The organism is Massilia sp., assembly GCF_032106685.1.
Classification (GTDB): Bacteria; Pseudomonadota; Gammaproteobacteria; order Burkholderiales; family Burkholderiaceae_D; genus Telluria.
This window is the reverse complement of sequence record NZ_DAMCPG010000007.1, coordinates 1-57,197: the sequence shown is the minus strand read 5'-3', so window position 1 is coordinate 57,197 and position 57,197 is coordinate 1. Positions and strand designations below refer to the sequence as shown.

49 protein-coding genes and 1 tRNA gene (1 of these 50 running past the window's edge) are annotated in these 57,197 nt (G+C 66.4%); 27 read left to right on the top strand and 23 right to left on the bottom strand.

Going from position 1 to position 57,197, the window contains the following annotated elements; translation table 11 throughout:
• A protein-coding gene (locus RT688_RS06510; RefSeq protein ID WP_313704031.1) for a 2OG-Fe dioxygenase family protein crosses the window boundary here: on the top strand, positions 1-652 show its 3' portion. 86 nt of this gene lie to the left of the window's left edge; only the last 652 of its 738 coding nucleotides appear in the window; its start codon lies beyond the left edge, outside the window; it ends in the stop codon at positions 650-652.
• 525 nt (positions 653-1,177) lie between these two features.
• On the opposite strand, the gene RT688_RS06505 is transcribed toward RT688_RS06510, so the two are convergent.
• Positions 1,178-1,522, bottom strand: a complete 345-nt coding sequence (locus RT688_RS06505; protein ID WP_313704030.1) for a hypothetical protein — start codon at positions 1,520-1,522, stop codon at positions 1,178-1,180.
• Between the two features lie 139 nt (positions 1,523-1,661).
• Here RT688_RS06505 and RT688_RS06500 point away from each other — a divergent pair, with 139 nt between their 5' ends.
• The 3 genes from RT688_RS06500 (at position 1,662) to RT688_RS06490 (ending at position 6,446) form a co-directional block, all read left to right on the top strand.
• A complete protein-coding gene (locus RT688_RS06500) occupies positions 1,662-2,798 on the top strand; it encodes an efflux RND transporter periplasmic adaptor subunit (protein WP_313704029.1) in 1,137 nt (378 codons plus the stop codon).
• 10 nt (positions 2,799-2,808) lie between these two features.
• On the top strand, positions 2,809-5,925 hold the full coding sequence (locus RT688_RS06495) for an efflux RND transporter permease subunit (protein ID WP_313704028.1): 3,117 nt from the start codon (positions 2,809-2,811) through the stop codon (positions 5,923-5,925).
• A gap of 74 nt (positions 5,926-5,999) precedes the next feature.
• Positions 6,000-6,446, top strand: a complete 447-nt coding sequence (locus tag RT688_RS06490) for a hypothetical protein (protein WP_313704027.1) — start codon at positions 6,000-6,002, stop codon at positions 6,444-6,446.
• A gap of 144 nt (positions 6,447-6,590) precedes the next feature.
• Here RT688_RS06490 and RT688_RS06485 read toward each other — a convergent pair whose 3' ends face one another.
• From RT688_RS06485 to RT688_RS06470, 4 genes are all read right to left on the bottom strand, one after another.
• Positions 6,591-7,883 (bottom strand): sorbosone dehydrogenase family protein, encoded by a 1,293-nt coding sequence (locus tag RT688_RS06485; RefSeq protein WP_313704026.1) that lies wholly within the window; start codon positions 7,881-7,883, stop codon positions 6,591-6,593.
• A complete protein-coding gene (locus RT688_RS06480) occupies positions 7,880-8,311 on the bottom strand; it encodes a DUF2231 domain-containing protein (RefSeq protein ID WP_313704025.1) in 432 nt (143 codons plus the stop codon). Before RT688_RS06480 ends, RT688_RS06485 begins: the two co-directional genes overlap by 4 nt.
• A 200-nt stretch (positions 8,312-8,511) precedes the next feature.
• Positions 8,512-9,342: a hypothetical protein gene (locus RT688_RS06475; RefSeq protein ID WP_313704024.1), complete on the bottom strand. Its 831-nt coding sequence runs from the start codon at positions 9,340-9,342 to the stop codon at positions 8,512-8,514.
• A 322-nt stretch (positions 9,343-9,664) separates the two neighbouring features.
• Positions 9,665-10,489 carry a hypothetical protein gene (locus tag RT688_RS06470; RefSeq protein WP_313704023.1) on the bottom strand — a complete coding sequence of 275 codons (825 nt, stop codon included), beginning with the start codon at positions 10,487-10,489 and terminating at the stop codon, positions 9,665-9,667.
• Between the two features lie 511 nt (positions 10,490-11,000).
• On the opposite strand from RT688_RS06470, the gene RT688_RS06465 reads away from it, so the two are divergent.
• The 5 genes from RT688_RS06465 (at position 11,001) to RT688_RS06445 (ending at position 16,260) form a co-directional block, all read left to right on the top strand.
• Entirely contained in the window at positions 11,001-12,587 is a 1,587-nt protein-coding gene (locus RT688_RS06465; RefSeq protein WP_313704022.1) for an EAL domain-containing protein, read from the top strand.
• 192 nt (positions 12,588-12,779) lie between these two features.
• On the top strand, positions 12,780-14,078 hold the full coding sequence (locus RT688_RS06460; protein ID WP_313704021.1) for a DUF2254 domain-containing protein: 1,299 nt from the start codon (positions 12,780-12,782) through the stop codon (positions 14,076-14,078).
• A complete protein-coding gene (locus tag RT688_RS06455; protein WP_313704020.1) occupies positions 14,071-15,309 on the top strand; it encodes a sodium:proton antiporter in 1,239 nt (412 codons plus the stop codon). Before RT688_RS06460 ends, RT688_RS06455 begins: the two co-directional genes overlap by 8 nt.
• A gap of 26 nt (positions 15,310-15,335) precedes the next feature.
• Positions 15,336-15,722, top strand: coding sequence for a DUF1622 domain-containing protein (locus tag RT688_RS06450; protein WP_313704019.1), 387 nt, complete (start codon positions 15,336-15,338; stop codon positions 15,720-15,722).
• Positions 15,723-15,732: 10 nt separating this feature from the next.
• Positions 15,733-16,260, top strand: coding sequence for an HPP family protein (locus RT688_RS06445; RefSeq protein WP_313704018.1), 528 nt, complete (start codon positions 15,733-15,735; stop codon positions 16,258-16,260).
• A 19-nt stretch (positions 16,261-16,279) separates the two neighbouring features.
• On the opposite strand, the gene RT688_RS06440 is transcribed toward RT688_RS06445, so the two are convergent.
• Positions 16,280-16,795: a YetF domain-containing protein gene (locus tag RT688_RS06440; protein ID WP_313704017.1), complete on the bottom strand. Its 516-nt coding sequence runs from the start codon at positions 16,793-16,795 to the stop codon at positions 16,280-16,282.
• A 54-nt stretch (positions 16,796-16,849) separates the two neighbouring features.
• Complete coding sequence (locus RT688_RS06435) at positions 16,850-17,314, bottom strand: DUF305 domain-containing protein (RefSeq protein WP_313704016.1); 465 nt, start codon at positions 17,312-17,314, stop codon at positions 16,850-16,852.
• A gap of 188 nt (positions 17,315-17,502) precedes the next feature.
• Between RT688_RS06435 and RT688_RS06430 the strand changes: the two genes are divergently transcribed.
• On the top strand, positions 17,503-18,468 hold the full coding sequence (locus RT688_RS06430; protein ID WP_313704015.1) for a mechanosensitive ion channel family protein: 966 nt from the start codon (positions 17,503-17,505) through the stop codon (positions 18,466-18,468).
• Positions 18,469-18,593: 125 nt separating this feature from the next.
• Here RT688_RS06430 and RT688_RS06425 read toward each other — a convergent pair.
• The 3 genes from RT688_RS06425 to pepN all read right to left on the bottom strand — a co-directional run bounded on the left by RT688_RS06425 (position 18,594) and on the right by pepN (position 22,467).
• Positions 18,594-18,669 (bottom strand) — tRNA-Thr (locus RT688_RS06425).
• A gap of 98 nt (positions 18,670-18,767) precedes the next feature.
• The gene (locus RT688_RS06420; RefSeq protein ID WP_313704014.1) at positions 18,768-19,784 is read right to left on the bottom strand and encodes a class 1 fructose-bisphosphatase; all 1,017 of its coding nucleotides are present in this window, start codon (positions 19,782-19,784) and stop codon (positions 18,768-18,770) included.
• Positions 19,785-19,821: 37 nt separating this feature from the next.
• On the bottom strand, positions 19,822-22,467 hold the full coding sequence (pepN, locus tag RT688_RS06415) for an aminopeptidase N (protein ID WP_313704013.1): 2,646 nt from the start codon (positions 22,465-22,467) through the stop codon (positions 19,822-19,824).
• A 198-nt stretch (positions 22,468-22,665) separates the two neighbouring features.
• On the opposite strand from pepN, the gene RT688_RS06410 reads away from it, so the two are divergent.
• Positions 22,666-23,301 (top strand): DUF4136 domain-containing protein, encoded by a 636-nt coding sequence (locus RT688_RS06410; RefSeq protein ID WP_313704012.1) that lies wholly within the window; start codon positions 22,666-22,668, stop codon positions 23,299-23,301.
• 311 nt (positions 23,302-23,612) lie between these two features.
• On the opposite strand, the gene RT688_RS06405 is transcribed toward RT688_RS06410, so the two are convergent.
• Genes RT688_RS06405 through RT688_RS06390 form a run of 4 tightly spaced genes read right to left on the bottom strand, consistent with a single transcriptional unit; the run spans position 23,613 to position 26,063 of the window.
• Positions 23,613-23,762: a hypothetical protein gene (locus tag RT688_RS06405; protein ID WP_313704011.1), complete on the bottom strand. Its 150-nt coding sequence runs from the start codon at positions 23,760-23,762 to the stop codon at positions 23,613-23,615.
• Positions 23,759-24,733: a quinone oxidoreductase gene (locus RT688_RS06400; protein ID WP_313704101.1), complete on the bottom strand. Its 975-nt coding sequence runs from the start codon at positions 24,731-24,733 to the stop codon at positions 23,759-23,761. Before RT688_RS06400 ends, RT688_RS06405 begins: the two co-directional genes overlap by 4 nt.
• A complete protein-coding gene (locus RT688_RS06395) occupies positions 24,733-25,128 on the bottom strand; it encodes a methylglyoxal synthase (protein WP_313704010.1) in 396 nt (131 codons plus the stop codon). The genes RT688_RS06400 and RT688_RS06395 overlap by 1 nt, the downstream gene beginning before the upstream one ends.
• Positions 25,129-25,142: 14 nt before the next feature.
• On the bottom strand, positions 25,143-26,063 hold the full coding sequence (locus RT688_RS06390) for an EamA family transporter (RefSeq protein WP_313704009.1): 921 nt from the start codon (positions 26,061-26,063) through the stop codon (positions 25,143-25,145).
• 91 nt (positions 26,064-26,154) lie between these two features.
• On the opposite strand from RT688_RS06390, the gene RT688_RS06385 reads away from it, so the two are divergent.
• From RT688_RS06385 to RT688_RS06340, 10 genes are all read left to right on the top strand, one after another.
• Positions 26,155-27,054, top strand: a complete 900-nt coding sequence (locus RT688_RS06385; protein WP_313704008.1) for a DUF2182 domain-containing protein — start codon at positions 26,155-26,157, stop codon at positions 27,052-27,054.
• 128 nt (positions 27,055-27,182) lie between these two features.
• Positions 27,183-27,908 (top strand): YebC/PmpR family DNA-binding transcriptional regulator, encoded by a 726-nt coding sequence (locus tag RT688_RS06380; RefSeq protein WP_312548430.1) that lies wholly within the window; start codon positions 27,183-27,185, stop codon positions 27,906-27,908.
• A 13-nt stretch (positions 27,909-27,921) separates the two neighbouring features.
• Positions 27,922-29,187, top strand: coding sequence for a phosphoribosylamine--glycine ligase (purD, locus tag RT688_RS06375; RefSeq protein WP_313704007.1), 1,266 nt, complete (start codon positions 27,922-27,924; stop codon positions 29,185-29,187).
• A gap of 248 nt (positions 29,188-29,435) precedes the next feature.
• Entirely contained in the window at positions 29,436-30,347 is a 912-nt protein-coding gene (hemF, locus tag RT688_RS06370; protein WP_313704006.1) for an oxygen-dependent coproporphyrinogen oxidase, read from the top strand.
• Positions 30,344-31,015 carry a nicotinate-nucleotide adenylyltransferase gene (locus RT688_RS06365; protein WP_313704005.1) on the top strand — a complete coding sequence of 224 codons (672 nt, stop codon included), beginning with the start codon at positions 30,344-30,346 and terminating at the stop codon, positions 31,013-31,015. The genes hemF and RT688_RS06365 overlap by 4 nt, the downstream gene beginning before the upstream one ends.
• Positions 31,015-31,692 carry a ribosome silencing factor gene (gene rsfS, locus RT688_RS06360; RefSeq protein ID WP_313704004.1) on the top strand — a complete coding sequence of 226 codons (678 nt, stop codon included), beginning with the start codon at positions 31,015-31,017 and terminating at the stop codon, positions 31,690-31,692. The genes RT688_RS06365 and rsfS overlap by 1 nt, the downstream gene beginning before the upstream one ends.
• 6 nt (positions 31,693-31,698) lie before the next feature.
• The gene (gene rlmH, locus RT688_RS06355) at positions 31,699-32,169 is read left to right on the top strand and encodes a 23S rRNA (pseudouridine(1915)-N(3))-methyltransferase RlmH (protein ID WP_313704003.1); all 471 of its coding nucleotides are present in this window, start codon (positions 31,699-31,701) and stop codon (positions 32,167-32,169) included.
• A gap of 11 nt (positions 32,170-32,180) precedes the next feature.
• A complete protein-coding gene (locus RT688_RS06350) occupies positions 32,181-32,798 on the top strand; it encodes a Maf family protein (RefSeq protein WP_313704002.1) in 618 nt (205 codons plus the stop codon).
• Between the two features lie 316 nt (positions 32,799-33,114).
• A complete protein-coding gene (rng, locus tag RT688_RS06345) occupies positions 33,115-34,578 on the top strand; it encodes a ribonuclease G (protein ID WP_313704001.1) in 1,464 nt (487 codons plus the stop codon).
• A gap of 57 nt (positions 34,579-34,635) precedes the next feature.
• Entirely contained in the window at positions 34,636-35,274 is a 639-nt protein-coding gene (locus RT688_RS06340; protein ID WP_313704000.1) for a DsbA family oxidoreductase, read from the top strand.
• Here the strand turns inward: RT688_RS06340 and RT688_RS06335 are convergent.
• From RT688_RS06335 to RT688_RS06310, 6 genes are all read right to left on the bottom strand, one after another.
• Positions 35,271-35,939 (bottom strand): energy-coupling factor ABC transporter ATP-binding protein, encoded by a 669-nt coding sequence (locus tag RT688_RS06335; protein WP_313703999.1) that lies wholly within the window; start codon positions 35,937-35,939, stop codon positions 35,271-35,273. The genes RT688_RS06340 and RT688_RS06335 overlap by 4 nt on opposite strands.
• Positions 35,936-36,643: an ABC transporter permease gene (locus RT688_RS06330; RefSeq protein WP_313703998.1), complete on the bottom strand. Its 708-nt coding sequence runs from the start codon at positions 36,641-36,643 to the stop codon at positions 35,936-35,938. The genes RT688_RS06335 and RT688_RS06330 overlap by 4 nt, the downstream gene beginning before the upstream one ends.
• Before the next feature lie 13 nt (positions 36,644-36,656).
• On the bottom strand, positions 36,657-37,535 hold the full coding sequence (locus RT688_RS06325; protein ID WP_313703997.1) for a formate dehydrogenase accessory sulfurtransferase FdhD: 879 nt from the start codon (positions 37,533-37,535) through the stop codon (positions 36,657-36,659).
• Positions 37,532-40,333 carry a formate dehydrogenase subunit alpha gene (gene fdhF, locus RT688_RS06320; RefSeq protein WP_313703996.1) on the bottom strand — a complete coding sequence of 934 codons (2,802 nt, stop codon included), beginning with the start codon at positions 40,331-40,333 and terminating at the stop codon, positions 37,532-37,534. Before fdhF ends, RT688_RS06325 begins: the two co-directional genes overlap by 4 nt.
• Positions 40,330-42,033, bottom strand: a complete 1,704-nt coding sequence (locus tag RT688_RS06315; RefSeq protein WP_313703995.1) for an NADH-ubiquinone oxidoreductase-F iron-sulfur binding region domain-containing protein — start codon at positions 42,031-42,033, stop codon at positions 40,330-40,332. The genes fdhF and RT688_RS06315 overlap by 4 nt, the downstream gene beginning before the upstream one ends.
• A 125-nt stretch (positions 42,034-42,158) precedes the next feature.
• Complete coding sequence (locus RT688_RS06310) at positions 42,159-42,395, bottom strand: hypothetical protein (RefSeq protein ID WP_313703994.1); 237 nt, start codon at positions 42,393-42,395, stop codon at positions 42,159-42,161.
• Between the two features lie 246 nt (positions 42,396-42,641).
• Between RT688_RS06310 and RT688_RS06305 the strand changes: the two genes are divergently transcribed.
• Positions 42,642-44,903, top strand: coding sequence for a family 1 glycosylhydrolase (locus tag RT688_RS06305; protein ID WP_313703993.1), 2,262 nt, complete (start codon positions 42,642-42,644; stop codon positions 44,901-44,903).
• Positions 44,904-45,100: 197 nt separating this feature from the next.
• A complete protein-coding gene (locus RT688_RS06300; RefSeq protein WP_313703992.1) occupies positions 45,101-45,832 on the top strand; it encodes a glycosyltransferase family 25 protein in 732 nt (243 codons plus the stop codon).
• 149 nt (positions 45,833-45,981) lie between these two features.
• On the opposite strand, the gene msbA is transcribed toward RT688_RS06300, so the two are convergent.
• Complete coding sequence (gene msbA / locus RT688_RS06295) at positions 45,982-47,712, bottom strand: lipid A export permease/ATP-binding protein MsbA (RefSeq protein ID WP_313703991.1); 1,731 nt, start codon at positions 47,710-47,712, stop codon at positions 45,982-45,984.
• Positions 47,702-48,892: an O-antigen ligase family protein gene (locus tag RT688_RS06290; RefSeq protein ID WP_313703990.1), complete on the bottom strand. Its 1,191-nt coding sequence runs from the start codon at positions 48,890-48,892 to the stop codon at positions 47,702-47,704. Before RT688_RS06290 ends, msbA begins: the two co-directional genes overlap by 11 nt.
• Positions 48,893-49,164: 272 nt before the next feature.
• On the opposite strand from RT688_RS06290, the gene RT688_RS06285 reads away from it, so the two are divergent.
• The gene (locus RT688_RS06285) at positions 49,165-50,247 is read left to right on the top strand and encodes a glycosyltransferase family A protein (RefSeq protein ID WP_313703989.1); all 1,083 of its coding nucleotides are present in this window, start codon (positions 49,165-49,167) and stop codon (positions 50,245-50,247) included.
• 119 nt (positions 50,248-50,366) lie between these two features.
• On the opposite strand, the gene dnaE is transcribed toward RT688_RS06285, so the two are convergent.
• Positions 50,367-53,864, bottom strand: a complete 3,498-nt coding sequence (gene dnaE / locus RT688_RS06280) for a DNA polymerase III subunit alpha (RefSeq protein WP_313703988.1) — start codon at positions 53,862-53,864, stop codon at positions 50,367-50,369.
• A gap of 212 nt (positions 53,865-54,076) precedes the next feature.
• Between dnaE and RT688_RS06275 the strand changes: the two genes are divergently transcribed.
• The 3 genes from RT688_RS06275 to RT688_RS06265 all read left to right on the top strand — a co-directional run bounded on the left by RT688_RS06275 (position 54,077) and on the right by RT688_RS06265 (position 57,171).
• A complete protein-coding gene (locus RT688_RS06275; RefSeq protein ID WP_313703987.1) occupies positions 54,077-54,931 on the top strand; it encodes a sulfurtransferase in 855 nt (284 codons plus the stop codon).
• Between the two features lie 219 nt (positions 54,932-55,150).
• The gene (locus RT688_RS06270; RefSeq protein ID WP_313703986.1) at positions 55,151-55,951 is read left to right on the top strand and encodes an ABC transporter permease; all 801 of its coding nucleotides are present in this window, start codon (positions 55,151-55,153) and stop codon (positions 55,949-55,951) included.
• Positions 55,948-57,171, top strand: a complete 1,224-nt coding sequence (locus RT688_RS06265) for an ABC transporter ATP-binding protein (protein WP_313703985.1) — start codon at positions 55,948-55,950, stop codon at positions 57,169-57,171. Before RT688_RS06270 ends, RT688_RS06265 begins: the two co-directional genes overlap by 4 nt.
• Positions 57,172-57,197 lie beyond the last annotated feature (26 nt).

The window sequence follows — 57,197 nt, the reverse complement described above, 5'->3', positions numbered from 1 at the left end:
CGACGTTGCCGCCCTGTCCGGCTGCACGCTGGATGAACTGCAGGCGCTGGCGCCGAGCTGGGACCATCTCGAACTCGACAACTACCTGAAGGACGGCGGCCGCTACCGGCGCCGCCGCCATTCCTGCTTCGTCGACAGCGGCGAAGCGCTGACGCAGACTCCGCACCGCGCCCACTGGCAGCCGGTCGAGTACAACGCCCTGCACGGCGGCATGCATCGCCTGTTCGAACCGGTCGAGGACGCGACCATCGCGCAAGCAGCATGGCAGCGGCTGCTGCGCGCGCTCGGCGCGGTCTGCTCCAGGGTCAAGGGCGCGCAGCCCTGGTACGTGGAAGCCCACCAGTTCCGCATCGACACCGCCGACGGCATCGGCCGCCCGACGCCGGAAGGCGCGCACCGCGACGGCGTCGACTTCGTCGCCGTGATCCTGATCGGCCGCGCCGGCATCAAGGGCGGCGAGACCCGCGTGTTCGAAGCGAACGGCCCGCGCGGCCAGCGCTTCACCATGACCGAACCATGGACCATGCTGCTGCTCGACGACGCCGCCGTCATCCACGAATCGACGCCGATCCAGCCGCTGGAAGAGCACGGGCACCGCGATACGCTGGTGCTGACCTGGCGCGCCGGCGCTTTCCAGGGCGAAGACGCTTAATCAAGCTGACATAGGGTGGGCACGCCGTGCCCACGCGTGACGGGCGCATCCTTGGCCGGCTGGCCGCGGCATGTCGCCCGCGTGCGCCGAGCGCAGCCTCAAATCCGATGCTCGATGTTTTGCGGGCGGCACCTTACCGTTATCGACTAACGGACCTGACCGTAACGCGTGGGCACGGGGCGCCCACCCTACGGACCTGACCGTAACGCGTGGGCACGGAGTGCCCACCCTACGGGTCCGCGCCGCCTACGCAGGCAAAAAAAACGCCCGCGTACCTGGCGGTAGCGGGCGGCAATCCAGTATTTCGGAGAAAAACTGGAGGAGACGGTTCTAATATAACCTGATTTTTTGTGCACTGCAATACGGTAAAACTACCATGATCGCGTCGGCCCTCTCCTACGTACTCTTTCGCGCCTCCCAATCCTCCCGCCACCCAGCTGGACCATTATGCCGCAGCGCATCATCCGGGTGCGCAGGCGGCCAGTAATGCACAGTTCCGGTGCAAGCCAGCCGCCCGATCCTTGTTCATTCCTTCTTCGCGCCCTGAACCGGGGCGGCCTGCCGGGCCGCCGGCTGGCATCCGTCCTGCGTCTCTTTTTTTGCACCCTGCGCCTGTTCCTCACGCGCCCTGGCGGCCGCCATCGCCCGCGACGAGGCGCTGACCACGTGCGAGGGCACGTGGGTGGCCGGCGCGATCGTGCCGCGTTCCGGCATCGGATGGGTACCGGCGCGCGCGGGCAGCGCGGCCGAGGCGCGCTCGTCCGCCTTCTCCTCGACCCGGCAGGGCGCATCGGGCTTCGCCGGCTCCTGGGCAGCGACATACAGGGGCTGCACGGCAGCCAGTGCGACAGTCAACCAAGCTCGCTTCATCGTCATCTCCAGTTCAAAAAACCATTGTAGCGAGGTGCGGGCAATCGGGTCGTACTTGAATTCGCATCAACTTTTTATGCCTTTTGGTAAACTACTTGATGCTATAGACCGATTGCATCGTCCGCCTACGGAAACCACTATGTCCTCACCGAATTCCCGCCTGTTCCTGCGCGCCGCCCCGGCCGCCCTGCTCGTTCTGGTCCTGAGCGCCTGCGGGCGCGACGCCGACGAGAAGAAGAACGCGCCAGCCACGCCCGCGTTGACCGTCACCACGGCGCAGCCCAGCACGGCCACGCTGCCGCTGCGCCTGGGCGCCAACGGCAACGTCGCCGCCTGGCAGGAAGCGATCATCGGCAGCGAGTCGGGCGGGCTGCGCCTGACTGAAGTAAAGGTCAACGTCGGCGACGTGGTCGAGAAGGGCGACGTGCTGGCCGTGTTCTCGGCCGACACGGTCGATGCCGACGTGGCGCAGGCGCGCGCGGCGCTGGAGGAAGCCCAGGCGAATGCGGCGGAAGCGGCCGCCAACGCGAAACGCGGCGAAGCGCTGCGCGCATCCGGCGCGATGAGCGAGCAGCAGGTGGCGCAGTACGTCACGGCTGCGAACACCGCGGCGGCGCGCGTCGCCGCGGCGCGCGCCACGCTCACCCAGCAGCAGTTGCGCCTGAAGTACACCAAGGTGGTCGCGCCCGACAGCGGCGTGATCTCGGCGCGCAGCGCCACCGTCGGCGCCGTGGTCGGCGTCGGCACCGAACTGTTCCGCCTGATCCGCCAGGGCCGCCTCGAATGGCGCGCCGAAGTGACCGCCGCCGACATCGGCCGCATCAAGCCGGGCACGCGCGCCGTGGTCAAGGCGGCCAACGGCGCGGAAGTCAGCGGCAAGGTGCGCATGGTCGCGCCCACCGTCGACCCGCAGACCCGCACCGCCCTGGTCTACGTCGACCTGCCGCCGGCGATGCGCGCCGACGCGCCGCTGAAGGCCGGCATGTTCGCCGGCGGCCAGTTCGAGCTCGGCGAGTCCAGCGCCCTCACCGTGCCCCAGCAGGCCATCGCCGTGCGCGACGGGTTCAACTACGTGTTCCGCCTGAACCCGGACAACCGCGTCAGCCAGCTGAAGATCGATACCGGCCGCCGCCTGGGCGAACGCATCGAGGTAGTGAAAGGCCTGGCGCCGGACGCGCGGATCGTCGTCAGCGGCGCCGGCTTCCTGAACGACGGGGATCTGGTGAAGAACGTCCCTGCCCAAGCGACGGCGCCTGCCAAGGTCGCGGCGCGCTGAGGAACCCCAGATGAATTTCTCCGCCCTCTCGATCCGCAACCCGATCCCGGCGATCCTGCTGTTCGCCCTGCTCACCTTCGCGGGCATCCTGGCCTTCAAGGCCAACAAGGTCCAGTTCTTCCCCGATATCGAACTGCCGATCGTCACCGTCACCGCCACGCTCGACGGCGCCGCGCCTGCCCAGCTCGAGACCGAGGTCGCGCGCAAGATCGAGGATTCCGTCGCCACGCTGCAGGGCGTGAAGAACATCTATACCCGCGTGCTGGACGGCGTGGCCACCGTCACCGTCGAATTCATCCTCGACAAGGACTTGTCGGACGCCGTCAACGACGTGCGCGACGCGGTTTCCCAGGTACGCTCCGACATGCCGGCCGAGCTGCGCGAGCCGAGCGTGACCAAGACCGCCACCGCCGGCCGCGCGGTGCTGACCTTCACCGCCACGGCGAAGCCCGGTGCGAATGGCCTGGACGAGCAGGAGCTGAGCTGGTTCGTCGACAACGCCGTCTCCAAGCGCCTGCTGAGCGTGCCCGGCATGGGCGCGGTCAAGCGCGTCGGCGGCGTCGACCGCGAGATCCGCGTCGAGCTCGACGACGCCCGCATGGCCGCGCTGCGCGTGTCGGCGCTGGACGTCTCGCGCCAGCTGCGCAATGTGCAAAGGGAAGCCCCCGGCGGACGCGGCGACGTCAGCGGCGCCGAGCAGTCGGTGCGCACGCTGGCGACGGTGGGCAGCGCCCAGGAGCTGGCGCGCATGGACATTCCGCTGCCTGACGGACGCCGCGTGCGCCTGGACGAAGTGGCGAAGGTGATCGACACCGTGGCCGAGCCGCGCGCGCTGGCCGAGCAGGACGGGCGCCGCGTGGTGGCCTTCGAGATCTTCCGCACCCGCGGCGCCAGCGAGACCGAAGTGGCCGCAGGCGCGCGCGCGGCGGTGGCCGAGCTGCAGAAGGCGCACCCGAACGTGGTGCTGCGCGAAGTGGTCGACAACGCCGAGCCGGTGCAGGAGAATTTCGACGCCTCGATGGAGATGCTGTACGAAGGCGCGGTGCTGGCGGTGGTGGTGGTCTGGTTTTTCCTGCGCGACTGGCGCGCCACCTTCGTCGCCGCCGCCGCCCTGCCCTTGTCGGTGATTCCGGCCTTCCTCGGCCAGTACCTGTTCGGCTACACCTTGAACATGGTCACGCTGCTTTCGCTGGCGCTAGTGGTCGGCGTGCTGGTGGACGACGCCATCGTCGAGATCGAGAACATCGCGCGCCACCTGCAGATGGGGAAGACGCCGATGCAGGCGGCGCTGGAAGCGGCCGACGAGATCGGCATGGCGGTGATCGCCACCACCTTCTCGCTGGTGGCGGTGTTCCTGCCGACCGCCTTCATGGGCGGCATCCCGGGGCGCTTCTTCAAGCAGTTCGGCTGGACCGCGGTGCTGGCGATCCTGGCCTCGCTGGTCGTGGCGCGCCTGCTGACGCCGATGATGGCGGCCTACATCCTGAAACCCGCCAAGCCGCACGAGCAGAAGGACGGCCCGCTGATGCGCCGCTACATGCGCACGATGCAGTGGTGCCTGCGTAACCGCCTGCTGACGGCGATTGCGGCGGGCGTGTTCTTCGCCGCCTCGATCGCCCTGGTGCCGCTGCTGCCGACCGGCTTCGTGCCGGCGGCCGACCGCGGCCAGACCCTGATCAACGTCGAGCTGCCGCCCGGCGCGACCCTGGCCCAGACCCACGCCGTGGCGGAGCAGGCGCGCCAGGCGACCATGCGCATCCCCGGCGTGACCGGCATCTTCAGCTCGATCGGCGGCGGCTCCAGCGGCGACGCCTTCGCTCCCGGCGCGGCGGCCGAAGCGCGCCGCGCGGTGCTGACCGTGACCACGGTGCACCGCAGCGACCGCGACGAGAAGCTGTCCGACCTGGAACGCCAGATGCGCACCCAATTGGCAGGCATCCCCGGCGCGCGCTTCACCGTCGGCCAGCCCGACACCGGCAGCAAGCTGCAGCTGGTCCTGCGCAGCGAGGACCCGGCCGCCCTGAGCGCCGCCGCCCAGCGCGCCGAGCGCGACCTGCGCACGCTGCAGGGCATCGGCAACGTCAGCTCGAGCGCCTCGCTGGTGCGCCCGGAAATCATCGTGCGGCCCGACTTCGCGCGCGCGGCCGACCTGGGCGTGACCGCCGCGTCCATCGGCGAGACGGTGCGCGTGGCCACCGCCGGCGACTACGACCAGGCGCTCCCCAAAATGAACCTGTCCGAGCGCCAGGTGCCGATCCGCGTCAAGCTGCCGGACGCGGTGCGCGCCGACCTCGACGCCATCGGCCGCCTGACGGTGCCCGGCAAGAACGGTCCGGTGCTGCTGGCGAGCGTGGCCGACATCACGATGGAAAGCGGCCCGGCCCAGATCGACCGCCTGAACCGCAGCCGCAACGTGACGCTCGACGTCGAGCTGTCGGGCCGCTCGCTGGGCGAAGTGAACGCCGAGGCGCGCGCCCTGCCCGCCTTCCAGAACCTGCCGCCCTCGGTGACGATCGCGGAACTGGGCGACGCCCAGGAGATGCAGGCCCTGTTCGCCAGCTTCGGCATCGCCATGACCATCGGCGTGCTCTGCATCTACGGCGTGCTGGTGCTGCTGTTCGCCGACTTCATGCAGCCGCTGACGATTTTGGCCGCGCTGCCGCTGTCGATCGGCGGCGCCTTCGTCGCCCTGCTGATCACGGGCAGCGCGCTGTCGATGCCGACCATGATCGGCCTGATCATGCTGATGGGGATCGTGACCAAGAACTCGATCCTGCTGGTCGACTACGCGATCCTGGCGCGCAACGCCGGCATGAACCGTTTCGACGCCCTGGTCGACGCCTGCCACAAGCGTAGCCGCCCGATCATCATGACCACCATCGCAATGGGCGCCGGCATGCTGCCGCTGGCCCTGGGCCTGTCGGGCGACCCGAGCTTCCGCGCACCGATGGCGATCGCCGTGATCGGCGGCCTGATCACCTCGACCCTGCTCAGCCTGTTGGTGGTGCCGGCCGTGTTCACGTATGTCGACGACCTCAAGAACCTGATGTGGCGCGCCGTGCGCAAGGTGCAGCGGCATCCGCACGATGTGGCCGCGAAGCGGGAAGAGCCCAGTGCGATGAAGTGAGCGCAAAGGCCCCGTCAACGAGAGCGCCGGTTGCGGCTGGACCGGCGTTTTTGCCTAGCGTATCGGCGGCGTGATTGCTTGCCACCGGATCGACCGGGTCCGTACAGTGGCTGCTTTTGCACCCGCCGGAAGCGGACGCTGATGGGCGCAATATATTGAAAATGACGTCGAGAAAAATTGTATATTTTTTACTGGTGCTGACGATCGGCGTCGTCATCGGGATCGCGGTGAGCGAATGGATGAGGTCAAGCTACGCATTGACGCCTTCAGCCCGCCCATTGAGCGTTCCTGCTTCAGCCACATGGAGCGGGGGTGAAGACGGAGGCAACTGGTTCGATTGCGCTCGGCAAGCCGACGCCAGTTACCGGTGCGCAGTCTATGCGGATGTCACTGGCGAAAAAATCTCGGATGGGCTGTATGGTTTCGTCCCTGAAGACACGGCTGGGCAGTTGAATCCCTTGCTACGCCGTTCCGACACCGAGATCGTCTTGCGCGGTGCCCGGCTCGTCCGCGTTCCGTAATCGATGGTGCTTCCATGCAGCCGTGCAAGGACCGTGACGCGCGCTAGGGCAACCTTGCCCCGGCCTGGTGGATACCGGCTTGGACAAGGCTGCCGGCAATGACGTCGTGATGTCTTTGCCAGCAACCTTCCACACCAGGCGTCATCAGCGCTTCGGCGTCACCCGCCATACCGTGTTCGCCAGGTCGTCCGCGACGATCAGCGCCCCGCGCGGATCGACCGTCACGCCGACCGGCCGGCCGCGCGTCTTGCCGTCGTCGCCACGGAAACCGGTCACGAAGTCGACCGGTTCGCCGGCGGGACGGCCATTGGCGAAGGGCACGAAGATCACCTTGTAGCCCACCGGCGGCGTGCGGTTCCAGCTGCCGTGCTCGCCGACGAAGGCGCCGTTGGCGAACTTGGCGCCCATCGCCGGCCCGGAGAAGCTCAGGCCCAGCGCGGCGACGTGCGAGCCCAGGCTGTAGTCCGGCTTGATGGCGGCGGCGACCTTTTTCGGGTCCTGCGGCTTGACGCGCGGGTCGACGTTCTGGCCCCAGTAGCTGTACGGCCAGCCGTAGAAGCCGCCTTCGCGCACCGAGGTCAGGTAGTCCGGCACCAGGTCCGGGCCCAGCTCGTCGCGTTCGTTGACCACCGACCACAATTGTCCGGTTTCCGGATGCATCGCCAGCGCCGTCGGGTTGCGCAGGCCGGTCGCGTACGGCTTGTGGGCGCCGCTGGTGGCGTCGATCTGCCACACCATGGCCCGGTCGAGCTCGGCTTCCATGCCACGCTCGGTGATGTTGCTGTTCGAGCCGATGCCGACGTACAGGAAGCGTCCGTCCGGACTGACGGTCAGCGCCTTGGTCCAGTGGTGGTTGATTTCCGCAGGCAGCTTCGCGATGCTCGCCGGCGCGCCGCCGGCCTTGGTCTGGCCTTGCTGGTAGTCGAAGCTGACCAGCTCGTCCTGGTTCGCCACGTAGATCTTGTTGTTCGCAAACGCCAGGCCGTAGGGGGCGTTCAGGTTTTCCGCGAACACCGTTTTCAGTTCGTACTGGCCGTCGCCGTCGGCATCGCGCAGCAGGGTCAGGCGGTTGCCGCCCTTGACCTTGGTATTGCCCTTGGCCTTGATGTAGCCGGCGATCACGTCTTTCGGCTTGAGCTTGGCCGCGCTGCCGCCGCGGCCTTCCGCCACCAGGATGTCGCCGTTCGGGAGCACCAGGGTCTGGCGCGGAATCGCCAGGCCGGTCGCGATCGCCGTGACCGTGAAGCCTTCGGGTACGGTCGGCTTCTGGTCGCCCCAGGGCGTGGGCTCGGCGATCTTCATGTTGGGCAACAGGCCGCGTTGCGGGTCGGGCAGCTTCGGATCCGGTCCATGCGCCTGCGTGCTTGCGCCGTCGTTACTGCATGCGCCCAACAGCAGACCCATGCCCAACAATGCCAGTGTGCTGGATCGTTTCATTTCACACCTCCCGCACGGCCGCTCAGTCCGACCCAGGTCGCCAGGCAGCTCAGAAGAAACACGATACCCGACAGGACCAGACCGGCCGGCATGACAGCCCAGGCATCCTTTGCATGCTGGAAGGCATTCACCAGCCCGAGCACGAAGGTCGCCAGCAGCAGCAGGAAATACATCAGGGGTTGGCCCCCTTTCTGCCTTGCCCGGATCAGGTTGAGCAGCGCGCACAGCAGCGCCAGTCCGCAGAACAGCTCGGCGCCCGCGATCAGCCAGGAGGCAAAGTTGCTCCACTGGATCTGGTAGCTCTGGTAATAGGCGATATCGCTCAGGAAAGCGCCGAGGAACAGGGGAACGGTCCCGGCCAGCAGGATCGTATGCAGTGTGCCCGGCGGGTGTCGATATGCCGGGCTGGGCGTTGCGATGGAAGACATTGGCTTGTCCTTGATGAGGGTGAGGATTGTTTAAATACTATCGATTATGCGAAATGCTTGGCGCAAGCTTGATCCTAAGGAAATTACTTTGGGTGCAATGGGCGGCATTTCCCCAACAGGCATCAGCCAAGGCGGACCAGCGAGCCTTGGGGAAAAAGTGTGGATGCGCCTAGGTACCAAGCCGGCGCGCGAGCGGCAACTCAGCTCAGCATCGCGACCAGGGCGATGATCGGGACCGGCACACCTAGCAGCCACAGCAGAATCGAACGCATGCGCATGCCCTTCCTGTTCCGCGGGCGGGAAGCGATCGCCAGGCCATCGCGCAACCTGCCGCCGATCGTCGCGCACCAGATGGCGGCGACGGCGCCGAGGAGCAGCGCGGCAGCCAGCCACAGCGCGGTGGTGGCGGCGGCCGTGCGCGCACTCTCGGCCGCCTCCCGCGCGGCCGCCCTGGCTTTCGCGGCGGCCGCGGCGCTGCTGGCAAAGGCGTCGTCGACGCGCTTCCCGGCGTCCTCCCGGTTCAGTCCGGTGCGGTCGGCAATGCGCCGGGTCAGCCAGGCGTCGTCGGCGACGGCCAGGCGGCCCTTGGCCACGGCGCTGGCAAGGATGCGTTTGGCCTCCTGGCGCAAGGCGGGGTCCGCGGGTCCTGCCCTGTCGCTGCGCAGCATCACGTCGATCAGGTAGTCGGGCGCATGGTTGGCGTCGCCGTTCGGCGCCGTCGCCGCAGGCGCGGCGGCGCCGGCCGTTGTGCCGATGACGCCGCCGAAGAAGGCGGCGGCCGCCAGCATCGATACGGCCCAGCTCAGGAGCCCGTGCGCGGTGTCCCGGAAATAGCCTTCGTCGGCGCGAATGCCGTGCCACGTCGGGCGCAGGCGTCCGGCCAGGAAGCCGCCGAGCGCGGCGGCGGCAAGCTGGGTGAACGAGATCCAGGGAATGGCGGACACGCCGGCGGCAATGCCGCCGGGTTCCGTCCACGGCGCGCGCGCGACTAAGCCCAGCCCCGAGCCGAGCAGGTAGAGGACGAGGGACAATGCGGCGGCGCTGGTCGCGCCCGCAAAGACCGCGCCCCAGGATACGCCGGAACGCAATGATTCAGGAGCAAGGCCAGAGGCAAGCTCAAGGGGAACCTCAGGGGTAACCTCAGAGGCAACCTCAGCGGCAACCTCAGGGCCAGTCTCAGGGGCGGCACCGGGAAGCGCCACGCTCGGCGTGCCGGAAGCGCCAACAGGGGCGTGCGTCGCCCCGCTCGCCGATTGAGCTTGCATGACTAATTCCGGATGAATTCGAGTAAAGAAATACCGCATCCCGGCCGAACAAGAGCTCGGCCGGGATGTCGGTCAGGCAGGCGCCGGATCAGTAATCGCGGCGGTTGCTGCCCAGCAGCTTGGCCAGGATGTAGCCTGCGCCCAGTGCGATGGCGACGGCGGTGCCCGGCTTGTTGCGGATGTACTCGCGGCCGGAGTCAGCCAGTTGCTGGTAGGTGTCGTTCATCTGCACTTTGCGGTTGCCAAAGGTTTCCGAGGCGCTGCTGAGCATGCCGCTCAGCTTGTCGACGCCGGCGTGGGCGCTGCTGACGACACGCTCGACCATCGGCTGGGCTGCCTCGGCGGCCTTGTCGATCGACTTGTGCATTTCTTCCGGCTTCATCGAAGCCATCATGCCGGCGTCTTTCGACGACGAATCGCTGCTGGAACCCATGCTGCTCGAGCCGCTCGAACCGCCCATGGCGCCCGAGGAGCTGCCCGAACCCGAGGTCGACGAGCTGCCCATGGCGCCCGAGGAACCCGAACCCGAGGTGGACGAGCTGCCCATCGCACCCGACGAGCCCGAGGTGGACGAGCCCATGCCGCTCGACGAACCCGGGGTGGACGAACCCATGCCGCTCGACGACGAACCCATGCTGCCCGAGGAACCGGCCGCGCTGCCGGCATTGCTGGTGCCGCCGACGGCGCCGGTGCTGGTGCTCGTTGCCGGGCTGGCGCTCGACGACGAGGTGCCGCTCAGGCTGCCCGACGAGGAGCCGGTGCTGCCCGACGAACCCGAAGCGCCCTTCTGGCTGCTGGAACCGATTTGCTGGTCCTTGCCCAGGCTCGATTGCTGGTCCTTGCCCATGCTGCTGCCGTTGCCTTGACGGCCGGCGTCAACGCCTTTTCCCTCGCTCGACTTTTGATTATCCATGACTTTGTCCTCTTAAAGATTAAGACCAACGCGGAGTAGACCGATACTCGACCATCACCACATTCTTCCTCGATTCCGCTCGAAACAAAACGGAGGCGCGAGAATGAGCTGCGCTACATCAATGGATCATTCGGCTTTTGCCTTCGGTCAAGGATTCGTATCAATGACCTCCGGAGAACTCAAAAGTTCCGTTCATAGCACGTCACTTTCGCATCCCGTCTGCAAGCGTACGCCGATCCGGCGTACTGCACGATTGCGGCCGTCGGGAAAACCGCGTCGCGATACAAAAAATATAACGGATGGGGAGGCGGGACAGTGCGCTGACTAACAGAGCCGTAGGATCGGGGCGAATTTATCGAAAATAGCCGACGATGCGGACAAACGGCGCCCCGCCCTCCCACCGCCCTGCGGGCGCGCGCATGTTCCGGTTGCCCTGGCTACCGGCCCCGGTTATCTTAGAACTCCGCGCCGGCGCTTCGGTGTCCGGACCGCCGCGCGGCGGGAGCTTGGCATGAACAACGTGAAGTCGCTGCTGCTGGCACTGGCAATCTCGGTTGTCGCCATCGGCGCGCCCATCGCCGTCGCCATCAGGGAGGCGCATGAGCAGAGCTATCGCATCGAGTCCATGCGTGCGCTCTCCTATGCCCGCGACGTCATCAACCGTACCGACGAAACGACGCTGCAGGTCATGTTCGCCGCCGACACACTGCGCAAGTCCGGCGCCCCGCCTTGCTCGCCGGCATCCATCGACCTCATGCGCCGCTTCGACCTGACGTCGAGCTATGTCCAGGCGGTGGGACATGTGGAGGGCGACAAGCTCGTCTGCTCGTCGATGGGCAATACCCGGCCGATACCGCTGGGGCCGACATTGGCACATACCGTCAACGGCGCCGCCATCCGCGAGGCGCCGGATCTGCCCGGCGGGCAACTCGGCAAGCTGATCGTGCTCCAGTTCGGCGACCTCGCGGCCATCATCCACCGCGACTTGCCGATTGACACCACGACCAATGAACCCGACGTTGCCCTGGCCGTGATACAACAGGGAAGCAGGGCCCTGATCGCCGCACGCGGCTTCGTCGATCCGCGCTGGGTCGACCGGCTCGCGGGCCAGCACGAGACCGGCTTCGTCGACCAGGGCTACGTGGTCGCGGTCGCACGATCGAATCGCTTCCAGTCGGCCGCCATCGCGGCGATACCGGTCACCTACCTCAACAACCGCAGTGCCGACCTGGCATGGCGCCTGATTCCCGCCGGCCTGCTGGCCGGGATCCTGGCGACCGCCGCGATCCTCTATCTGGCGCGGCAGCAACTCTCGCTGGTCGGCGCACTGCGCAATGCCCTCAAGTCCAACGAGCTGTTCATGGTGTACCAGCCGGTCATCGACATGCAGACCGGGACCTGGGTGGGCGCGGAAGCCCTGGTGCGCTGGCGCCGCGCGACGGGGGAAATGATCAGGCCGGATTTTTTCATCCCGATCGCGGAAAAGAATGGCCTGATCAACAAGCTGTCGCAGAAAGTGCTGGAACTGATCCTGCACGATACCACCCGTTTCCTGCATTCCCATCCGCATTTCCACATCGCCATCAACCTGAGCGCGTCGGATTTCAATTCGCCCCATTTGGCCGAGAAAATCCTGGCGTCGCTGGAGGCGAGCGGGCTGCGCCCGGTCAACCTCATTGTCGAGATTACCGAGCGCGGCCTGCTGGACGTGCATCGCGCGCGCGAGATCACGCAGCGGCTGCAGGGCCGCGGCATCGAGATCGCCATCGACGATTTCGGCACCGGCTATTCCAGCCTGTCCTATCTCGAATCCCTGCGCCTGGACTTTTTGAAAATCGACCGTTCCTTCATCGAATCGATCGGCAGCGGCGCCCCGATCAGCCTGGTGGTGCCGCACATCATCGAGATCGCGCATACCCTGTCGATGAAGATCATTGCCGAAGGCGTGGAAAACGAGGCCCAGCGCGATTACTTGGCCAACCGCGGCGTGCAGTTCGCCCAAGGCATGCTGTTCGCCATGCCGATGACCTGCGAGGATATGGTGGCCGCGATCCGGGCCGGGGATGTTGCCAACTCGGCGTATCCAGCGCACGCCTGAGTACCCTCAAGGCGGCATGCCTGCTTCCGGAGCCAGGGAAGCGAGTTCCATTACAAGCATGGCGATACCGCGACAGCGTTTCCCAGCGAACCGACGGCGTCCTCGCGGGGTAGTAGTCTCGGGTTGTCTTGCGCGGCACAGCCGGGCCCTCGCCAAGGGCGGCAGCGCAAGCAAACGAAGATAGCCACTCCCATGCATATACCTGATCAACTCCAGTTTCTGTTGAATCGCTTGCGCGAGCACTTGTGGGTGAAGCCCCTGATCGCTTGCGTGCTATCGATAGGCGGTGTGGCGCTGGCGCATGTCGCCGACAGCATCCCGGCTGCCTGGGAAGTACCCGAAATTGCCCAGGGTTCGGTCGTCGACCTGCTGAAGATCATCGCCGCCAGCATGCTGGGCGTGGCCACCTTCGCCGTGGCCTCGATGGTTGCGGCGTATGCCTCGACCGGCCAGTCGGCGACCGCGCGCGCCTTCCCGCTGGTGGTTGCGGACGACGTGTCCCAGAACGCGCTGTCGATCTTCGTCGGCGCCTTCATCTTTTCCATCGTGGCGCTGAGCGCGACGACCAACGATTATTTCGGCAAGGCTGGGCGGTTCACCCTGTTCGTATTGACCCTGCTGACGCTCGTCATCGTCGTACTGGTATTCGTGCGATGGGTGGACAGCATCGCCCGGCTCGGGCGGCTGGGCGCCGTCATCGCCAAGGTCGAGCAGGCCACGGCCCAGGCACTGGCCAGGCGCAAGCAGCATCCCTGTCTCGGCGGCCTGGCCGCCGGCGGTCCGGCGCGCGGGCTGGCCTTCCACAGCGACAGCAGCGGCTACCTGCAACGGGTCGACATGGCGACCCTGCAACGTCTTGCCGTCACAAACGGACTGCGCATCACGCTGGCCGTCCTTCCCGGCGGCGTCATCGTCCCGTCGCGCCCGCTTGGCTATGTGTTGCCGGATTCCGAGAACAGTGGGCCGGTCGAGGCCGCGCTGCTGCGCAAGGCCTTCATCATCGGTCCACTGCGCCACTTCGACGAGGATCCGCGTTTCGGCCTGGTAGTACTGGCCGAGATCGGTTGCCGCGCCTTGTCTCCCGGCGTTAACGATCCTGGCACCGCCATCGGCATCCTCGGTTCCTTGCAGCGCCTGTTCGCCGACTGGGCCAGCCCCGCCGAGCCGGATGCGCCCGAGTACGACCGGATCGAAGTGCCGCCGCTGTCGCTCGACGACATGTTCGACGATGTCTTTCCCGCCCTCGCCCGCGACGGCGCCGGCCTGATCGAGGTGGCGATGCGCATCCAGCGGGTACTCGGCGAGCTAGCACGCTGTGGCGATCCGCGCCTGGCGTCGGTGGCATCCCGTCAGGCGCTGCTGGCCATGGCGCGCGCCGAGCGCGCACTCGACTTCCCTCCCGACCTGGAGCAACTGCGGCTGCGACATGCGGACTACTGGAACGACGAGGCTGCCCTCAACACTTTGCGTGGAAGGATGAACCATGCCTGAAGTCGTCCCCGTCTTCCTGGCGATCACCGCCGTGATCGCCTGGTTCAATGCACGCTACCTGAAACTGCCCTCGACCATCGGCGTCATGGCCGCGGCGCTCATCCTGTCGGCAGCCACCCTGCTGCTGGACTACACGGGACATGGCAAGCCACGCGACTACGCCGCCGAGCTGTTCGGCGCCATCGACTTCTCCGAAGTTCTCATGGAGGGAATGTTGAGCATCCTGTTGTTCGCCGGCGCTTTGCAGGTGAACCTGCGGCATCTGGCGAAATACCGTTGGCAGGTCGGCCTGCTGGCCGTATTCGGCACCGTCGCGGCCGCGCTCGCGGTCGGCTTCGGCCTCTTCTACCTGCTGCCGCTGACGGGACTGCAGCTGCCGCTCCCCTTCTGCCTGGTGTTCGGCGCCCTGATCGCGCCGACCGATCCGATTTCCGTCACCGGCCTGCTGCGCAAGGTGGGGGCGCCGCCGAATCTCGAAACCGTGATTTCCGGCGAGTCGCTGTTCAACGACGGCGTCGGGATCGTCGTGTTCACGGTATTGGCGGCGGTCGCGGCCGAGCACCATGCCCCCGGCGGCGCCGAGATCTCGTTGCTGCTGCTGCGCGAGGCCGTTGGCGGGATCGCCTTCGGCCTGGTGCTGGGCTATCTGACGTACCGCATGCTCAAGAGTATCGACAGCTACCAGGAAGAGGTGCTGCTGACGGTGGCCGCGGTACTCGGCGGCTACAGCCTCGCCCACCACCTGGGCGTATCGGCCCCGCTGGCGATGGTGGCGGCCGGCATCCTGATCGGCAACCGCGGCCGCCGCAAGGGCATGTCGGACCTGACGCGCGAGCAGCTCGACCACTTCTGGGAACTGCTCGATTCCATGCTCAACGCGGTCCTGTTCGTGCTGATCGGCTTCGAGGCCCTGGTGCTGCCGTTCTCCGGCCCCCTGTTCGCCGCCGGCCTGGTGGCGATCTGCGTGACGCTGGCGGCCCGGCTGCTGACGGCGGGCCTCCCTGTAGCCATGCTCGGCAGGCGGTCCGGCTTGCCGGAGGGCGCATGGCAGGTGCTGACCTGGGGTGGCTTGCGGGGTGGTATTTCGGTCGCGCTGGCGCTGTCCCTGCCGGCCAGCCCCGAACGCGGCACGCTGGTGACGATCACCTACATCGTCGTCGTGTTTTCCGTGCTGGTGCAAGGCCTCAGCGTCGAGAAGCTGGTGCGCAAGGTCGTGCCTTGCACCGGCTGAAGGACAGTCGATAAAGGAGGATTTCCATGTTCGAACAGGTGGAACGGCAGGTACGCGATTATGTGGAGTGGCTGCGGCTGCTGGTGGAGGCGCTGGGCGCCCTGGTGATTGCCGCCGGCGTTGTGCTGGTGATCGTGGGGCTGGTGCGCCACCTTTTTTCCCAGCGCGGCAACAGCTTCATTCCCATCAGGCTGGCCTTTGCGCGCTATCTGACGCTGGCGCTGGAACTGCAGCTGGCGGCTGACATCCTGTCGACGTCTGTCGCGCCAACCTGGGGCCGGATCGGAAAGCTGGCCGCCATTGCCGTGATCAGGACTGCGCTGAACTATTTCCTCAACAAGGAATTGCAGTCCGAGAGCGCCGATGCGCAGGCCGAGCAGCCTGCCCGCCGCCCGGCCCAGGGCCGGAACTGAGGGAAGCGTCATGCACGAACTTCCATCGCGCCGGCGTCGCCTTGGCTTGCACAGGGAACTGCTGCTGGCGGTGGCGCCGACGGTGACCGTGCTGCTGGTGCTCGCGCTAGTCGAAGCGGTAAGCCAGCAACGCCTGCTGTTCGCCTCCCTGGCCTCGAGCGCCTTTTTGATCTACCTCGATCCGCAACACAGTGTGAACCAGGCGCGCACCCTGCTGCTGTCGCAGCTCGGCGCCGCCGTCATCGGCATGCTGTCCTTTCTCGCCCTAGGGCCCGGCTATGTATCCGCGGGAACGGCCATGGTGCTGGCGATCGTGGCGATGATCCTGTGCGATGCCGTGCATCCGCCGGCAGTCGCGACGGCGCTGAGCTTCGGACTGAAGGCGGGCGACACCAGCAACCTGGCCCTGTTCTGCCTTGCGCTTGGCATCACCGCCGTACTGCTGGGCTTGCAGAAGCTCACGCTGTGGCTGGTCGTCCGAGCGGCGCGCCGCGATCATGGGCACAAGGACGACAAGCCCGTGCCCGGCAGCCGGTGAACGCGGTCCGAACCGGCGCTCATTGGTTGTCTCGGAGCAAAGTGCCATAGGCCGAACGGCTGCCTGCCTGGCTGGAAGGAATGACCGACAGGCTGCCATCGGATTCCAGAAAGACGGCATCGATGTCCTCGAGCGTCCCCTGGCCTTTCTTGCGTACCGCGGCAAGCACCTCGTCCTCGGTAACGCGCGCGCGCTTCAATGCGTCGTGGCGCATCTGGCCGTCCAGCAACAGCACGGTCGGCGTGGTTTTCACGCTGCCGTTGACGAACGATGAGCGCACGGAACACCAGGTAATGAGCAGTTGCAGGACGATCAGCAAGGCCAGCGCCGTAAGGCCGACCGCCAGGCTGACACTCTTGTTCACCAGGATGGTCGACAGGGTCGAACCGAAGGCGACGGTAACGACCAGGTCGAAGGAATTCATCTTCGACAAGGTCCGGTTGCCGCTGAGGCGCAGCAGCGCCACCAGTCCGGCATACGCGAGGATGCCGACGACGAGGACACGGTAGATATTGTCCCAGCTATCGAAGAACATGGCGCCTCCCGGCACGATGCCATGCAATTGCCGGCGCAGACGGGCCGCATGCCTTCATCGCTGCGCCTCCTGTCGCTCGATGTCGGCAATCAGGGCCTCCATCTCGGCGATTTCCTTGCGCTGGGTTGCGGCAATCCCGTCGGCCAGCTTGCGCACCCGTGGATCGCTGATGCGCGCGCGTTCGCTGGTCATGATCGCAATCGAATGATGGGGAATCATGGCGCGCATGTAGGAGACGTCGTCGACCGTGCTCTGGCTGCGCACCAGCCACAGCGCGGCCACGAACAGCAGGGCGGCCCCGGCGAAGATGGCGCCATTGGTCCGCTTGTCTTTGTACATGCCGCGCATGAACGCGAGCATGACGATTGCCATGGCGGCGCCCATGACCAGCGCCATCCAGGCCCGCGTCTGGCTGAAGTGGACATGGGCCAGCTCGTAGGTGTTCAGGTACATCAGTCCGTACATGACGAGCGTGGAAACCAGGATCATGAGGCCGAAACGGCGATAACTTCCCATCATCTCCTCCTAAGCGAGTCACACTGAGCTTGTCAGTATCCGGACAAACAGGCTCACGGCGCGCACGCCAGAACCGGCAGCCTGATGGATCGCCGCCTTCCTGTGCCTGCCACGCCCGGCAAGGCTGCGCCATCGATATGGCAAATCCATCATCATGGGTGCTCGACACTCGAGACGCCAGTCCGGCCCCCATGTCCGCAGAACTTGCCATCCTGATGCAGCGCCTGAACAGCCTGGCCATGAGCGCCATGCGCATGCTGCCCAACCTCGTCATTGCGCTGCTTGTCTTCGTTCTCTTCCTCTTCATCGCCACCTGGACGCGCCGGCTGGTACAACGCCTGAATGCCCGCAAGCATGCAAACCTGGTGCTGGTGTTGGGCCGCCTCACGCAGTGGAGCATCCGGCTGCTCGGGCTGCTGCTGGCAGTCACGATCGCGTTTCCAACCTTTACTCCGGGTAACCTCATCAGTGCGCTCGGGATCACGGGCATCGCCATCGGTTTCGCTTTCAAGGACATCTTCGAGAATTTCCTGGCTGGAATCCTGATCCTGGTGACAGAACCCTTCCGGATCGGCGACCAGATCGTATTCGGCGGCTTCGAAGGCACCATCGAAGAGATCGAAACGCGCGCCACCAAGATACGTACGTACGACGGCCGGCTGGTGGTGATCCCGAACTCCGATCTCTACAAAGGCTCCTTCATCGTCAACACAGCCTATTCGGAACGCCGTTTGCAATACGACCTGGTGATCGGCAACGGCGACGACATCGCGCTGGCCAAGCGAGTGATACTCGACGCGGTACATGCCCTGCCGGATATCGAAACTACCCCCGATCCCGATGTCCTAGTCGTGGACTTCGTCGATGCCGGCGTCAAGCTGCGCCTGCGCTGGTGGATCAAGCCACCGCGCCGGGCCGACGCCCTCGACCTGCAAGACAAGGTACTGGAAGCGGTCAAGGCGGCCCTGACGGCGCACGGCATCGACCTGCCCTTCCCGACCTGCCAGGTGCTGCTGCACGACCAGACCGAAGCAAGCGACGGGGACCGGCGGCGCCAGCGCGAAGGCTGGCCTGCCGGGAAGGGGGAGGCGCCGGAACCGTCCGGCCTGGCGCGCGCCGTGCGCGACCTGCACGCCGCGTCGCCGCGGGAACCCTGAGACAGGCCGCCCTCCCCACAAGAACAGGCGAGCGAAATGCGCCAAGCGCATCCGTTCGACAAGACGAACGAAAAAAGGGTTACACGCCGAAGCAATGTAACCCTTTGATCTGAATACTGAATTCTTGGTGCCGCTGACCGGAATCGAACTGGTGACCTTCGCATTACGAATGCGCTGCTCTACCGACTGAGCTACAGCGGCTCTACGCCAGGCAATCCCGGCGAAGAGCCGTATTCTAGCAACAACGTGCGAAACGTGCTAGTCCGACTCGGCAATTTCGCACGGGTTTTGCCAAAAAATTACTGCTCGCCGGTGTGTTCATTGTGATAACGGGTCACCAGCTCGACTTCTTCCTTCGAACCGAGGAAGACCGGCACCCGCTGGTGCAGCTTGGACGGCGCGATGTCCATGATGCGCTGGCGGCCGTCGGTGGCGGCGCCGCCGGCCTGCTCGACGATCATCGCCATCGGGTTCGCTTCGTACATCAGGCGCAGCTTGCCCGGCTGGGACGGGTCGCGCATGTCGGCCGGGTACATGAAGATGCCGCCGCGGTTCAGGATGCGGTGCACGTCGGCCACCATCGAGGCGATCCAGCGCATGTTGAAATCCTTGCCGCGCGTACCGGTTTTGCCGGCCAGCATTTCGTCGACGTAGCGCTGCACCGGCGCGTGCCAGTGGCGCTTGTTCGACATGTTGATCGCGAATTCCTTGGTGCTTTCCGGAATGCGCATGTTGCTATCGGTAAGTACCCAGGAACCCATCTCGCGGTCCAGGGTGAAGCAGTGCACGCCGTTGCCGGTGGTCAGCACCAGCATGGTCTGGGGGCCGTACACGGCATAGCCGGCCGCGACCTGGGACGCGCCCGGCTGCAGGAAAGCCTGCTCGGTCGGCTCGCCCATGCCTTCCGGCGCCTTCAGGACCGAGAAGATGGTGCCGATCGAGACGTTGACGTCGATGTTCGAGGAGCCGTCGAGCGGATCGAACAGCAGCAGGTATTCGCCCTTCGGGTAGCGGTTCGGGATCGGGTGGATGGTTTCCATCTCTTCCGAGGCCATGGCCGCCAGGTGGCCGCCCCACTCGTTCGCCTCGAGCAGCATTTCGTTCGAGATCACGTCGAGCTTCTTCTGCACTTCGCCCTGGATGTTCTCGGTGTCGGCGGTGCCGAGCACTTCGCCCAGCGCGCCCTTGCTGACCGAGTAGCTGATGCGCTTGCAGGCGCGGGCCACGACCTCGATCAGGAGGCGCAGCTCGGCCGGGATGGTGTTGTGGAGGCGCTGCTCCTCCACCAGGTATTGCGTGAGACTGACGCGTTTCATGACTTCCTTTACTTGGGATTGAATACTTGTAGAGCGATCAGTTGGCCAGGGCCTTGCCGACCACTTCGCGCACGTCGTTCGACAGGCGCTGCTGGCCGGCCACCTGTTGCAGGGCCTTCTTCATGTGCTCCTGCAGGGCGGGCGTGTAGCGGCGCCAGCGGTCCATCGCGCGCGCCAGGCGGCTGGCCACCTGCGGGTTCAGGGCGTCGAGCGCGATCACCTGTTCGGCCCAGAAGGCGTAGCCGCTGCCGTCCGGCGCGTGGAACTGCACCGGGTTGCTCGCGCAGAAGCTCGCGACCAGGCTGCGCGCGCGGTTCGGGTTGCGCAGGTTGAAGGCCGGGTGGCGCATCAGTTCGCGCACGCCGGCCACGTCGGTGGTGGCGCTCGAGGCCTGCAGCGCGAACCACTTGTCGACCACCAGGGCCTCATCCTCGAACTCGTCGTAGAAGCGTTGCAGGGCCTGGTCGACGTTTGGTGCGCGGGCGTGCAGCAAGGCGCTCAGGGCAGCGACGCGGTCGGTCATGTTGCCGGCGTTGTCGAACTGCTCCTGGGCCAGGCGCAGGCCCTCCTCGTCCTGGGCCGCGGTGAGATAGGCCAGGCACAGGTTCTTCAGGGCGCGCTTGCCGATCGAGAGCGCATCCGGGCTGTACTCGCCAGGGGTCTGGTTGGCGTGGTATTGCGCCAGCAATTGCTCGCGCAGGCGTGTGCCGATGTTGGCGCGCACGAACTGGCGCGCCAGGTGGATCGACAGCGGGTTCACCACCTCGATCTGCTCGGCCACCATGGTTTCCGAGGGCAGCAGCAGGCATTGCTCGCGGAAGGCCGGATCCAGGCTGTCGTCGCCCAGCATCTTGCCCATGGCCAGCAGGAAGGTGTCGTCCAGCAGCAAGGGGGCGCCGACGCCGACTTCGCCGGTCAGCTTGAGCAGGCGGCCCATCGCCAGGCGCTGGCCGGCTTCCCAGCGGTTCACCGGGTCGCTGTCGTGGCTGAACAGGTGCAGCAGGTCGGCGTCGCCGTAGTTGTAGTCAAGCACGATCGGGGCCGAGAAGTCGCGCAGGATCGACGGCGTCGGCTGCTCCTGCACGTTCTCGAAGACGAACGTCTGCTCCAGTTCGGTCAGTTCCAGCACGGCGGTGGTACCGACGTCCTTTCCGCCGATGGTCAGCGGCATGTCGCGTCCATCCGCGCCCAGCAGGCCCACGGCCACCGGGATGTGGAAGGGGAACTTGCTCGACTGACCAGGGGTGGCCGGGCAGGACTGGAACAGGGTCAGCGTGTAGGTTTTCGCGATCTCGTCGTAGCGGGTCTCGGCGCGCACCACCGGGGTGCCGGCCTGGCTGTACCAGTGCTCGAACTGGCTCAGGTCGCGGCCGTTTGCGTCAGCCATGGCGCGACGGAAATCGTCGCAGGTCACAGCCTGTTCGTCATGGCGCTCGAAATACAGGTCCATGCCCTTGCGGAAGCCCTCGCGGCCCAGCAGGGTCTGGTACATGCGCACCACTTCGGCGCCCTTCTCGTACACCGTGACGGTATAGAAATTGTTGATCTCGACGAAGGAGTCGGGGCGCACCGGGTGGGCCATCGGGCCGGCGTCTTCCGGGAACTGGGCCTGGCGCAGGGTACGCACCTGGTCGATGCGGCCGACGGCGCGGCCGGTCTCGGTGCCGACCATGTCGGCCGAGAATTCCTGGTCGCGGAACACGGTCAGGCCTTCCTTCAGCGACAGCTGGAACCAGTCGCGGCAGGTGACGCGGTTGCCGGTCCAGTTGTGGAAGTATTCGTGGCCGACCACGGCCTCGATGCCCTGGAAGTCGATGTCGGTCGCGACGCGCGGATTGGCCAGCACGAACTTCGTGTTGAAGATGTTCAGGCCCTTGTTCTCCATCGCGCCCATGTTGAAGTCGCCGACGGCGACGATCATGAAGCGGTCGAGGTCCAGCTCCAGGCCCCAGCGCTCCTCGTCCCAGCGGATGCTGTTCTTGAGCGACTGCATGGCGTAGTCGGTCTTGTCGAGGTTGCCCTCCTCGACCCAGACCTGCAGCAGCGCCTCGCGCCCATCGGCCAGCTTGAACTTTTCCTCCTGGCACACCAGGCGTGCGGCGACCAGGGCGAACAGGTAGGAAGGCTTCTTGAACGGGTCTTCCCACTTGGCGTAGTGACGGCCGTCACCCAGGTCGCCCTCTTCGACCAGGTTACCGTTCGACAGCAGCACTGGGTATTTTTCCTTGTCGGCGCGCAGCATCACCGTGTATTTGGCCATCACGTCCGGACGGTCCGGGAAATACGTAATGGCGCGGAAGCCTTCGGCCTCGCACTGGGTATAGAAGCTGCCGTTCGAGGTGTACAGGCCGTTCAGGGTGGTGTTCAGTTCCGGCGCGCAGATCGTTTCGATCTCGAGCGTCACTTCCTCCGGCGTGTTCGGGATGGTGAGCAGGCTGCCCTCGATGCGGTAGTCGTTCTCGCCGAGCGTGTTGCCGTTCATGCGCAGCGCCACCAGTTCCAGGTTTTCCCCGTACAGCTCGATTTCGCGCTGGGCGCTGTCGGGATTGCGGCGCATCGTCAGGCGGTTGGCAACGATGGTGCGGGCGGGATCGAGGTCGAAACCGAGCTCGACAGTGTCGACGAGGTAGCTGGGCGGCGTGTAGTCTTTCCGGTAGATCGTCTGGGGCGTATCAGTGCGCATGGGATTGTTCCGAAAAATACGGTCGAAGAAGAAGGTCTTATTCTACCAACAAGGTTTGCCCCCGGCGCGCCTTGATTCTTTCGCTCCCATGTATCGCTATGTGCCATGAGTAACCAGGTGTAAATTTATCTGCGAAAATGCGGGCAGCGGCGCAATCTGAGCATCGGGAAAGACCGTCAAAATTTTGGAGAGAACAACATGAAACGCTTGATCATGATGACAGCCGCGGCGGCCATGGCCCTGCTGCTGGGCGGGTGCGCGACGACCATCCGCAGCAACGTCACGACCTTCCACCAGTGGCCGGCGCAGATCGAGGACAAGAGCTACGTCTTCGAGGCGCCGCCGGCGATGGACGACACGCTGGAATACCAGAGCTACCAGAACCTGGTGCGCGGACAACTGGCGCAGCTGGGCTTTCGCGAGGCGTCCGCCGGCCCGGCGGCCCTGAAGGTGGCCATGCGTTTCACCACGACCGAAGTGCCGGTGCGCGTGGTCGAACCGGTGCCGCCGCTGTACAACGGCTTCGGCTACCGCTACGGCCCGCGTTTCGGTCCGCGCGGCCGCTGGGCCGGCTGGTATCACCCGTTCTACGATCCGTTCTGGAGCCCCTTCCCCGCGTATGAGGTGTCGATCCAGAACCAGTACCGCCGCGAGCTGCAGGTCTCGATCAAGGACGCCGGCGGCAAGCGCCTGTTCGACGTGACCGTGCACAACATGAGCCGCGAACTGTCGACCCCGAGCGTGATGCCGGCGCTGGTGCAGAGCGCCTTCGCGGACTTCCCGGGGCCGAACGGCGGCGTGCGGCGCGTGGAGATGAAGCAGCAGCATGGTTGATCCGCACGGCCGGGATGACCGGTGACGGAAACGAAGAGCCGGGGCGCGCCCCGGCTTTTTTTTTGCTTGCGTCATTACCTTAAAGCGATTAGCAGGACGTAGGGTGGACGGCTTTGCCGTCCACGCGTCGATAGTTGCGCCAAGGCGCCGTTGTCGCCGATCTTGCCGGTAAGCGTACGAAAAATTGTGAGCATCCGCCAGCACCAGCCTAAGACGCTACCGCCAGCGATCGACGCGTGGACGGGGAACCCGTCCACCCTACGGCGCTCCTCATGCGCCGACGAGATAGTCGCGCAGCCGGTCCCGCCCGCTCAGGAAAAATACGCCTCCGAGGCGAAGGTGATCACGATCACCAGCAGCACCGCCGCCACCAGCACCAGCAGCAGCAGCAGCAGGCGCCCGAACTTCGGTGGCCCGGCCTCGGGCTCCTGCGGCTCGCGGTCGTCGGAAAACTCCCTCATGGCAGCAGGATGGTCGAGCCGGTGGTGCGGCGCGACTCGAGGGCGATGTGGGCCTGGGCGGCGTCGGCCAGCGGGAAGCGCTGGCGGATGTCGACCTTGACCTTGCCGCTGGCGACCATCTGGAACAGGTCGGCCGCCATCGCTTCCAGTTCCGGACGCGTGGCCGCGTAGGCGCCCAGCGAGGGCCGGGTGATGTAGAGCGAACCGCGCGAGGCTAGTTCGTTCAGCGAGAACGGCGGCACCGCGCCCGAGGAATTGCCGAAGCTGACCATCAGGCCGCGCGGCTGCAGGCAGTCGAGCGAGCGGATGAAGGTGTCCTTGCCGACCGAATCGTAGACCACCGGCACCCTGGCGCCGCCCGTGATCTCCAGCACGCGCGCCACGATGTCTTCCTCGTTGTAGTTGATGACGTGCGCGGCGCCGTGCGCCAGGGCGAGTTCCCCCTTCTCTTTGGAGCCGACCGTGCCGATCAGGTGTACGCCGAGCGCGCGCGCCCACTGGCAGGCGATCAGGCCGACGCCGCCGGCCGCCGCGTGGAACAGGATGGTCTGGCCCGGCTGCAGCTTGTACGTGCCGTTGAACAGGTACTGGACCGTCAGGCCCTGCAGCATCATGGCGGCGGCGGTCTCGAAGTCGATCGTGTCCGGCAGTTTCACCAGGATGTCGGCCGGCATGACGCGCACTTCGCTGTAGGCGCCGTTCGGGCGCCCGGCATAGGCGACGCGGTCGCCCGGCCGCACGTGGGTCACGCCCTCGCCCACCGCCTCGACCACGCCGGCGCCTTCCTGGCCCAGGCCCGAGGGCAAGGGCATCGGATACAGGCCGGTGCGGAAGTAGACGTCGATGAAGTTCAGGCCGATCGCATGCTGGCGCACGCGCGCCTCGCCCGGTCCCGGCTCGCCGACCGCGACATCGACGTAGTCCAGCACCTCCGGTCCGCCGGTCCGGGTCAATCGGATTGCCTTGGCCATCATTGTGTCTTCTCCTTGTCGTTGGCTTGCATGAGTTGGGTCAGCACCAGGCGCGCCGTCGACACGTTGGTCGCGCAGGCGACGTCGTGCACGTCGCAGGCGCGCACCAGGGCGTTGATGTCGGGTTCGTGCGGCTGCGGCGTCATCGGGTCGCGCAAGAAGATCACGCAGTCGATCTCCCCCATCACCAGCTGGGCGCCGATCTGCAGGTCGCCGCCGAACGGCCCCGAGTGCTTGCACGCGACCTCCAGCCCGAGTTCGTTGATCAGGCGTCCGCCCGTGGTGCCGGTGGCCGACAGCGTGCAGCCGGCCAGGAACTCCCGGTACTCGGCGGCGAGCGTGATCATGTCGTCCTTCTTCTTGTCGTGCGCGATGAGCGCGATGCGTGGCTTCATTCGTCGTCTCTTTCCTATTTTTTCAGGGACAGCATGTAGATACCCGCCAGGACGAGGGCGGTGCCAGCCAACTGCACCGCGGTGACCGGCTCGCCCAGCACCAGGGCGCCGAGGAAGAGCGTGGACACCGGGCCGATCATGCCGGCCTGCGAAGCGGTGGCGGCGCCGATGCGCTGCACCGCGGCCATCGTCATGAACACCGGGAAGATAGTACAGAAAAGTCCATTCACGAGCGAGAGCCCGTATACCGGCAGCGGCTGCACCAGCAGCGAGGCTGGACGCAGCAGGAAGAACTGGGCGATGCAGGCGACGCTCGACACGCACATCGCATACGCCACCAGGCGCAGCGAGCCGATGCGGCGCACCATCTCGCCCGAGCCGAGCAGGTAGAAGGCGTAGGTCACGGCGGAGCCCAGCACGAACAGCGCGCCGACCACCTTGCTGCCGGCGCCGCCGGCCAGGTCGTGCACGAACACCAGCACGATGCCGCAGTAGGACAGCGCCAGCGCGCACCACTCGACGGCGGCGATGCGGCGCTTGAAAAACACGGTCGTGATCGCCAGCACGAAGGTCGGGGTCAGGAACAGGATCAGGCGCTCGAGCCCGACCGAGATGTACTGCAGGCCCAGGAAATCGAGGTAGCTCGACAGGTAGTAGCCGACCAGCCCCAGCCCGACGAGGCGCCAGCGGTCGGGCCAGCGCAAGGGCGCTTCGGTACGCATCTTCCAGAGCGCCACGGCGGCAAACACCGGAAGCGAGAACAACATTCTGAAAGCGATCAAAGTAACCGCATCGATGTGGTAGCGATACAGCAGTTTGGCGACCACGGCCTTTGTGGAAAACAAAACGGCGCCACCGATGGCGATGGCGAGGCCGGCAACGAGGCCGGCCCGTGGTACGGAAGCAGCAGATGTGCTTATCGAGTCCTGGGTCATTCGTCGATTGTACGGCGAAGCATCGAATCAAGCTCGGCAGGACCCTGAACGCAAGCCCATGCGCCAAGTCAAAGCTCCACAATCACTACTCATGAGGAACCACAATGCCGAACTGGAGCTTGATACGGCCGCCGACCCTATCGGACGCGCGGCCTCCTGCCGCGCCCGCCAACAGGAGGGCGGCCCGATGACCGCGCTGATCCGTGTCGACCCCTCGGCCGGGCGCGACCGGCCGCTCGTCATCGCCTGGCTGACCGCGCTCGTCGCGCTATGCTGGGCCTGCCTGGTATTCCGGGCGCTGCGCATCTCGACGGTCGACTTCGCCCTGCCCGCCGCCCTCCCCGGCACGATCCTGGCGGCCACGCCCCAGCCCTCGCCCTACCGCGCGCACGAACTCGGCCTGGTGCTGGGGATGTGGGGCGCGATGCTCTGGGCCATGGTGCTGCCGGCCGCCACCCCGGCGATCCTGCTGTTCGCCCGCATCAACCGGCTGGCGCACACCGTGCGTTACCCGAATCTCGCCACCTTGCTGTTCGTGGTCGGCTACCTGGTGGTGTGGGGCGGCTTCGGCGCCCTCGCCACCCTGGCCCAGTGGGCGCTGCACGACGCCGGCGCGCTCGACCCCAACATGGCCGTCACGAACGCCAGCGCCTGCGGCCTGGCGCTGGTCGCCGCCGGCCTCTACCAGTGGACCCCAGCCAAGCATGCCTGCCTGCAGATGTGCCGCAATCCGCTTGCCTTCGTGCTGACCGGCTGGCGTCCCGGCCTGATCGGGGCCTGGCGGATGGGCTTCACGCACGGCCTCTACTGTTGCGGCTCGTGCTGGCTGCTGATGCTGCTGCTGTTCGCGGCCGGCGTCACCAACCTGGCGGCCCTGGTCGCACTGGCGGCGCTGATCCTGGCCGAGAAGCTGCTGCCGGGCGGCACGGTGGTGGCCTGCGTGGGCGGCCTGGGGCTTGTCGCATGGGGGACACTGTTACTATTTCCATAACACGAGAGCCGACGGTTCGCGGGCGGGCGCATGCTAAAATGTCGCCCACTCTTGCATACGGGAAGCCCAGGAAAACCGCCGCGAACGGCGGCGCGAGGGCCCCCAAACCGTCTAAGGAATTCTCGAACATGGCTGGACACAGCAAATGGGCCAACATCAAGCACAAGAAAGCCGCGACTGATGCCAAGCGCGGCAAGATCTGGACCCGACTGATCAAGGAAATCACGGTCGCTGCACGCATGGGCGGCAGCGACGTCAACGCCAACCCGCGCCTGCGCCTGGCGGTCGAAAAAGCGGCCGACGCCAACATGCCGAAGGACAACGTCAACCGCGCGATCCAGCGCGGCGCCGGCGAGCTCGAGGGCGTCAACTACGAAGAGGTCCGTTACGAAGGCTACGGCATCGGCGGCGCGGCCATCATCGTCGACTGCCTGACCGACAACCGCGTGCGTACCGTGGCCGAAGTGCGCCACGCCTTCAACAAATACGGCGGCAACATGGGCACCGAGGGTTCGGTCGCCTTCATGTTCAAGCACGTCGGCCAGTTCCAGTTCGCGCCGGGCGTGGACGAGGACAAGCTGATGGAAGCGGCGCTCGAAGCCGGCGCCGACGACGTGGTGCAGGACGAGGAAGGCGGCTTCGAAGTGCTGTGCGCCCCGTTCTCCTACGCCGGCGTGAAGGAAGCGCTGGAAAAGGCCGGCTTCAAGGCCGAGGTCTCGGAAGTCATCATGAAGCCGGACAGCGAGACCGTGCTGGTCGGCGACGATGCGGTCAAGATGCAGAAGATCCTCGACGCGCTGGAAAACCTGGACGACGTGCAGGACGTCTACACCAACGCCGTCATCGAAGAATAAGATCGAGAGCCCTATGAAGATCCTGGTAGTCGGCTCTGGCGGCCGTGAACATGCCCTGGCCTGGAAACTGGCCCAATCCGAACGCGTCCAGACGGTCTACGTCGCGCCCGGCAACGGCGGCACCGCGCTCGATACGCGCCTGGTGAACGTCGAGATCACCGACCCGGCGGCGCTGGCCGACTTCGTCGTGGCCGAACACGTCGCGCTGACCCTGGTCGGCCCGGAAGCGCCGCTGGCTGCCGGCATCGTCAATTTGTTCCGCTCGCGTGGGCTGAAGATCTTCGGACCGACGCGCGAGGCGGCGCAGCTGGAGAGCTCGAAGGACTTCGCCAAGGCCTTCATGCAGCGCCACGGCATCCCGACCGCCAGGTACCAGAGCTTCTCGGATGCGGCCCAGGCCCACGCCTACGTCGACGCGAACGGCGCGCCGATCGTCATCAAGGCCGACGGCCTGGCGGCCGGCAAGGGCGTGGTCGTCGCCATGACGCTGGAAGAAGCCCATTCTGCCGTCGACCACATGCTGTCCGATAACGCCTTCGGCGACGCTGGCGCCCGCATCGTCATCGAGGAATTCCTCGCCGGCGAGGAAGCCAGCTTCATCGTCATGTGCGACGGCAAGAACGTGCTGCCGATGGCCACCTCCCAGGACCACAAGCGCCTGAAGGACGCCGACCAGGGCCCGAACACGGGCGGCATGGGCGCGTATTCGCCGGCACCGATCGTCACCCCGGCGATGCACGCGCGCGTAATGCGCGAGATCATCAACCCGACCATCCAGGGCATGGCCAAGGACGGCATCCAGTTTACCGGCTTCCTCTACGCCGGCCTGATGATCGACGCCGAAGGCAATCCGCGCACGCTGGAATTCAACTGCCGCATGGGCGACCCGGAAACCCAGCCGATCATGTCGCGCCTCAAAAGCGACTACGTCACCGTGCTCGAACACGCCTGCAACGGCACGCTCGACGCGGTCGAACTCGAATGGGACCGCCGCACGGCGGTGGGCGTGGTGATGGCGGCAAGCGGCTACCCGGACAACCCGCGCAAGGGCGACGTCATCGGCGGCATCCCGGCGGAAACGGCGGAATGCATCACCTTCCACGCCGGCACCACGCTGACGGACGGCGTCCTGAAGACCAACGGCGGCCGCGTGCTGTGCGTGGTCGGCCTGGGCGACAGCGTCAAGATGGCGCAGAAGCAGGCCTATGAGGTGGTCGACCAGATCCGCTTCGACGGCGCGCAGTTCCGCCGCGATATCGGGTGGCGCGGGATCAAGTAATTTCGTTGTCGACGAGCGAATTATCGTAGCCGCTGGTCTCCGGTAAAGTTTGCTGCTCGCATACGTTGTACCGCGTGGACACAGGTGTCCACCCTACAAATGTGGGGTTCGTAGGGTGGACACCTGTGTCCACGCGGTTGCCCCCTCCGATCAGCCCCACCTTCCTTAGCACCCAAAGCAGCGAATTCCGTACACACACCGCACACAGTGTACAATCGCCATCAATTTTGACTCCCGTACCATTCTCCATGTCCACCCCCTCCCCTTCCGCCATCAAAGCGTGGCTGCTCGACCTCCAGTCGCGCATCGTTGCGGCCCTGGAAGACGTGGACGGCAAGCCTTTCCTGCGTGACAGCTGGGAGCGCCCCGAGGGTGGCGGCGGGATCTCGCGCCTGATCGAGGAAGGCCATGTCCTTGAGCGCGGCGGCGTGAATTTCTCGCACGTGATGGGCGCCAACCTGCCGCCGTCGGCGGCCGCCGCGCGGCCGGAACTGGCGGGCCGCGCCTGGGAAGCGATGGGCGTGTCGCTGGTGCTGCACCCGCGTAACCCCCATGCGCCGACGGTGCACATGAACGTGCGCTTCTTCGAGGCGACGGCCGAGGGCAAGGACCCGGTCTGGTGGTTCGGCGGCGGCATGGACCTGACGCCCTATTACGGCAATGCCGACGACGCGCGCCACTTCCACCGCGTCTGCCACGACGCGCTGGCGCCCTACGGCGAAGCCCTGCATCCGCGCTTCAAGAAGTGGTGCGACGAGTATTTCTACCTGAAGCACCGCAAGGAGGCGCGCGGCGTCGGCGGCATCTTCTTCGACGACTTCAACGAGCTGCCGTTCGACGACGCTTTCGCCATGGTGCAAAGCGTCGGCGACGGTTTCCTCGACGCCTACCTGCCGATCCTCAAGAACCGCAAGGACACGCCCTACGGCGAACGCGAACGCGACTTCCAGGCCTACCGCCGCGGGCGCTACGTCGAGTTCAACCTGGTGTGGGACCGCGGCACCCATTTCGGCCTGCAGTCGGGCGGCCGGACCGAGGCGATCCTGATGTCGCTGCCGCCGATCGTCAAGTGGCGCTACGACTGGCACCCCGAACCGGGCAGCGCGGAAGCGGCGCTGTACACCGACTTCCTGCCGCATCGGGACTGGCTCGCTTCGTGATTCCCTGCGTCGCCCTGCTGGGGGGCAGTTTCGATCCCGTGCACCACGGCCACGTCGCGCTGGCGCGCCTGTTCGCCGAGCTGCTTCAGCCGACCGAGCTGCGGGTGCTGCCGGCCCGTCCCTGGCAGAAGGCCGCGCTGCAGGCGAGCGACGAAGACCGCATCAACATGCTGGAACTGGCGTTTCGCGAGGCCGGCCTGGCAGCCATCGTCGACCGCCGCGAAATCGACAGCGGCAAGCCGACCTATACGGTGGACACCCTGCGCGGCCTGCGCGCCGAGCTGGGACCGGAGGTCTCGATCGTGTTCCTGATGGGAGCCGACCAATTACAAAGGCTCGATAGCTGGCGCGACTGGCGCGAGCTGTTCGACCTTGCGAATATCGGCGTCGCCGCCCGGCCGGGCTACAGGCTGGAGCAGGACGCCATGCCGCCCGCGGTGGCGCAGGAAATCGCGGGGCGCCTGGCGCCGCCGCAACAGGTAAGGACGACGCCCTCCGGGCTGGTCTGCCTGGCGCACACGCTGGCGGTGGATATTTCCGCCACACAGGTGCGCGCAGCACTACAGGACGGCGCCGCATCCGGGGCTGCCCCGGTGAATGGCGCGACCGCGTACCTCGCGCGGGTAGTGCTAGACTATATTCAACAACATAATTTATACAGAAACTAATGGATATCAAAAAACTGCAAACCCTCGTCGTCGACGCCCTCGAAGACGTCAAGGGCCAGGACATCATGCTGTTCGACACGACCCACCTGACCAGCCTGTTCGACCGCATCGCCGTGGTCTCGGGTACGTCGAATCGCCAGACCAAGGCGCTGGCCGCCTCGGTGCGCGACAAGGTCAAGGAAGCGGGCGGCGACGTGGTCGGCCTGGAAGGCGAGGACACCGGCGAATGGGTGCTGGTCGACCTGGGCGACATGATCGTCCACATCATGCAGCCGGCCATCCGCCAGTACTACCGTCTGGAAGAAATCTGGGGCGAAAAGCCGGTCAAGCTGGGCGCGGCCAAGCGCAAGTCGACGCCGGAAGCGGCCGAGGCAGCGGAACCGAAGACCAAGTCGAAGCACCTGGCCGCCAACCAGGATCAGCCGGAAGCCAAGCCGGTGCGCGAGCGCAAGACCGCGACCAAGGCCACCGCCGCCAAGACCGTCGCCGCGAAGAAGCCGGCCGCCAAGAAGGCTCCGGTCGGCAAGGTCGTGAAAGTGGCGCCGAGCAAGAGCGAGATCGCCGCCGTCGAAGCGACCAAGGCCAAGCCGCCGAAGCGCACCCCGAAAGCCGCGCCGGCAGCCGCCGAGCCGGTCAAGAAGGTCATCAAGCGCGTCGCCAAGAAGGTCGCAGAGTAAGTTTCGATGCAACTCATCATTGCCGCGGTCGGCCATAAAATGCCGGCCTGGATCGAGACCGGCTTTGCGGAATACACGAAGCGCATGCCGCCCGAGCTGCGCATCGTGCTCAAGGAAATCAAGCCGGTCGAGCGTTCCGGCAGCAAGACGGCGGCCACCGCGATGGCGCTCGAACGCGAGCGCATCGAAGCGGTGCTGCCGAAAGGCGCGCGCATCATCGCGCTCGACGAGCGCGGCAAGGACCTGACAAGTGTTGGACTTTCTCAACAATTGTTGGGCTGGCTGCAAGACGGGCGTGACACCGCCTTCCTGATCGGCGGCGCCGACGGTCTCGACCCCGAACTGAAGGCGCGTGCCGAAGGCATGATCCGCATCTCCAGCATGACCCTGCCGCACGGCATGGTGCGCGTGATGCTGGCGGAGCAGCTTTATCGCGCCTGGTCCATTACCCAGAACCATCCGTATCACCGCGTCTGAATCGGCCCCTCATGAAAGCGCACGACAAGAAAATCTACCTCGCTTCGAAAAGCCCGCGGCGCCGCGAACTGCTGCGCCAGGTCGGCATCGACTTCGAGCTGCTGAGCCTGCGTAGTGACCCGGCGCGGGGCGTCGACGTGCCCGAGGACGTGCTGCCGGGCGAGCCGGCGCACGAGTACGTGGTGCGCGTGGCGCGCGAAAAAGGCGCCTTTGCCTGGAAGGTGTTGCAGCAGCGCCGCCAGCCGCTGCGTCCGGTGCTGACGGCCGACACCACGGTCACCATCGACGACGAGATCCTCGGCAAGCCGGCCGACCCGGCCGAGGCCAAGGCAATGCTCGAGCGCCTGTCGGGCGGCACCCACCAGGTCCTGACCACGGTCGCGGTGCACTACACGGATTTTGCCGAGCACATCACCCAGGTCTCGGACGTGCGCTTCGCCCCCTTGTCGCCGCGGCAGATCGCCGCCTACTGCGCCACCCTGGAACCCTACGACAAGGCCGGCGGCTACGGCATCCAGGGCCTGGCCGCGCTGTTCATCGAGCACATCGAGGGCAGCCATTCGGGCATCATGGGCTTGCCGCTGTTCGAGACGGCGGCCTTATTGCGCAAGGTGGGCGTGCAGGTATAAGCGTCGCGCAGACCCGTAGGGTGGACGGCTACACCCGAGCGCCGCAATGACACGCAGCGTGGGCGCCGTCCACGCGTTCAACCAGCCACCGAACAGCCGCAATGCCGGTTTTCGTGATTCGCAGCGGCGAGATCATCGAGTCGCGTAATCGACACCGTCAACGATCGACGCGTGGACGGGAAACCCGTCCACCCTACGTCCATCCAGGGACAAATCGTCCTGGCGAACGCCACCATGTCGTTCGCCCTCTTCCCCACCTTCCCCCATCCCAGCGTGTATCATGACACTCTGAACAATATCCCTACGCGTAGCGCTCATGAACGAAGACATCCTCATCAATATCACCCCGCAGGAAACGCGCGTGGCGCTGGTCCTGCAGGGCGCGGTGCAGGAGTTGCACATCGAGCGCACGCTGACACGCGGCCTGGCCGGCAACGTGTATTCGGGCAAGGTAGTGCGGGTCTTGCCAGGGATGCAGTCGGCCTTCATCGACATCGGCCTGGAGCGCGCGGCCTTCCTGCACGTGGCCGACATCTGGGAAGCGCGCCCGCACGACAATTCGAACGTGCCGCCCACGCCCATCGAAAAGCTGCTCTACGACGGCCAGGTGCTGACCGTGCAGGTCATCAAGGACCCGATCGGCACCAAGGGCGCGCGCCTGTCGACCCAGATCTCGATCGCCGGCCGCATGCTGGTCTACCTGCCGCAGGACAAGCACATCGGCATCTCGCAGAAGATCGAGAAGGAAAGCGACCGCGAACTGCTGCGCACCCGCATGCAGGAACTGCTGCCGGCGGAAGAGAAAGGCGGCTACATCGTGCGCACCCAGGCCGAGGAAGCCAGCGACGCCGACCTGGCCGCCGACATCGACTACCTGCGCAAGACCTGGGCCGCGATCCAGCACGGCGCGCGCACCCGCCCGGCCACCAGCCTCCTCTACCAGGACCTGAACCTGGCCCAGCGCGTGCTGCGCGACTTCGTGCACGAGGAAACGGCGACGATCCAGGTCGACTCGCGCGAGAACTACCTGATGCTGGTCGAGTTCGCCAAGGTCTACACCCCGAGCGTCCTGTCGCGCCTGCAGCACTACACCGGCGAGCGCCCCCTGTTCGACCTGTACGGCGTGGAAGAGGAAATCCTGCGCGCGCTGGGCCGGCGCGTCGACCTCAAGAGCGGCGGCTACCTGATCGTCGACCAGACCGAGGCGATGACGACCATCGACGTCAACACCGGCGGTTTCGTCGGCGGCCGCAACTTCGCGGACACGATCTTCAAGACCAACCTGGAAGCGGCCCACGCCATCGCGCGCCAGCTACGCCTGCGCAACCTGGGCGGCATCATCATCCTCGACTTCATCGACATGGAGAACAACGAGCACCGCAACGCCGTGCTGCTTGAACTCAAGAAAACCCTGGCGCGCGACCGCACCAAGGTCTCGGTCAGCGGCTTCTCGGCCCTGGGCCTGGTCGAGATGACGAGGAAGCGCACCCGCGAGTCGCTCGCCCACATCCTGTGCGAGCCCTGCCCCGCCTGCGGCGGCAAGGGGCAGGTCAAAACCTCGCGCACCATCTGCTACGAGATCCTGCGCGAACTGCTGCGCGAAGCCAAGCAGTTCAACCCGCGCGAATTCCGCATCCTCGCCTCGCAGGAAGTGGTCGATCTGTTCCTGGAGGAGGAATCGCAGCACTTGGCCATGCTGGGCGACTTCATCGGCAAGAAGATCTCGCTGCAGGTGGAGAAGGGATACCACCAGGAGCAGTACGACGTGATCCTGATGTAAGACGCGGCGCCCGCCACGGGTGCGCTCTTATCGCGCGAATCGTCCTAAGATCGCGCCATGAACAGCCAAGCCACCATCCGCCTCGACATCTGGAGCGACTACGTCTGCCCCTTCTGCTACCTCGAACTGCCCGCCGTGCAGCGCCTGCAACAGGCCTGGGGCGACCAGCTCGAGGTCGCCTGGCGCGCCTTCGAATTGCGCCCCGACCCGAAACCCACGCTCGACCCGGACGGCGAATACCTGCACACGACCTGGAACCGCTCGGTGTACCCGATGGCTGCCGAACGGGGCATGACCCTGAAACTGCCGCCGGTGCAGCCGCGCAGCCGCAAGGCTTTCGAGGCCGTTGCCTATGCGCGCGAGCACGGCAAGTTCGACCGCATGCACGAGGCGCTGTTCCGCGCCTTTTTCGTGGACGGGCGCGACATCGGCGACCCGGCCGTGCTGGAGGACATCGCGGTGGAATGCGGCGTCGACCGGCTCGGCCTGAGCGAAGCGCTCGGCAGCGCGCGCCATACGAACGAGGTGCTGGACGACCAGAAGCTGGCCCATTCACTCGGTGTGGCCGGGGTGCCGATCATGGTCTTCCGCCCGGCCGGCGCCGGCTGGGACCGGGCGCTGGCGGTGCGCGGCGCGGTGCCCTACGAAACGATGGAAGCGGCGCTGCGCCAGGTGCTCGAAGGCGCAGGCCGCTAAGAAGCTGTCCCGGTACGGTATTCCAGCCGCCCGTCGCGCAGCTTCAACCTGCGCACACCCGGCAAGCCGATCAGATCGCGGTCGTGGCAGGCCATGACCACGGTGCTGCCCTGCTCCAGCAAGGTCGGGATCAGGGCGATCACCTGCTCGCGCGCGTTGCCGTCCAGGTTCGCGGTCGGCTCGTCCAGCAGCAGCAGGCGCGGCTTCAACACGCGCGCCCGCGCCAGCGCCACGCGCTGCTTCTCGCCGCCGGACAGGCGCGCCGGATCGGTACCTTGCAGGTAGTCGACGCCGGCCCAGGCCATCGCCTCGTCCACCGCCTTCTTCACGTCCGCCTTCGATGCGCCGCGCGCGCGCAGGCCGTAGGCGATGTTGTCGGCGACGCTGGTCGAGAACATGATCGGGTGCTGGTGCACGTAGACGATGGCCGCGCGCAGCGCCTGCGGATACGGATGCAGGCAGACCCGTTGCCCGTCGAAGGACACCTCGTCGGCCTCGGCGGTCTCCAGCCCGCCGAGTATGCGCAGCAGCGTGCTTTTTCCGACGCCGTTGGCGCCGGTCAGCACGTAGGCGCTGGCCGCGTCCAGCGTCAGCTCGGCGATGTCGAACAGCAGGCGCTCGCCGTGGCGCTTGCGCAGGCCGCGCACCGTCAGCAAGGCTCTCATGCACGCCCCCCGGCGGTATGCGCTTCGCCCTGCAGCAGCATTAGCGCGCCGTTCATCACCAGGGCGAGGGTCACCAGCACGATGCCCAGCGCGATCCCCTGCGCGAACTCGCCCTTGCTGGTTTCCAGCGCAATGGCAGTGGTGATGGTGCGGGTCTCGCCCTGGATATTCCCGCCCACCATGAGGGCGCAGCCGACTTCCGAGATCACCCGGCCGAAGCCGCTGATCACGGCCGCCATCACGCCATAGCGCGCCTCGTGCAGCACGGTGGTCATGGTGCGCCAGCGCGAGGCGCCGAGGGCGCGCGCGGTCTCGGCATAGCGCGGGTCGAGCGCCTGCACCGCCGCCAGCGTAAAGGCGAGCAGCACCGGCAGCCCGACCACGAACTGGCCCGCGATGATGCCCGATTGGGAAAACAGCCACTCCAGGGAACCGAGCGGCCCGCGGCGCGACAGCAGCAAATACAGCAGCAGCCCGATCAGGACCGTGGGCAGCGACAGCGCGCACTGCGCCAGCCAGACCGCGATGCGGCGGCCCGGGAAGCGGTGCATGGCGATCGCATAGCCGAGCAGCACGGCGGGCGGCGTGGCCAGCAGCAGGCCGATCACGCTGGTCTTGATCGAAACCCAGATGATGTGCCAGAGCGCGGCGTCGCCCGAGAACAGCAGCGCGAACGCGTGCCGCGTCGCTTCGAACAGGGTCATGCGGCGGTCCGGGTCACGAACGCGCGTGCAAGGGCTGGGGCAGCGGCTGCTCGAGCAGTTCGGGCTCGAACACGATCCGCTCCTGCCCGGCCAGCAGCAGGAAGTGGCGCCCAGTGCAGCGCGCCAGCAGCGACATGCCGACCTTCTCCGCCACCATGTGCCCCATTTGCGTGGTGCCGGAGCGCGACAGCAGGAAGGGAATGCCCATCTGGGCGCCCTTGATCACCATTTCGGAAGTCAGCCGACCGGTGGTGTAGAACACCTTGTCCTCGCCACGCATCCCTTCCAGCCACATCAGGCCGGCGATGGCGTCGACCGCGTTGTGCCGCCCGACGTCCTCGACGAAATACAGCAGTTCGCCCGTGTTCGAGAACAGCGCGCAGCCGTGCACCGAGCCGGCCTGCTTGTAGATCGACTGCTGGGTGCGGATGGTCTCGACGATGCGGTAGACCACCGATTGCGGCAGGCGCGCGTCCGGCGGCAGCGCGATCCGGTCGACCTCGTCCATCAGCCCGCCGAACACCGAGCCCTGGCCGCAGCCGGTGGTGACGACCTTCTTCGCGGTGCGCTCCTCGACGTCGAGGATGCCGTTGCGGGTGACGACCGCCACCGCGTCGACCGACCAGTCGACCTGGACCGACACCACGTCCTCGATGGCGCGCACCAGGCGCTGGTTGCGCAGGTAGCCGAGCGTGAGCGCCTCCGGTGCGCCGCCCAGGGTCATCAGGGTGACGAGTTCGCGCTTGTCGACGTAGACCGTGAGCGGCCGCTCGGCCGGAATCGAGATCGTGGAGCGGCGGCCGCGCTCGTCCAGGGCCTCCACCTCATGGGTGAGATGGGCGCGCGCATCGGACAGCAGGGGGCGGTATCGGGACAAGTCTGGGCAATTCATGTTGCCAATTGTGCCACGTTCGCCAGAATTTGGCCGCCACCGTAGCTGCCCTGCGGTGCGACCGTGCCGCCCGGCGTGACGCGCACCGCGCAATACTTGAACTCGGGGATCTTGCCGAAGGGGTCGAGCGCCGCATTGGTCAGGCGGTTGATCGCCGCTTCGTAGTAGCAGAACGGGACGAAGATCGCACCCAGCGGCGAGCTGTCGTCGGCGCGCGCCCACAGCACCACTTCCCCGCGGCGCGAAGCGATCGTGATCGGCGCACCCGGCGCGACGCCCAGCCGTTGCAGGTCGAGCGGGTGCACCAGCGCCACCGGATCGGGTTCGATCGCGTCGAGCACGCCGGCGCGGCGGGTCATGCTGCCGGTATGCCAGTGTTCGAGCTGGCGGCCGGTGATCAGGACCATCGGGTAGTCGACGTCAGGCCGCTCGTCGGCCGGGATGATGTCGGCCGGGACGAAGCGCGCCTTGCCGCCCTCGCGCGGGAAGCTGTCGGTGAACACCACCGGCTGGCCGGGGTCGTCCTCGCCGCGGCAGGGATAGACCACGGCGCCCTCGCGCTCCAGGCGCTCCCAGCTGATGCCGGCGATGCTCGGCATCAGGCGCCGCATCTCGTCGAACACCTCGGAGACGTGGCCGTAATGCCACGGCAGCCCGAGCCGGTTCGCCATCTGCTGAATGATCCACAGGTCCTGCTTCGCCTCGCCCGGCGGGTCGATCGCCTGGCGGCCCAGCTGCACCAGGCGGTCGGTGTTGGTGAAGCTGCCGGTCTTCTCGGGAAATCCCGAGGCCGGCAGGATCACGTCGGCGAGATACGCGGTCTCGGTCAGGAAGATGTCCTGCACCACCAGGTGTTCGAGCGCGGCCAGGGCGGCGCGCGCGTGGTTGGCGTCGGGGTCGGACATGGCCGGGTTCTCGCCCATGATGTACATGCCGCGGATTTGCCCGCTTTGAATCGCATCCATGATCTCGACCACGGTCAGGCCCGGCCGCGGGTCCAGCGTGGCGCCCCAGGCTTGCTCGAAACGCGCCCGCACTTCCGGGTTGTCGACGCGTCCGTAGTCGGGCAGCATCATCGGGATCAGGCCGGCATCCGACGCCCCCTGCACGTTGTTCTGGCCGCGCAGCGGATGCAGGCCGGTGCCGGGACGGCCGACCTGGCCGGTCATCAGGCTCAGGGCGATCAGGCAGCGCGCGTTGTCGGTGCCGTGCACGTGCTGCGACACGCCCATGCCCCACAGGATCATCGCGCCCTTCGCCGTGGCGTACAGGCGCGCCACGTAGCGGATGGTGTCGGCGTCGATGCCGCAGATCGGCGCCATCAGCTCGGGGCTGTAGCCGGCGACGTTCTTTTCCAGTTCCTCGTAGCCGAGGGTACGTTCGGCGATGAAGTCGGCGTCGACCAGCCGCTCGCCGACGATTACGTGCATCATCGCGTTGAGCAGGGCGACGTCGGTGTCGGGCTTGAACTGCAGGTAGCGGTGCGCGTGGCGCGCCAGCTCGGAGCGGCGCGGATCGAGCACGACGAGTTTCGCGCCCTCCTTCACGGCATTCTTGATCCAGGTGGCCGCCACCGGGTGGTTGACGGTGGGGTTGGCCCCGATCAGGACGATGACCTCGGCGCGCATCACGTCCATCACCGGGTTCGACACCGCGCCCGAGCCGATCCCTTCTAGCAGCGCCGCCACCGAGGAGGCGTGGCACAGGCGCGTGCAGTGGTCGACGTTGTTGGTGCCGAAGCCGGTGCGCACCAGCTTCTGGAACAAATAGGCTTCCTCGTTGCTGCCCTTGGCCGAGCCGAAGCCGGCCAGCGCCGCGCCGCCATGCTGGTCGCGGATGTGCGCCAGGCGGCCGCCGGCCAGGGCCAACGCCTCTTCCCAGCTGGCCTCGCGGAAGACCTCGAGCACGCCCGCCGGATCCATCGTGAACTCGCCCGTCTTCGCCACGCCTTCCCTGCGGATCAACGGCCGCGTCAGGCGGTGCGGATGGTGGGCATAGTCGAAGCCGTAGCGGCCCTTGACGCACAGGCGGCCGTGATTCGCCGGGCCGTCGCGCCCCGCCACCTCGAGGATGCGATTGTCCTTCACCTTGTAGGTCAGCTGGCAGCCGACGCCGCAATAGGGGCAGACCGAATCGACCTCTTTATCGGGCACTTGCAGCGCCACGCCGCGCGCCGGCGCCAGCGCCCCGGTCGGGCAGGCCTGCACGCACTCGCCGCAGGCCACGCAGGTGGAGGCGCCCATCGGGTCGTCCTGGTCGAACACGATCTTCGCATCCTGCCCGCGGCCGGCCAGGCCGATGACGTCGTTGACCTGTTCGTCGCGGCAGGCGCGCAGGCAGCGCGTGCACTGGATGCAGGCGTCGAGGTTGACGGTGATCGCCGCATGGGTGGCGTCGCGCGCGGGCTGGGCGCGGGTGGCGGGGAAGCGCGGCTTGTCTACGCCAAGGCGCGCGCTCCATTCGTCCAGTTCGTTGTGGCGCGTGTAGGTGGTTTGCGGCATGTCCGACTGCAACAGCTCGAGCACCATCTTCTGCGCCGCAAGCGCGCGCGGGCTGCCCGTACTCACCTTCATGCCGGCCGCCGGGTGGCGGCAGCACGAAGGCGCCAGCACGCGCTCGCCCTCGATCTCGACCATGCAGGAGCGGCAGTTGCCGGCCGCCGCCATGCCGGGCTTGTAGCACAGGTGCGGGATCTCGACGCCTGCGCGGCGCGCGACCTCGATCAGGGTCTCGCCGGGCAGCGCTTCCACGCTGCGCCCATCGAGCTCGAATGCAATGCGCTGAAGTTCGGCGTTCATGCTGCCCCCAGTTCGTGTGGGAAGTACTTGATGACGCAATCGACCGGGTTCGGCGCGGCCTGGCCCAGGCCGCAGATCGAGGCGTCGCGCATCACCTGCGACAGTTCGGCCAGCAGCGCGGTGTCCCATGCGGGCCGCTCGATCAGCGCCAGCGCCTTCGCGGTGCCGGCGCGGCAGGGCGTGCACTGGCCGCAGGACTCGTCCTTGAAGAAGCGCATCGTGTTGCGCGCCGCCGCCACCGCGCTGTCGTGCTGCGACAGGACCACGACGGCGGCCGAGCCGATGAAGCAGCCGTAAGGCTGCAGGGTATCGAAGTCGAGCGGGATGTCGCCCATGTGCGCCGGCAGGATGCCGCCCGAGGCGCCGCCCGGCAGGTAGGCATAGAAGTCGTGCCCGTCCTGCATGCCGCCGCAATACTCGTCGACCAGCTCGCGCACCGTGATGCCGGCCGGGGCCAGCTTGACGCCGGGCTCGCGCACCCGGCCCGAGACCGAGAACGAGCGCAGGCCCCGCCGGCCGTGGCGCCCGTGGCCGGCGAACCAGGCGGCGCCGCGCTCGAGGATCTCGCGCACCCAGTGCAGGGACTCGAGGTTGTGCTGCAGCGTCGGGCGGCCGAACAGGCCGATTTGCGCCACATAGGGCGGGCGCAGGCGCGGCATGCCGCGCTTGCCTTCGATCGACTCGATCATCGCCGACTCTTCGCCGCAGATGTAGGCGCCGGCGCCGCGCCGCAAGTGAATCGGCGGCATGCCCCGCACCGGCGGGTCGAGCCGCAGCTTGTCCAGCTCCGCTTCCAGCAGCGCGCGGCAGCCGTGGTATTCGTCGCGCAGGTAGATATAGATGGCCTCGACGCCGACCGCCCAGGCGGCGATCAGTGCGCCTTCCAGGAAGCGGTGCGGGTCGCGTTCGAGGTGGACCCGGTCCTTGAAGGTGCCGGGCTCGCCCTCGTCGATGTTGATCGCCATCAGGCGCGGCCCCGGCGCGGCGCGCACGATGCGCCACTTGCGCCCCAGCGGAAAGCCGGCGCCGCCCAGGCCGCGCAGGCCGGAGTCCTCGAGGCTGGCGATCACGGTGTCCATGTCGCGCTCGCCCGCCACGCAGGCGCGCAGCAGGCGGTAGCCGCCGCCGGCGCGGTAGGCCGCGTAATCGATATAGCCTTCCGGCGCATCGGTGACGACGCCGGCGCTCACCTTGGCCAGCACCGCCTCGACGCTGGCGCGCGGCACCGGATGCTGGCCGACCACGACGGCCGGCGCCTCCTCGCAGCGTCCGATGCAGGGCGCGGCCAGCACCCTCACCTCGCGCCCGAGGATGGCCGGCAGTTTCGCCAGCAGATGCGCGGCGCCCGCCAGTTCGCAGGACAGGCCGGCGCAGACGCGCACCGTCAGCGCGGCGGGCGCCTCCTCGCCCTCGCGCACGACGTCGAAATGGTGATAGAAGGTGGCGACTTCGAAGACTTCGGCCTGGGCCAGCCGCATCTCCTGGGCCAGCGCGGCGAGGTGGCGGCTGGCCAGGCAGCCGTAGCGGTCCTGGATGGCGTGCAGGTGCTCGATCAGGAGGTCGGGCTGGCGCGAAGCCTCGCCCAGCAGCGCGCGTATCTCGTCCAGGGCCTGCGGATCGGCGCGGCGGCCCTTGGGCGCCTCGCGCTTGCGCTGCCGGCTCGGGCCGGCCGGCGCGATCGGGATGATGGGATGGCTCATTGTCGTCTCCAGGACGGCAGCCTGGCGCGGCCGGCTGCCTTGTCATGATGCTTATACTTCAAGCATATGCCAGTTTTCCCGTCAGTTCAACGCATGCCGCATCCCGCCGGCGGCCGGCGCCGAACCTAGCGCCGCCGCTTCTTCCAGTTGTAATCCGGTCCGGTGACATCCACTCCCGGGTGGCCGACGGCGTCCGGGTGCTCGGAGCACATGGTCACGAAACGTATGCCCTCGCCGCCGCGCTGGCGGCGGCGCAGCTCTTCCATGAACTGCATGGCCTTGACCATCTCGTCCGTACCGAAGGCCTGCGCGTGCGGGGTGCGTTCTGTTTCCTCGACCATTGTCCAGTAGACCATGTACATCGGCTGACTCCTTTTAGCGGCCCAGAATGTCTTGCCGAACAGGCAATTATGCCACAATTTTGCATTTCATGATCTGGCAATGTCGCACGATTTAGAGACAGATCAATGTTATTTAGCAGAGGAAACGGATACGAAGACAAAAAGTAGGACTAGTCCGAAATTTCCCCATTATGTTCGCCATTTCACATAACCGAGGCTACGAGGCCGTTAGGCTTAAGCCTGTCTTCACTAAAGCAGGCATTCCTCATGAACATTGACAAGAACATCCAGCCAGATTCCGCATCCGAACTGGCGCTTTGGGGCGGACTAGAGTGCACCGTCAACCGCGTGCGCGACCAGTACTTCAGCCAGATGGACCGCAATGGCCATGCCGACCGTTTGCAAGACATCGAACGCTTCGCTTCCCTCGGCATCTCGGCCATCCGCTATCCGGTGCTGTGGGAACGCACGGCGCCGAACGGCATCGAGAGCGCGGACTGGTCCTGGTCCGACGCCCGCCTTCCCGCCCTGCAGCGCCTGGGCGTCACCCCGATCGTCGGCCTGGTCCACCACGGCAGCGGTCCCGAACACACCAGCCTGGTCGATCCAGCCTTTCCCGAAAAGCTCGCCGAGTACGCCGGCGCGGTAGCGGCACGCTACCCCTGGGCCGCGTACTACACCCCGGTCAACGAACCCCTGACCACGGCGCGCTTCTCGGGCCTGGCAGGCGTCTGGTACCCCCACGGGAAAAGCCATGAGACCTTCGTGCGGGCACTCCTGATCGAAACCCGCGCCACGGTGCTGTCGATGCGCGCGATCCGCGCCGTCAACCCCGAGGCCAAGCTGGTCCAGACCGACGACCTGTCGAAAACCTACGGCACGCCCGAGATGCAGTGGCTGGCCGACTTCTTCAACGAACGGCGCTGGCTGGGCTGGGACCTGCTGTGCGGCATGGTCGACCAGGAACACGCGCTGTGGGACTATCTGCTCAAGTCCGGCGCGACGCCCGAGGAACTGCAGTGGTTCCGCGAGAACCCCTGCCCGCCCGACATCATCGGCGTCAATTACTACGCCACCAGCGAGCGCTGGCTCGACCACCGCACCGAGCGCTATCCGAAGGACCGCTGCCACGAATACGACGGCGTCCCGCATGCCGACATCGAGACCCCGCGCGCGCTGGCCACTCCGACCCCGGGCATCGGCCCGCTGCTGCAGGAAACCTGGGAGCGCTACGGCCTGCCGATCGCGATCACCGAAGCCCACATCGACGCCAACCGCGAAGACCAGATGCGCTGGCTGCTCGAGATCTGGAATGCGGCCAGGAAGGTCAGGGCCGGCGGCGCCGACGTGCGCGCGGTCACGGTCTGGGCCCTGCTCGGCTCCTATGACTGGAACTGCCTGGTGACCGAATGCCGCGGCTACTACGAGCCGGGCCCGTTCGACGTGCGCGGCCCCGAACCGCGTCCGACCGCGGTGGCCACCCTGATGCGGGAACTGGCGTCCGGGCGCCCCTTGACCAACCCGGTGCTGCAGGGCCAGGGCTGGTGGCGCCGCCCGGGCCGCTTCCTGTGCAAGCCGGTCGCCACCCGCACCGCGGTGGCCGACATCGCGGTGCGCAACCAGTTCAAGTCGCAGCACGTGCAGCCGATCCTGATCACCGGCGCCACCGGCACCCTGGGCTCGGCCTTCGCCCGCATCTGCGAGAAGCGCAACCTGGCCTGCCACGTGCTGACGCGCCAGGAGATGGACATCACCGACCCGGCCTCGGTCGAGGCGGCGATCCAGCGCTTCAAGCCCTGGGCCATCATCAACGCCGGCGGCTACGTGCGCGTCGACGAGGCCGAGACCGACAGCGAAGGCTGCATGCTGGCCAATACGCTCGGTCCGACGGTGCTGGCCCTGGCCTGCATCCGCCACGCGATCCGCTTCATGACCTTCTCGAGCGACCTGGTGTTCGACGGCGGCAAGGACAGGCCCTACGTGGAATCCGACCCGGTCGCCCCGCTGGGCGTCTACGGGCGCAGCAAGGCCGAGGCCGAGCGCCGCGTGCTGGAAGCCGACCCGCAGGCGCTGGTGATCCGTACCAGCTCCTTCTTCGGCCCTTGGGACCGCCACAACTTCGTCACCCAGGCGCTGAACACGCTGCGCCGCGGCCAGGCCTTTACCGCGTCGAACGACCTGGTGGTCTCGCCGACCTACGTTCCCGACCTGGTCAACGCCAGCCTCGACCTGCTGATCGACCGCGAACGCGGCATCTGGCACCTGAGCAATGGCGAAGCGGTGTCCTGGGCCGAGCTGGCGCGCAAGGCCTGCGCGCTGGCCGGCGTCGACGCCGGCCGCCTGGTCGAGCGTCCGGCGGCCGAACTGGGCTACGTGGCCGTGCGTCCGGGCTACTCCGCCCTGGGCAGCGAGCGCGGCCTGCTGCTGCCCTCGCTCGACGACGCCCTGGCGCGCTACATCAAGGCGATCGAGGAGCACGCGAGCGACGACGGCGAAATGGCCGGCGAAGCCGCGCACTACGCGAGCTGAAGCGCCCGACGCGGCTTGACGCGGCTGTGATGCCCCCACTCCCGCCCGCCGCGACGACGCGCCGGGCGGGATGTTCGTTCTGACCGTTTTGACCGTTCGGAGGCCGCGGCGCCGTGCACGGCGCCCGGCCGATCAGGTAACATTCTGCCTGTGCCGGCTCGTCCGGTCCTTCAGTACGGCATCACTACAGGCTTACCTTGAAAATACTAGTCATCAGTCTCCCCAAGAGCGTCGAGCGGCGCGCCCGCGCGGCGCAGAAGCTCGGCGAGCGCCAGCTCGCGTTCGAGTTCATCGACGCCGTCGACGGCAGGGTCGACCAGCATCCCTACCTCCGGCACTACGACGAAGCGAGCTTCCTGGTGCACCGCCGCCGCCGCGCCGCGCCGGGCGAACTGGGCTGCTACGTCAGCCACCTGCTGGCATGGGAGCGCTGCATTGCCCTGAACGAACCGGTGGTGGTGCTGGAAGACGACTTCGAGCTCACGCCCGACTTCGAAGGCGGCGTGGACTACGTCGGGCAGTTCGCCGACCAGGTCTCCTTCGTGCGCCTGGAACCGCTGGAAAAGCACACGGTGCTCACCTCGAACAAGGGCGAGCGCTTCAGCCTGGTCAAGCAGCTCGACGTCGGCATGTGCATGACCGGCTACGTGATCACGCCGCACGGCGCGAAGCGGCTGCTGGCGCACGCGCGCACGATCCGCGCGCCGATCGACCTGTTCCTGAAATACACCTTCGACCACGGGGAACTGATCCACGCGGTGGTGCCGCATGGCGTCTATCCCACCCATGCCGATTCCGTGATCGGGATCGAGGTGCGCAACCAGAGGGAGAAAGGCTTCATGCTGGGGCTGAAGCGGTTTGCGTATAAAACGTTTTATCGCTTTGCGAACCTGTTTACCAACCTGGCGAACGGGCTGCGCAGGTTCTAGCCTTACAGGTGGTCTTCGTAGGGTAGGCACCCTGTGCCCACGCGGTGATAGGTGAAGCATGATTCATCGAGCACGACATCGGCGCCGATAACGATCGCCGTGTGGGCACGCCGTGCCCACCCTACGAGATCAGCCGCTCCCGGTATCCATCAGGCGCTGGTCGCCGCCGCGAACTGCAGGCGGTACAGATTCGCATACATGCCGTTCGCCGCCAGCAGCGCCTCGTGCGTGCCCTGCTCGACGATGCGGCCCGCTTCCATGACGACGATGCGGTCGGCCCGTTCGATGGTCGACAGGCGGTGCGCGATAACGAGGGTCGTGCGGCCCGCCATCAGCGTGTCGAGCGCGGCCTGGACCGCGCGCTCGGATTCGTTGTCGAGCGCGGAGGTCGCCTCGTCCAGGATCAGCACCGGCGCATCCTTGTAGATCGCGCGCGCGATCGCCACGCGCTGGCGCTGGCCGCCCGACAGGCGCATGCCGTTCTCGCCGATCTTCGTCTCGACGCCTTCCGGCAGCTTGGCCACGACATCCGTCAGGTGCGCGGCCTTGACCGCCGCCGCCAGGCGCTCGTAGTCGACCTGTTCGGTCCCGTAGGCGATGTTGGCCGCCAGCGTGTCGTCGAACAGCACCACGTTCTGGCTCACCATCGCCAGTTGCTGGCGCAGGCTGGCCATGGTGAGATCTTCGTACGGGATGCCGTCGAGCAGGATGCGCCCGCCCTGGGGGTCGTAGAAGCGCGTCACCAGGTTGACAAACGTAGACTTGCCGCCGCCCGAGACGCCCACCAGGGCCACGGTCTGGCCCGGCTGCACGTCGAGCGTGATGTCGGACAGGGCCGGCGCCTGCGCGCCCGGATACGTGAAGCTGACGTGCTCGAAGCGCAGGTGGCCCTGGGCGCGCTCGATGGTGCGGGTGCCCGGGTCGTGCTCGACCGGCGCGTCGATGATCGAGAACACGGTCTCTGCCGCGGCAATGCCGCGCTGCATCGGGCCGTTCACCTCGGCCAGGGACTTCAGCGGCGTGAGCAGCATCAGCATCATGGTGGTGAAGTTGGTGAATTCGCCGACCGTCATGTCGGACTGGATCGCCATCACGATCACGACCGACACCGCGACCGCGGTGGCGACCTGGGTGATCGGGGTGGTGGCGGCGAAGGCCACCGTCATGCGCTGCGAGAAGCCGCGCATGGCTTCGCTGCGGCGTTCGAAGCGGCGCCGTTCGTAGCTTTCGCCGGCGAACACGCGGATCACCTGGTGGCCGCGCGTGGCTTCCTCGACCACCTGGGTCATCTCGGCGGTGACGCGCTGGTTCTCGCGGTTCAGGCGGCGCAGGCGGCCGGTGGTGGTGCGCACGATGACGGCGGTGAGCGGCACCACGACCATGGCGATCAGGGTCAGGCGCCAGTTCAGGTAGAGCAGCGCGCCGAGCAGGCCGAGCACCACCAGCACGTCGCGCACGTAGGCGACGAAGACCGAGTTGATCATGTCGACCACCTGGCGCACGTCGCCGATCACGGTGTTGATGATCTTGCCGGTCGACTCTTCGTGGAAACGCGCCACCGGCAGGCGCAGCACGCGCGAGAAGGCCATCCGGCGCAGGTCGTTGAGCACGCGGCTGAGGACCCAGTTGTTCAGGTAGGCGGTCGAGAAGGTGAAGACGCCGCGCAGCGCGAAGATCGAGATCAGGATGCCGGGCACCAGCCACAGGCTGAACTCGACCTTGTTGGGGCCGAAGCCCTTGTCGAGCAGCAGTTCGAGCGCCTTGGCCAGCAGCGGCTGGGTGGCGGCGGTGCCGGCCATCGCGAACAGCGCCAGGAAGGCGCGCGAGCGATACGGCTTGATGATCGCCAGCAGGCGTTTGACGATGGTGCTAGTTTCCAAATTCTTCTTTCTCGTTCAGGCAAAAGCCCATGAGGATGAATATCATGAGCGCGTAAAAGAGGCAGGACTTACCCGAATAGAACATCATCTCGGTCAGGCCGAAGCCGAAGTAGCCGAGCGCGACCAGCATGCCCGCCAGCGCCGGCGCGCTCGGCGGCTGCCCACGCGCGATGGCCAGCCTGGCGTGGCGCGCGAAGAACGCGAACGGCGCCGCCAGGATGCCGACCAGGGCCAGCAGGCCGAGCACGCCGCCGCTGGCGAGTGCCTGCAGGGCGTCATTATGCAGGTGCTGCGGCGCCAGCGCCACGTCCGACAGCGTGCCCTCCTGCACCCAGCGTACCACTTTCTCGTGCGCGACGGCCGGGTCCTGCCCCACCAGCGGCTGCTCGGCGATCAGCATGCCGGCCGCCTTCCACAGTTCGAGACGGATGCCGACGTTGGTGAACTTGTCGACGCCGCTGTGCCACTTGCGCACGTCGTCGATCCCCTGCTGGACGCGCAGCTGCATCTCGGTGGCCGGCACGAAATAGAGCACGGCCGCCAGCGCCACGCCGGCGCCGAGCAGGAGCCGCACGTTGCGGCTGCGCGCCAGGTGGCCGTGGCGCATGCACACGATGGCCGCCAGCGCCAGCGCGATCCAGCCGCCCCGGGTGCCGGTCATCACCAACGCCAGGATGCCGGCCAGGCCACCGATCAGCGGCCACAGCACCGAACGCCCGGCGCGCCGGAATTCGAGCGCCGCCACCAGCGCCACCATGCTCAGGGTCAGGGCGATGTCGCCGAAGGTAATCGCATTCATGAAGCCGCCCGGGCGCTCCATCTCCAGCACGATGCGCTGGTGGCCGATGAAGAACATGGCGCCGATGGCGCCCAGGATCGCCCCCCACCACAGCGCCTGGCGCGGCGGACGCGCAAGCAGCACCGCCATCGTGGCGGTGACGGCGCAGAACATGCGCAGCGGCTTTTCCAGCGTGTTCAGGGGCTGCTCGGGGCGCAGCAGGAAGTAGGCCAGCACCAGGACAAAATTGAACAGGAAGGCCAGCAGCACCCAGCGTACGTCGTGCCAGTGGCGTGCCAGCGCAGCGCGGCCGGCGCCGAACTTCCAGAAGGCGGTCAGCAGGAGCAGGAAACTGGCAAGGCCGATCCCGACCTGGGTGGTGAGGATAAGCGACGGCACCATGAAGACAAGGGCGCCAGTCCACATCCGCAACGGGGCCGTCGTTTTCAGCAACGAATTGTCCATCAGCTCATATGTATGTATGCTTGCTAGGCAGCAAAGCGGTTGATACGGACGCCGCACAGCCGGCGCCGTGCACCGGCTGGTGCAGTAGACACATTCGAGGCAGAACGACAAGACTTTTTTCAAACCATTATCGCTGATGGCGGCTAGACTGCCAACACGGCCGCGCGGCCTGTCCCGAAGCCGGCAGCGCAATGAAGGGGTATATACCGATGAATACCGCACCGCCGGCTTCCACGCTGGTTTCCATCCTCGTACCCGCCTATGACGCGGAGCGCCACCTCGAAGCAACCCTGAGCTCCGTCCTGGAACAGATGGGGCCGCGGCATGCGCTGATCGTCATCGACGACGGCTCGCGCGACGGCACCGCCGAGGTGGTCGAGCGCATGGCCCGGGCCTGGCCGGCGTTGTCGGTGACCCTGATCCGGCAGGCCAACCAGGGCCTGGCCGTCACCCGCAACCGCCTGCTGGAGGCCGCCACCGGCGACTACATCCTGTTCCTCGATGCCGACGACCTGCTCCTGCCCGGCACCCTCGCCGCGCTCGAGGACGTCATCGCGCGGCACCGGCCCGACGCCATCGCCTGCGACTTCAACGACTGGCATCCGCAGAACATGCGCCGCACCCGCAGGGTCGAACGCGGCTACCCGGCGGACGTCCTGCTCACGGACCGCGAGGCGATCCTGCGCACCTTCTTCATGGACCGCCAGTGCTATGCCTGGGCCAACGTGCTGCGCCGCGAAATCTATGCGCGCCAGCCGGCGCCGCTCTACCCGCCGGGCCGCACCTTCGAGGACATCACGACCACGCCGCAGCTGATCGCCGATTGCGCCAGCCTGGTGCGCCTGGCGCGCCCCTGCTTCGACTACCGCCAGCATCCGGGCAGCATGAAGCGCGGCCTGTCGCACAAGTGGTGCACCGACTTCGCCCAGGCGGTGCTGCACATCCACCGCCATTTCGGAAACCTGCCGATCAGCGACGCGCTGCGCCTGCACATCGACGCGGCCACCATCCACTTCTACAACGTGATCCTGAAGCGCACCTACGAGATGCCCTGGCGCGAAGGCCGGGCCGCGCGCGCCGATGTCGAGGACCTGCTGCGCCAGAACCTGTTCCACGACCTCGGCCAGGTGCTCGACGCCATGCAAGGCGAGGTCCTGGACAGCCACGACCGCCGCGCCGACCGCCGCGCCGCGACCCAGGTGCGCAAGCTCCTGGACGGTAATCTCGCTTTCGTGATCGGCAAGCTGGCGGCGCGCAAGATCAAGGTGTGGCAGCGCAGGGCGGCGGCGTGAAGGGCATTCACCCGTAGGGTGGGCGGCTGCACCCGGGTGCGTGAGCAGCCAGCGGCTCGCATGCCGCCCACGCGTTCAACGATCCGGCGAAACACCTCCGCCGGCGTCGCGGAAGTCCATCAGTACTCGACCGCCACGTCCTTCGCGCCCAGGTTCAGTTCGAGCGCGTGCTTGAGGGCGTCCGACGGCGCCACCCGCCATTCGTCGCCCAGTTGCAGCGTGCACTCGACGCCTTGCGGCTTCACGCGCAGGCTGACCGGCAGGCCGTCGGGGTTGCGGTAGGGCGCCAGCACCTCGGCCATCTTGGCCGGGCTGATCGTGCACTCGATGTCCATCTCCAGCTTGTGGCCGTAGTGGATGCGCGCGGCGGCGATGTCGAACACCTTCTCGGCCGTGATGCGCAGGCCGCCGTTGAAGCGGTCTTCCGACACCTTGCCCACCACCAGCAGGAATTCGTCTTCCTTGAAGACGTTCTTGTGGGCCTCGAGCAGCTCGTTGTAGATCGTCACCTCGACCACGCCGGTCTTGTCGTCCAGCGCCACGATCAGGATCTTGCCGCGCTGGGTCATCTGGGTGCGCACGCCGGTGATCACGCCGCACAGCATGCGCGGCTCGCGCGAAGGCTCGAGGTCCTTCAGCTTGGTCTTGGCGAAGCGCCGCACCTCCTGCGCATACGAGTCGAACATGTGGCCCGACAGGTAGTAGCCGAGCGCGATCTTTTCTTCCGCCAGCTTCTGGCGGTCGGTCCAGGGCGTCGCCTTGATGTAGTCGGGCGGGGCGATCAGGTCGGAATCGTCGCCGCCGAACAGGCTGACCTGGTTGGCGGCGGCGGCGGCCTGCCCGGCCGCTTCCATGGCGAAGGCGACGGAAGCGAGCAGCACGGAACGATCGACCCCGAAGGCGTCCATCGCGCCTGCCCGGATGAGCGACTCGATGGTGCGGCGGTTGATCTGCTTCTTGTCCACGCGCTTGCAGAAGTCGAACAGGTCCTTGAACTTGCCGCCCTCTTCGCGCGCCGCGATGATCGCCTCGATCGCGCCCTGGCCGGCGCCCTTCACGCCGCCCAGGCCGTAGCGGATGTTCGCGACCTGCTTGCCGGTCACGGACGGCGGCGGGCCTTCCGGCGTGAAGCGGAACTGCGATTCGTTCACGTCCGGCGGCAGGATGGTCAGCTTGCAGACGTCGATCGCATCTTCGACCAGGATCTTGATCTTGTCCGTGTCTTCCATGGCCAGCGACATGTTGGCTGCCATGAACGCGGCGGTATGGTGCACCTTCAGATAGGCCGTGTGATACGACAGCAGCGCGTACGCGGCCGCGTGCGACTTGTTGAAGCCGTAGCCCGCGAACTTCTCCATCAGGTCGAAGATCTCGTCGGCCTTTTCCTGGCTCAATCCGTCCTTGGCGGCGCCGGCGCGGAAGATCGCGCGGTGCTCGGCCATCTCCTCGGCCTTCTTCTTGCCCATCGCGCGGCGCAGCATGTCCGCGCCGCCCAGCGAATAGCCGCCGACGATCTGCGCCATCTGCATGACCTGCTCCTGGTAGACCATGATGCCGTAGGTCTCGGACAGGATCGACTCGGTCCGCGGATCGGGATAGTCGAACTTCTCGCCGTGCTTGCGCTTGCAGAAGTCGGGAATCAGGTCCATCGGGCCCGGACGGTACAAGGCGACCAGCGCAATGATGTCCTCGAAGCGGTCGGGACGCGCGTCCTTCAGCATGCCCTGCATGCCGCGCGATTCGAGCTGGAAGATGGCGACGGTCTTCGCCTCGGTCAGCAGCTTGTAGGACGGCCGGTCGTTCAGCGGCAGCTTGGCCAGGTCGAAGTCGGCCATCGCCGGATCGAGCGCCTTGATGTAGTTGACGGCGCGGTCGAGGATGGTCAGCGTGGTCAGGCCCAGGAAGTCGAACTTCACCAGGCCGACGGCCTCCACGTCGTCCTTGTCGTACTGCGAGACCACGCCGGCGTCGCCGCCCTGGGTGTACAGCGGGCAGAAGTCGGTGAGCTTACCGGGCGCGATCAGCACGCCGCCGGCGTGCATGCCGATGCCGCGGGTGATGCCCTCGACCTGCTGCGCGAGATCGAGCAGCTGCTTGACCTCTTCCTCGTTCTCGAGGCGCTCCTTGAGCAGCGGTTCCTCTTCGATCGCCTCGGCGATCGAGACCGGTTTACCCGGCTTGAACGGGATCAGTTTCGAGATGCCGTCGCAGAAGTTGTAGCCGAAGTCGAGCACGCGGCCGACGTCGCGGATCGCGCCCTTCGCCGCCATGGTGCCGAAGGTGGCGATCTGCGATACCGCATCGCGTCCGTACAAATCTTTTACGTGCTGGATGACGAGTTCGCGCTTTTCCTGGCAGAAGTCGATGTCGAAGTCGGGCATCGAGACGCGTTCCGGGTTCAGGAAGCGCTCGAACAGCAGGTTGTATTTCAGCGGATCGAGGTCCGTGATCTTCAGCGCATACGCGACCAGCGAGCCCGCACCCGAGCCGCGGCCCGGGCCGATCGGCACGCCGTTGTTCTTGCCCCACTGGATGAACTCCGCAACGATCAGGAAGTAGCCCGGGAACTTCATCTTGATGATGGTCTGGTTCTCGAACTCCAGGCGCGCATCGTAGCGCGGGCGCTCCTTCTCGCGCACTTCCGGATCGGGGAAGAGCTGGAGCAGGCGCTCTTCCAGGCCCTTCTTGGTTTCGGCGACCAGGAAGTCGTCGATGGTCATGCCCGGCGGCGTCGGGAAGTCCGGCAGCTGCGGCTTGCCCAGGGTCAGGGTGACGTTGCAGCGCTTGGCGATCTCGACCGAGTTGGCCAGGGCGCCCGGCAGGTCCTTGAAAAGCTCGGCCATCTCGGCCTGCGACTTGAAGCACATCTCCTCGTTGAAGCGGCGCACGCGCTTGGCGTTGGCCAGCATCTCGCCTTCGGCGATACAGGTGCGCGCCTCGTGCGCGATGAATTCTTCCTTCTTGAGGAACTGCACCGGGTGGGTCGCCACCACCGGCAGCCCCATGCGCGCGGCCAGCGCCACCGAATGGCGCACCTGCTGCTCCTGGTTGGCCTGGCCGGCGCGCTGGATCTCGATGTAGAAGTGGCCGGGGAAGATGCTTGCCCAGCGCTCGGCGGCCTTCTCGGCCTTGGCCAGGTCGCCGTTCTCGATCGCCTGGCCGATGTCGCCGAAGTGGGCGCCGGACAGCACGATCAGGCAGTTGGCCTGGTCCACTTCCGGCTCCAGAGTGGACACGGAAGTTGCCAAAGCCTCAAGCCATTCGACGCGGATCTCGGCGCGGCCCTTGTACTGGTTGGTGAGCCAGGCTTTCGACAGCAGGTCGCACAGCTGCAGGTAGCCGCTGCGGTTCTTCGCCAGGATCAGCAGGCGGTGCGGCTTGTCGCGGTTGTCGTCGTTGGTGATCCAGGCGTCAACGCCGACGATCGGCTTGATCCCCTTCCCGCGCGCCGCCTTGTAGAAGCGCACCATGCAGAACATGTTGGCCAGGTCGGTGACGGCCAGCGCCGGCTGCTGGTCCTTGGCGGCGGCGCCCACCAGCTCGTCGATGCGCACGAGGCCGTCGACGATGGAGTATTCGGAGTGGACGCGAAGGTGGGTGAAGATCGGGGAAGTCATCCCGTCATTTTAACCCGGCCGGCGGCAAGCCGGCAGCGGCGTTGCCGGCGCCGCCGGCCGCACCCTGCGCGCGTTAGTTGCACTTAAACAACAACCGCACGCCTGCGAAAACGCAACAACTGCCGCCGCGAGCTGGCCCGAACAGCCCGGCCATTGAAGACCCCATCCACGCCTGCTCTATAATATCGGCCTGTCTTTCGTCCCCTACTGCTATGTCTTCCGCCAACACCCACGTCAACATCGCCGCCTATAAATTCGTCACTCTCGACAACCTGGACGAATTGCGGGGCCAATACCAATCGCTGTGCAACGAACTCGGCCTGAAAGGGACGGTGCTGCTGACGCCGGAAGGCATCAACATGTTCGTGTCCGGCCCGCGCGAGCAGATCGACCGCTACCTGGACTGGGTGCGCAGCGATACGCGCCTGGCCGACCTGGAGTGGAAGGAAAGCCTGTCGGGCGAGCAGTCGCACAAGCGCATGCTGGTGAAGATCAAGAAGGAGATCATCACCATGCGCATGCCGCTGATCAAGCCTGAACTGGGCCGCGCGCCGTCGGTGGAAGCGGCCACGCTCAAGCGCTGGCTCGACCAGGGCCATGACGACCAGGGCAAGCCGGTCGTGATGGTCGACACCCGCAACGACTTCGAAGTCGACGTCGGCACCTTCGACAACACCGTCGACTACCGGATCAAGAAGTTCACCGAGTTCCCGGAAGTGATCGCGGCGCACAAGGACGACTTCGCGGGCAAGACCGTGGTCACCTTCTGCACCGGCGGCATCCGCTGCGAAAAGGCGGCGATCCACATGCAGAACATCGGCTACGACAATGTCTACCAGCTGGAAGGCGGCATCCTGAAGTACTTCGAGGAAGTCGGCGGCGCCCACTACACCGGCGACTGTTTCGTGTTCGATTACCGTACCGCGCTCAATCCGAAGCTCGAGCCGACCGAGACCGTGCAGTGCTTCGCCTGCCGCGCCGTCGTGACGCCGCGCCAGCAGTTGTCGCCGGATTACGTGTACGGCGTGTCCTGCCCGCACTGCGCCGGCGCCGGCAAGGCCGCTTGAGCCGCGGCCGGGGCCGCCGCGGGGAGCGGTCGGGACAGGCAGGCAGGCAGGCAGGCAGGCAATCGTGCATTAATACCAATTGCTTACGATATATAATTACCGGCTGCCGCGTCCCGCCCCGAGGGTGACATGGACGCAGGCACAAGTTGTTCATGAACTTTCACCATCGATGACGAATTCAGAAACGAGACTGTCCCAGTTTGGCAGTGGAGCACGAGGATGATCTCGGCGGCTCTGTTAAAGAGTGTGATCACCTATCGCGGCTTTATCTTCGGCAGCGTCAAGCGTGAATTCCAGGCCAAATACGGCAATGCGGTCCTCGGGGCGACCTGGACCATCCTCAACCCGCTGGCCCTGATCCTCGTCTATACCGTCATCTTTGCCGAGGTCATGCATTCGCGCCTGCCCGGTGTCTCCTCCAGCTTCGCGTACAGCATCTACCTGTGCGCCGGCATCCTGACCTGGGGCCTGTTCGCCGAGATCACGTCGCGCAGCCAGAACATCTTCCTGGACCATGCCAACCTGATCAAGAAAATCAGCTTCCCCCGCATCGCCCTGCCGCTGATCGTCGTGCTCAGCGCCGGCCTGAATTTTGCGATCATCTTCGGCCTGTTCGTCGGCTTCCTGCTCGTGACCGGCAATTTCCCGGGCTGGATTTTCTTCGCGATCGTGCCCGTGCTGCTGATCCAGATCCTGCTTTCGATCGGCCTCGGCATGATTCTCGGCGTGCTCAACGTCTTCTTCCGCGACGTCGGCCAATTCTTCAGCATCTTCCTGCAGTTCTGGTTCTGGTTCACGCCGATCGTCTACCCGGCCTCCATCCTGCCGCCTGCGGTGCGCGACCTGCTGGTCTGGAATCCGATGGCCACCATCGTCGGCGCCTACCAGACCGTCCTGGTCAGCGGCACCGCGCCGGACTGGGGCGCGCTGGCGCCGGTGGCGGCCGTCAGCCTGCTGCTGTGCGTGTTCGGCTTGCGCCTGTTCCGCAAGCGCTCGGGAGAAATGGTGGACGAACTATGAACGGCCGCATCCAGGTTTCCGGTCTCGGCAAGGCATTCAAGCAGTACCCGACCCGCTGGTCGCGCCTGCTCGAATGGATGTTGCCGGCCTTCGGTGCGCGCCACCAGCTCAAATGGGTGCTCAGGGACATCAGTTTCGAGATCGCCCCGGGCGAGGCGGTGGGCCTGATCGGCATCAACGGCGCCGGCAAGAGCACCCTGCTCAAGCTGGTCACCGGCACCAGCCAGCCGAGCACCGGCAGCGTCGCCATCCATGGGCGGGTCGCCGCGCTGCTCGAACTGGGGATGGGTTTCCACCCCGACTTCACCGGGCGCCAGAACGTCATGATGGCCGGCCAGCTGATCGGCCTGACCGTCGAGGAACTCACGGCACTGATGCCCGCCATCGAGGAATTCGCCGAAATCGGCGACTACATCGACCAGCCGGTCCGCGTGTATTCGAGCGGCATGCAGATGCGCCTGGCCTTCAGCATCGCCACCGCGCGCCGCCCCGACGTGCTGATCGTTGACGAAGCCCTGTCGGTGGGCGACGCCTACTTCCAGCACAAGAGTTTCGAGCGCATCCGCGAATTCCGCCGCCACGGCACCACCTTGCTGTTGGTGTCGCATGACAAGCAGGCGATCCAGTCGGTATGCGACCGCGCCATCCTGCTCGACAGCGGACGCCTGAGCCGCCAGGGCCCGCCGGAAGAAATCATGGATTACTACAACGCCCTGATTGCCGAGCGCGAGAATCAGTCGCTGCTGACGCGCGAGGTCAACGGCAAGGTCCAGACCGTGTCCGGCACCCTCGAGGCGACGGTAGCCGAGATTGCCCTGCTTGACGAGAACGACCAACCGGTCGAGGTGGTCGACGTCGGCGCCGCCGTGACGCTGCAGGTGGTGGTCCAGGCCCACGCGCCGATTCCGCGCATGGTGCTCGGCTACATGATCAAGGACCGCGTCGGCCAGGCCATCTACGGCACCAACACCCACCTGAAGGACATGGCCCTGAACGACGTCGCCGCCGGCCAGCGCGTCACCTACCGCTTCGCCTTCCCCCTGAACATCGGGCCCGGCAGCTATTCTGTCGCAACCGCGATCGTCAGCACCGATACCCACCTGGTCAACAATTACGAGTGGCGCGACCTGGCGCTCGTTTTCACGGTCGTGAACATGCGGCGCCCCCATTTCGAAGGGTGTGCCTGGCTCGACCCCGTCATCGATATCCGAACACCATGAGTTTCATCACGCACGCACAAAACCTC

Bases quoted from the DNA above. Each gene is read 5' to 3' on its own strand.
- rsfS (WP_313704004.1), top strand. From the start codon at position 31,015: ATGGATATCAAAAAACTGCAAACCCTCGTCGTCGACGCCCTCGAAGAC.
- RT688_RS06440 (WP_313704017.1), bottom strand. From the start codon at position 16,795: ATGTTCTTCGATAGCTGGGACAATATCTACCGTGTCCTCGTCGTCGGC.
- RT688_RS06305 (WP_313703993.1), top strand. From the start codon at position 42,642: ATGAACATTGACAAGAACATCCAGCCAGATTCCGCATCCGAACTGGCG.
- fdhF (WP_313703996.1), bottom strand. From the start codon at position 40,333: ATGAACGCCGAACTTCAGCGCATTGCATTCGAGCTCGATGGGCGCAGC.
- RT688_RS06450 (WP_313704019.1), top strand. From the start codon at position 15,336: ATGTTCGAACAGGTGGAACGGCAGGTACGCGATTATGTGGAGTGGCTG.
- RT688_RS06285 (WP_313703989.1), top strand. From the start codon at position 49,165: ATGAATACCGCACCGCCGGCTTCCACGCTGGTTTCCATCCTCGTACCC.
- RT688_RS06380 (WP_312548430.1), top strand. From the start codon at position 27,183: ATGGCTGGACACAGCAAATGGGCCAACATCAAGCACAAGAAAGCCGCG.
- RT688_RS06395 (WP_313704010.1), bottom strand. From the start codon at position 25,128: ATGAAGCCACGCATCGCGCTCATCGCGCACGACAAGAAGAAGGACGAC.
- RT688_RS06410 (WP_313704012.1), top strand. From the start codon at position 22,666: ATGAAACGCTTGATCATGATGACAGCCGCGGCGGCCATGGCCCTGCTG.
- RT688_RS06420 (WP_313704014.1), bottom strand. From the start codon at position 19,784: ATGAAACGCGTCAGTCTCACGCAATACCTGGTGGAGGAGCAGCGCCTC.
- RT688_RS06430 (WP_313704015.1), top strand. From the start codon at position 17,503: ATGTCCGCAGAACTTGCCATCCTGATGCAGCGCCTGAACAGCCTGGCC.
- RT688_RS06405 (WP_313704011.1), bottom strand. From the start codon at position 23,762: ATGAGGGAGTTTTCCGACGACCGCGAGCCGCAGGAGCCCGAGGCCGGG.
- rng (WP_313704001.1), top strand. From the start codon at position 33,115: ATGAACGAAGACATCCTCATCAATATCACCCCGCAGGAAACGCGCGTG.
- RT688_RS06270 (WP_313703986.1), top strand. From the start codon at position 55,151: ATGATCTCGGCGGCTCTGTTAAAGAGTGTGATCACCTATCGCGGCTTT.
- RT688_RS06315 (WP_313703995.1), bottom strand. From the start codon at position 42,033: ATGAGCCATCCCATCATCCCGATCGCGCCGGCCGGCCCGAGCCGGCAG.
- RT688_RS06435 (WP_313704016.1), bottom strand. From the start codon at position 17,314: ATGATGGGAAGTTATCGCCGTTTCGGCCTCATGATCCTGGTTTCCACG.
- RT688_RS06385 (WP_313704008.1), top strand. From the start codon at position 26,155: ATGAGGAACCACAATGCCGAACTGGAGCTTGATACGGCCGCCGACCCT.
- dnaE (WP_313703988.1), bottom strand. From the start codon at position 53,864: ATGACTTCCCCGATCTTCACCCACCTTCGCGTCCACTCCGAATACTCC.
- RT688_RS06290 (WP_313703990.1), bottom strand. From the start codon at position 48,892: ATGGTGCCGTCGCTTATCCTCACCACCCAGGTCGGGATCGGCCTTGCC.
- RT688_RS06455 (WP_313704020.1), top strand. From the start codon at position 14,071: ATGCCTGAAGTCGTCCCCGTCTTCCTGGCGATCACCGCCGTGATCGCC.
- RT688_RS06310 (WP_313703994.1), bottom strand. From the start codon at position 42,395: ATGTACATGGTCTACTGGACAATGGTCGAGGAAACAGAACGCACCCCG.
- RT688_RS06335 (WP_313703999.1), bottom strand. From the start codon at position 35,939: ATGAGAGCCTTGCTGACGGTGCGCGGCCTGCGCAAGCGCCACGGCGAG.
- RT688_RS06400 (WP_313704101.1), bottom strand. From the start codon at position 24,733: ATGGCCAAGGCAATCCGATTGACCCGGACCGGCGGACCGGAGGTGCTG.
- RT688_RS06390 (WP_313704009.1), bottom strand. From the start codon at position 26,063: ATGACCCAGGACTCGATAAGCACATCTGCTGCTTCCGTACCACGGGCC.
- purD (WP_313704007.1), top strand. From the start codon at position 27,922: ATGAAGATCCTGGTAGTCGGCTCTGGCGGCCGTGAACATGCCCTGGCC.
- pepN (WP_313704013.1), bottom strand. From the start codon at position 22,467: ATGCGCACTGATACGCCCCAGACGATCTACCGGAAAGACTACACGCCG.
- RT688_RS06495 (WP_313704028.1), top strand. From the start codon at position 2,809: ATGAATTTCTCCGCCCTCTCGATCCGCAACCCGATCCCGGCGATCCTG.
- RT688_RS06275 (WP_313703987.1), top strand. From the start codon at position 54,077: ATGTCTTCCGCCAACACCCACGTCAACATCGCCGCCTATAAATTCGTC.
- RT688_RS06460 (WP_313704021.1), top strand. From the start codon at position 12,780: ATGCATATACCTGATCAACTCCAGTTTCTGTTGAATCGCTTGCGCGAG.
- RT688_RS06465 (WP_313704022.1), top strand. From the start codon at position 11,001: ATGAACAACGTGAAGTCGCTGCTGCTGGCACTGGCAATCTCGGTTGTC.
- RT688_RS06340 (WP_313704000.1), top strand. From the start codon at position 34,636: ATGAACAGCCAAGCCACCATCCGCCTCGACATCTGGAGCGACTACGTC.
- RT688_RS06470 (WP_313704023.1), bottom strand. From the start codon at position 10,489: ATGGATAATCAAAAGTCGAGCGAGGGAAAAGGCGTTGACGCCGGCCGT.
- RT688_RS06480 (WP_313704025.1), bottom strand. From the start codon at position 8,311: ATGTCTTCCATCGCAACGCCCAGCCCGGCATATCGACACCCGCCGGGC.
- RT688_RS06505 (WP_313704030.1), bottom strand. From the start codon at position 1,522: ATGAAGCGAGCTTGGTTGACTGTCGCACTGGCTGCCGTGCAGCCCCTG.
- RT688_RS06330 (WP_313703998.1), bottom strand. From the start codon at position 36,643: ATGACCCTGTTCGAAGCGACGCGGCACGCGTTCGCGCTGCTGTTCTCG.
- RT688_RS06265 (WP_313703985.1), top strand. From the start codon at position 55,948: ATGAACGGCCGCATCCAGGTTTCCGGTCTCGGCAAGGCATTCAAGCAG.
- RT688_RS06445 (WP_313704018.1), top strand. From the start codon at position 15,733: ATGCACGAACTTCCATCGCGCCGGCGTCGCCTTGGCTTGCACAGGGAA.
- rlmH (WP_313704003.1), top strand. From the start codon at position 31,699: ATGCAACTCATCATTGCCGCGGTCGGCCATAAAATGCCGGCCTGGATC.
- RT688_RS06500 (WP_313704029.1), top strand. From the start codon at position 1,662: ATGTCCTCACCGAATTCCCGCCTGTTCCTGCGCGCCGCCCCGGCCGCC.
- RT688_RS06485 (WP_313704026.1), bottom strand. From the start codon at position 7,883: ATGAAACGATCCAGCACACTGGCATTGTTGGGCATGGGTCTGCTGTTG.
- RT688_RS06350 (WP_313704002.1), top strand. From the start codon at position 32,181: ATGAAAGCGCACGACAAGAAAATCTACCTCGCTTCGAAAAGCCCGCGG.
- RT688_RS06325 (WP_313703997.1), bottom strand. From the start codon at position 37,535: ATGAATTGCCCAGACTTGTCCCGATACCGCCCCCTGCTGTCCGATGCG.
- hemF (WP_313704006.1), top strand. From the start codon at position 29,436: ATGTCCACCCCCTCCCCTTCCGCCATCAAAGCGTGGCTGCTCGACCTC.